This window comes from Tabrizicola sp. (assembly GCF_030694085.1).
GTDB lineage: Bacteria > Pseudomonadota > Alphaproteobacteria > Rhodobacterales > Rhodobacteraceae > Tabrizicola.
In genome coordinates this window covers 165,705-221,179 of sequence record NZ_JAUXZE010000093.1, presented here as the reverse complement: position 1 = coordinate 221,179, position 55,475 = coordinate 165,705, and the positions used below count along the sequence as shown (strand labels likewise).

Sequence of the window (55,475 nt, the reverse complement as noted above, 5' to 3'; positions counted from 1 at the left end):
GGTGTTGCGGGTCATTGGATGCGGCCCTCCCTGGCCTTCCGGGAGAGAGTGCCAGTGGGCCACGGGGCCCGCAAGGGGGTGGGCTGTCCACGGTGGACATTTTCGATATAACGTTTAATTGCAATACCTTGCGTGCGGCCATTCAGGGTTTATTAAGACTTTCTCTGCACTCTCGGTCAGCCTGGGCGAGGGGCTGGACCCATCCCGCAACGGAAAGCCAAGCCGACCGCCGTCAAGCGCGGGCCAGGATGCCGCCCGCGACGACATGGCCGTCCGTCTTTCAGCCGACACCTGTTCTGACCAAACCCTGTTCTGCCGAAACCAAACCCTGTTCTGCCGAAACATTGTGCAATCGCCGGATCCGGCGGCGCTGCCCGGCGCGTGCCGCTTGTGCCGAATCGGGATTGAGTTTTACCTCTTGGTAAAAATCACAACCACCAACGGGATAGGATAGAGAATGACCACGGGAACCTTCACGGTATCGCGGCGCGGGCTGCTTCTGGGCGGCGGGACGGCCTTGGCCGCGGCCAGCCTGCCGCTTGCAGCCTGGGCGCAGGAGCCGATCAAGATGGCGGGCATCTACACGGTGCCGGTTGAACAGCAGTGGGTCAGCCGCATCCACATCGCCGCCGAGGCGCTGAAGGCGGCGGGCACGGTGGATTACACCTACACCGAAAACGTCGCGAACACCGACTACCCGCGCGTGATGCGCGAATACTGCGAGGCGGGCGTCAAGCTGATCGTCGGCGAAATCTTCGGGGCCGAGGCCGAAGCGCGCGAGGTCTGCGCGGAATACCCGGACGTGGCCTTCCTTCTGGGGTCGTCCTTCATGCCGGATGCGGGCGCGAACCCGAACCTTGCCGTCTTCGACAATTATATCCAGGACGCGGCCTATCTGTCCGGGATCGTCGCGGGCGGCATGACCCAGGGCAACATCGGCATGGTCGGCGGCTTCCCGATCCCCGAGGTCAACCGGCTGATGCATGCCTTCATGGCCGGAGTGCGCGAGGTGAAGCCGGATGCGAAATTCCAGGTCAGCTTCATCGGGTCCTGGTTCGACCCGCCCAAGGCCAAGGAAACCGCCTTTGCGATGATCGATGGCGGCGCGGACCTGCTGTATGCGGAACGCTTCGGGGTATCCGATGCGGCGAAAGAGCGGGGCGTTCTGGCGATCGGCAACGTGATCGACACGCAGCCGGATTACCCGGAGACGGTCGTCACTTCGGCCCTGTGGCACTTCGAGCCGACGCTGAACGCGGCGGTGGCAGCGATCCAGGCCGGGTCCTTCAAGGCCGACAACTACGGGGTCTATTCCTACATGAACGTGGGCGGCTGTTCGATGGCGCCCTTGGGCACCTTCGAGGGCAAGGTTCCGGCCGAAGTCATGGCGCTGGTGGCCGAGAAGCAGGCGGCGATCATGGACGGCAGCTTTACCGTGACCATCGACGACACCGAGCCGAAATCGTCGTGACGCCCGGAAGGACGGAGGCGGAGGTCGTCCTCCGCCTCGACGGCATCACCAAGCGGTTCGGGGCACTGACCGCGAACGACGCGGTGTCGCTGACCCTGCGGCGCGGGGAAGTCGTGGCCTTGCTTGGGGAAAACGGTGCGGGCAAGACCACGCTGATGAACATCCTTTTCGGTCACTATGTGGCCGATGCGGGTGAGGTCGAGGTCTTTGGCCAGCCCCTGCCCCCCGGCAACCCGCGCGCAGCACTGGCCTCCGGGGTGGGGATGGTGCACCAGCACTTCACGCTGGCGGGCAACCTGACGGTGCTGGACAACATTCGCCTGGGGACCGAGGGGCTTTGGTCCCGGTCTTACGGAGGCGCGCGGGAAAAGGTGGAACGCCTGTCGCGCGACTTCGGGCTGGCGGTGCATCCCGATGCCAAGGTCGGGCGGCTGTCGGTCGGAGAGCGCCAGCGGGTCGAGATCCTGAAGGCACTGTATCGAGACGCGCGGGTCTTGATCCTGGACGAGCCGACAGCGGTCCTGACGCCGCAGGAATCCGAGGCGCTGTTTGCCACCTTGCGCAAGGCGACGGCGTTGGGGCTGTCGGTGATCTTCATCAGCCACAAGCTGCATGAGGTCATGGCCATCGCCGACCGCTGCGTCGTGCTGCGGCACGGCCGCGTGGTGGGCGAGGTCGACACCCACGCCACCGACAAGGGCGCATTGGCGGCGCTGATGGTCGGGGGAGAGCTGTCGTTGCCCCGGGCCGAGGCCCGGGAGCCGGGAGCGGTGCTGCTGCGGCTGGAGGGGGTCTCGACCCCGGGCCGGGGGGCGGCACCGGGGCTGCAGGCGGTCACGCTGGAGCTGCGGGCGGGGCAGATCACCGGGCTGGCGGGCGTGTCGGGCAACGGGCAGGCGGCACTGGCCGAGATCGTCGGCGGACTGGCGCTGCCCGCGTCGGGCCGAATCCTCGTGAAGGACACGCCGGTCACGCGCTGGACCCCTGGCGAGGCGCTGGCGCGCGGCGTGGCGCGGATACCGGAAGACCGGCACCACCAGGGCAGCATTGCCGATTTCGACCTGACCGAGAACGCGGTGCTGGAGGCGTATCGGACCCGCTTTTCGCAGCGCGGCTGGATGAATTGGCGCGCGGCGCGGGGCTTTGCTGAAGAGATCATCAGTCGCTACGACGTGCGCTGTCCGGGGCCGTCCACGCGCATCCGGCTTTTGTCGGGGGGCAATATGCAGAAGCTGATCCTTGGGCGCGCGATGGCGGGTGGTCCAAAGGCGGTGGGACCCACGATCATTCTGGCCAACCAACCCGTGCGGGGGCTTGACGTGGGCGCGATTGCCTATGTGCAAGGCCAGCTGATCGCGGCACGAGACCGGGGAGCCGCAGTGCTGCTGATCTCGGAGGACCTGGACGAAATCATGGGCTTGTCGGACGTCATTCATGTGATGTCTGAAGGGCGGCTGTCGCCCGCCTTTGCCCGGGGCACGATGGCGGCGCGGGACCTGGGCCTGTGGATGGCCGGGCAGAAATTCGAGGACGCGCATGCGGCTTGAACCGATCGCCAACCCCTCGCCTGTCCGCCGCCTGGGCCTGCCCGTGCTGGCGCTGGTTGCGACTCTGGGCGTGGCGATGCTGCTGGCGCTGGTCGCGGGGGCCAACCCCTTTGCCGTCCTGGGCCAGATCGCCACCGGCGCGCTGGGGTCGCGCCTTGCGGTGCTGGAGACGCTGAACCGGGCGACGCCACTGATCTTCACCGGCCTCGCCGTTGCCGTCGCCTTCCGCGCCAAGCTGTGGAACATCGGCGCCGAAGCGCAGCTTTATGCGGGGGCCATCATGGCTGTGGTGCTGGGCACCGGGGCGCTGGGAAGCCCGTGGGTGCTTCCCGTCTCCGCCCTGGCCGCGATGCTGGGCGGCGCGGCGCTGCTGCTGGGGCCGGTGCTTTTGAAGACGCGGCTGGGGGTGGATGAGGTGGTCACCACGCTTCTGCTGAACTTCATCATGCTGCTTTTTGTCAGCTACCTCCTGGAGGGCCCGATGAAGGACCCAGGTGGCATGGGCTGGCCGAAATCGACCCCGCTGATCCCCGAGGCCCGCCTGCCCCGGATCGTCGATGGCCTGCGGCTGCACTGGGGCTTTGCGCTGGCGATCCTTGCGGCGGTCGTGGTCTGGGTGATCCAGACCCGCACCACGCTGGGCTTCGAGATCCGCGCCGTGGGCCAGAATCCCGAGGCGGCACGGTTCGCGGGGATGCCGGTCAATGTGGTGCTGGTGAAGACCGCGCTGCTGTCCGGCGGCTTGGCCGCGCTGGCGGGATGGTCCGAAGTGGCGGGGCTGAAGGGGCATCTGTCGTCCGACCTGTCGCCCGGCTTTGGCTATACCGGCATCATCGTCGCGATGCTGGCGCTGCTGCATCCCTTGGGCGTCGTGGTAACGGCGATCTTCGTGGCGGGGATCTTCGTCGGCTCGGACGCGATGAGCCGGGCGGCGGGCGTGCCGACCTATATCGCCGACATGCTCTTGGCGACCGCACTTCTGTTCATGGTGCTGGCGATCCTTCTGACAAAAGTCCGGGTGGTGCGGGGATGAGCGAGATCATCGACATCCTGCTGTCCGCAAGCTTCTGGGCGGCGGTGATCCGCATCGCCTCGCCCTTGATCCTGGCAACGATGGGCGAGTTGATCTGCGAGCGGGCGGGCGTGCTGAACCTGGGCATCGAGGGGATCATGGTCATCGGCGCCTTCACCGGCTGGATGGCGGTCTACCAAGGGATGCCGCTTTGGGGCGGGGTCGCGGTGGCGATGGCGGCGGGGATGCTGTTCGGGCTTCTCCATTCCACCCTCACCGTGCCCTTCGGGCTGTCGCAGCATGTCGTGGGGCTGGGAGTGACGCTGTTTGCCACGGCTTCGGCCTCGTTCGCTTACCGGCTTATGCTGCCCGAGGTCACCAGTCCGCCGAAGATCGACCCGTTCCGGCCCCTTGACATCCCGATCCTTTCCGACCTGCCCTGGCTGGGCGAGGCGCTGTTCTCGCAGACCGCGCTGACCTGGGCGGCCTTTGCCGTCGCGGGGATCGTGGCGCTCATGTTGTATCGTACTCCGCTGGGTCTGGCCGTCCGCGCCGTGGGTGAAAACCCGGCGGCGGTCGAGGCGCAGGGGCTGTCGGTCACGGGCCTGCGGATGGGGGCGGTGATAGTCGGGTCCGGGTTGATGGCGGTGGGTGGCGCGTTCCTGACGCTGTCGGCGTTCTCAAGCTTCTTTTTCGAGATGGTCAACGGTCGCGGCTGGATCTGTGTGGCCCTGGTCGTCTTTGGGGCCTGGAAACCGGGCAAGGCGCTGCTGGGGGCGATCCTGTTCGCGGCCTTCGATGCCTTGCAGATCCGGCTGCAACAGACAGAGCTGGGGGTGGTCCTGCCCTATCAGCTTTTCCTGGCCCTGCCCTTCATCCTGTCGATCCTGGCGCTGATCCTGATGTCGCGCCGGGCCGAGGTGCCAGCGGCGCTGATGGTGCCCTACAACAAGGGGGAACGCTGATGTTCGATCTTCTGGTCAAGGGCGGAACCCTGCCCGACGGGACGGTGGCCGACGTCGGCATCACCGGCGACCGGATCGCAGCGGTGGGCAAGCTGGAGGCCGAGGCGGGCCGGGTGATCGACGCGGGCGGAGACCTGGTAACGCCGCCCTTCGTTGATCCCCATTTCCATATGGACGCGACGCTGTCCTACGGGTTGCCCCGGGTGAACGGGTCGGGGACGCTTCTGGAAGGCATCGCGCTGTGGGGCGAGTTGCGGGACATGGCCACTGTGGACGAAATGGTCGACCGCGCGGTCTCCTACTGCGACTGGGCGGTGTCGATGGGGCTTCTGGCCATCCGCAGCCATGTCGACACCACGCCCGACCACCTGCGCACCGTCGAGGCGATGCTGGAGGTCAAGGCCCGCGTCGCGCCCTACCTTGACCTGCAACTGGTCGCCTTCCCGCAGGACGGGCTTTACCGCAGCAAGACCGGCCGCCAGAACGTGCTTCGGGCGCTGGACTTGGGCGTCGATGTCGTCGGCGGCATCCCGCATTTCGAGCGCACGATGGAAGAAGGGGCCGAGTCCCTGCGCGACCTTGCCCGCATCGCGGCCGAGCGCGGGTTGATGTGGGACGTCCATTGCGACGAGACCGACGATCCGCATAGCCGCCATGTGGAAACAATGGCGCGCGAGGTGACCCGGCATGGCCTGGGCGGTCGGGCGGCGGGAAGCCACCTGACCAGCATGCATTCGATGGACAACTATTATGTCTCGAAACTGCTGCCGCTGATTGCCGAAAGCGGCATGACTGCGATCCCCAACCCGTTGATAAACATCACGCTTCAGGGCCGCCATGACACCTACCCCAAGCGGCGCGGCCTGACCCGGGTCAGGGAAATGCAGGCCCTGGGCATCCCGGTGGGCTGGGGGCAGGACTGTGTGCTGGACCCGTGGTATTCGCTGGGCACGGCGGACATGCTGGACGTGGCCTTCATGGGCCTGCACGTGGCGCAGATGACGCATCCTGCTGAAATGGCGCGCTGTTTCACGATGGTGACCGATGTCAACGCCCAGATCATGGGGCTTTCGGACTACGGCCTGCGCCCCGGATGTCGTGCCAGCCTGGTCGTCCTGGACGCCGGCAACCCGATCGAGGCGCTGCGTCTGCGGCCGGACCGCCTTGTGGTTGTGTCGCGGGGCAAGGTCGTGGCGGAACGTCACCGCAATGATGCCCGACTTGCCTTGGCGGGCCGCCCCGACAGCGTCCGCCGTCGGCTGCAACCGAAGGCCTGACCAACGGCCCGATTCGCCCTTGGCGGCGTCCTGCAAGTCCGCCTTTTCACCGGGATTTTCTGGTAGTGCCGCGAGACCATGCATGCGCTTGCGCAATAGAGTAGCAAATGCTCTCCCGCAGAAGTTGTGGCAATCCAACCTTCAAATCTCCTCTTGAGCGCCCCAATTTCGCCCTCATCCACAACCATCACGGAAGCTGAGGATTGGTGCGCTTGTGTGGACGATGCCCCCTGCCCCGCAGGACCGGCCGCCGAGCGTGCTGTCAGGCGTTGGCAAAAGCCGAATTGACGTCGCACCAGTTTGGGAAGGGTGAACGACATGGCGCAGCAGAAGGTGGCCGATCCCGTGGAAGAGGCGGACGACCTCATCGACGAACTGCAGCCCGGCGCGAAGCTTCTCAAGGGCCAGTACACGATCACCCGCTACATCAACAGTGGCGGCTTTGGCATCACCTATCTGGCCAAGGACAGCCTTGACCGCGATGTGGTGATCAAGGAGTGCTTCCCCTCGTCGGTCTGTCGCCGGTCAAAGATCATGGTCGCGGCGCGGTCGCGGGCGCACACGGCGGAATTGCGGTCGGTGATCCAGCTTTTCGTGCGAGAGGCGCGGAATCTGGCGAAGATCGTCCATCCGAACATCGTGGCCGTGCACCAGGTGTTCGAGGACAACGGGACCGCCTATATGGCGATCGATTTCATCGACGGGCTGGACCTGCAGCAGATCATCGACGGCGAAGGCGAGATGCTTCAGCCCGAGCATATCGTGCGGATCACCGACAAGCTCTTGGCAGCGGTGGGATTCATCCACGACCACGACATGCTGCACCGCGACATCTCGCCCGACAACGTACTGATCAACAAGGCCGGCGAGCCGATCCTGATCGACTTTGGCGCGGCGCGGGAACATGCGTCCAAGACCACGCGGGCGATGTCGGCGCTACGGGTGGTGAAGGACGGCTATTCGCCGCAAGAGTTCTACATCGCGGGGTCCGAACAGGGGCCCTGGAGCGACCTCTACGCGCTGGGTGCCACGCTGTATCACCTGATCTCGGGCGAGGCGCCGGTGAACGGGCAGGCGCGGCTTGCGGCGCTGGCCGAGGAACGACCGGACCCCTACCTGCCCTTGACGGGGCGCTTCGCGGGCTACCCGGCGGGCTTTCTGGAGGCGATCGATTGCGCGATGAGCGCGCTCCCCAAGCAGCGGGTACAGACGGCGTCAGACTGGCTGGCGATGTATCACAAGGCCCCCGGCGCCCCCGGGTCCGCAGGCTCGGTTGATGATGCGGTGCATCGTCTGGTCAGCGAGTTCCAGAGCGGGGCTTCTGCCGAGGGACCGAAAGCGCCGGCCAAGGCGGTCTCGCAACCGCTGGAAACGGTCCCTGCCCTTCCCCCGGTCGCGCGGGGGCGCAGCCCGGTGCAGCTGGTGGCAGGCATCGCGGTGGCACTTGTCGTCGTCGCGGGTGGCTATGTGATGCTGGGCAAGTCCGGGGCGCCCGCTGGCGACACGGCTGCGGCTGCGGGATCGTCCCAGACTGCGACCCGGACCGCGATCCAGTCTTCAGAACCCGCCGCGACAGGAACGGCAACGCTTGAAACGGCTTCGGCCGCGCTGCTCACGCCCGAGGTGGCACCGACAGCACCAGTTGAACCCGCTGCGTCCAGCACGGCGACCAGCGATCTGCCCGCAAGTGGGCCCGCAGCTGACCCCCTGCCGACTGAACAGGCCGCAGCCCCGCCTGCGCCCGCAGATGACGGTGAAACGACCGCTGCCGAGGTGACGGAAACGGCGGTCCTGACCGCGACGGCCGCAGAGCCTGCTGACACTCCGGTCGCTCCGGTGGTCGCGGCGAGCAGTGCCCCCGAGGTCGCCGCAGAACCCGTGGTCGCAGCAGAAACGGTTGCCGCCGTGGCCGAAGCCGCACCCGCCCCAGTCGCAGGACCGAAACCCGCCGCGAGCCAGGTTGCCTTCGCGGTCTGGGATGTGGAGCTTCCCTTTACCGCCGATGACCGCGTGATCGGTGGCCAGCCCTTGACGATCGTCCAAAGGCTGTCGCCCGGGCTGGACCGCGCTGCGACCGGGGGGTGGTTGCAGCAGGGCCTGCTGATCTATGCGGTCAACGGCAAGCCCACGCCGACGGCAAAGACGCTGACGACGGTCATCCTTAACGCCATGCAGGTCGACCCAGATGGCAAGGCACGGGTCGTGGTCGAATACGCCGGGTCCGATCTGCAAAAGAAGATCGATCTTCTGACCGTCGACGCCGTGCGGATCATCAGCCTGGCGAACGGCGTCAGCGCGCGAACGTCGGTGGTGGACGGGGTCTGGAAGACCGAGATCACCACCGTGGCCCGGCCCGAAACGACCACGCTGAAGCCCGGTGATACGCTGTTCCGCGACAAGACCACGACAACCCCGCTGGACGAGGCCACCTCGCTGGAGAAGGTTCTTGCCGCGCTGGTCGACACTGGCGTCACGGAAACCGAATTCTCGATCATCCGCGACAGCAAGGTCGCCGCAGCGACGATGCGGCTTGTACCGGACGGAGGCCAATGATGGGGTCGCATCAGGCCGCCTTGCAGGACCCGGCCGGACCTCGGTCGCAACTCTTTGGGCCTGTCGTGCCACCGCGCCCGGCTGGTGTCACGCCTCTTGATCCCCTGGTTGCCGCCCTGTCGCAGGCGGCAATGCGGTCCAGCCCCACAAAGTCGGGAACCCGGCATCCGAATGCCGCGGACTGAAATTGCCGGCACCGGAGCCTGAACAGAAAATCGACCCCGGTCTTCAGCACGGGCGGCAGCACCGCCCACCCCGCACCGACCGGCAAAAGGAGCAGAGAGAGATGGGATTTGCGCGGACCTTTACCTTCGGCTGCACCGCGGTCCTGCTGACCAGCGCGACTGCATTGGCGCAGGAAGCCTGCTCGACCTATACGGTCGCGACCGGGGACAACCTGCGCTTCATCGCCCGGGCGGCCTATGGCGATTCGGACCTTTACCGCGTGATCTACGAGGCGAATGTCGCCACCATCGGCGCGAAGGCGGACCTGATCGAGATCGGCTCGACTCTGGTCATTCCCTGCGATCCGAACGACCCAACGGCTCCGCTTGCCTCTGCCTTGGCAGAGCCTGCCGTTGATGCCACCCCTGCCATCGTCGCCGAAACTGCAGCGGCCCCCGAGGCTGTAACACCCGAGGCTGCGGTCGAGGCTGCGGCCCCGGCAGAGGTCACCCCGGTCGCCGCAACGCCCGCCGCTGCGACGGCCCCGACGTCCAAGCCCATCTCTTTCGTGACCGGAAACGGCTACGCCCCCTTTGCCGACGAGATGTTGCCCGGTGGCGGGATGATGACCCAGTTGACCGAAATGGCGGTGTTCCGCGCCGATCCGAACATCCCCTACACGCTGACCTTCATCAACGACTGGCAGGCGCATATCGATGCACTGCTGCCTTCGGGGGCCTATGACCTTAGCTTCCCCTGGATCCGCCCCGCCTGCGAAGCGCCCCAGACGCTCTCTCCTGGTGACCAGATGCGCTGCGCAGACTTCGTGTTCTCTGGCCCCTTCTACGAGATCGTCGACGGCTTCTTCGCGCTGCGCGACAGCGGTCTTGGTGCTGTCACCAGCTATGCCGACTACGAAGGCAAGCGGATCTGCCGACCCGAGGGATATACCACCGGAGTGCTGGATGCGACGGGGCTGACCGCGTCGACCGTGACGCTGGTCCGTCTGCCGCTGGCAACCGACTGCTTCAAGGCGCTGGCTGCGGGCGAAGTTGATCTGGTCGCCATCGACGCCGAAGTCGGCGATGCGGCTGCGGCCCGATTGGGCCTGACCGCCCGGATCGAGCAGAACCCGCACCTGGCGACGCTGCTGAGCCTGCATGTGATCGCCCACAAGTCGAACCCCCGCGCCGTTGCCATGATCGGACAGCTCGATGCCGGTCTGATCGAGATGTACCAATCCGGCGAATGGTATGAAATCGTCTCGACTGCCTTGGCCCAAGGCGACGGGCGGACGGAGTAGAGTTTCCATGCTGGCAACAAAAGAGCAGCGACCATCCAGGGTTTCTCGCGGATATCGGCCGCTGATTTCCAGCTGTCTCCGCCGCCTAGACGCACGGCAGGCTTCACTGTTGCGGGCTGTCGGGGCGCTGCCGTCCGGGAAACCGATTGACCACGGCTTCGCCACATTCGTGCCATCACTACAACCATATGGTGCAACAATATTGGTATTGTTTCGGTATCTGCTGGTTTCTTGCAGCGTATATGGCCTTCAGAAGGATACTCGCCCCATGAGAACCGCAAAGAATGTTCAGAGGCTGGCCGTCGCGGCGGTGACCATGATCACGCTGCCCGTCATCGCCTCGGCTCAGGAAGCTTGCACCACCTACACTGTCAAGGACGGCGACACACTCGGCACGATCGCCCAGACCGCCTATGGCACGTTCGACTATCAGATGATCTTCAACGCCAACCGTGACGCCCTTGCAGCGAACCCGGCAAGCCTGCCGGCCGGTCTGCAGCTGATCCTGCCGTGCGAGGATGGCCGCCTGAGCCCCGACCAGGCGCTGAGCACCATCATCGAGACCGAGACGCAGCAGCAGCAAGCCACCCGCACAAAGTCTAACGTCTACGAGCCGCCGCTGAAGTTCGTCACCTCGAACAACTGGATGCCGTTCACAGATGAATCGCTGACCGGCGGCGGGATATTCACCCGCATGGCCACAACCGCAATGCAGCGCGGCGGCAACGACCGCGGCTACCAGGTGTCCTACGTCGACGACTGGATGTCGCACATCGATGTGCTGCTGCCCTCGGGCGCGTTCGACGTGTCGATCGCATGGGAAGCCCCGGACTGCTCCAAGCTGGACATGCTGGGCGAATTCTCGGCGCGGATGTGCACCGAATTCGACTTTTCGCTGCCGATCTACGAGGCGGCCTATACGTTCAACACCCTGCCCGACAGCAAGTATGCCAACGCCCGGTCCTTCGACGAATATTCGGGCGCGAAGATCTGCCGGCCGGAGGCCTGGCCGCTAGGCGACCTGGAAGTGCAGGGTCTGGTGCCGCCCGTCGTCGAATTCGTGGCGCCCAAGAACCCGCTTGATTGCGCCGAGTTGCTGATGAAGGGCGAGGTCGACATCTATTCGATCGAAACCGAAACCTCGGCTGCCAACTTCACCGAGCTGGGCGTGACCGACAAGGTTTCGACCAACCCGGCGCTGGCAACCTTCATCTCGTACCACTTCCTGACCTCGAAGAGCAATCCGCGGGGCCGGGTCTACATCGCCATGCTGAACCGCGGGATCACCGAAATGCGCGAATCCGGCGAATGGTACGACATTGTCGCCACCGGCCTGGACGAGCACAACAAGCTGAAGCAGCAGTAACCCCCACTGACGCATCGCTTGCAGGAAGCCCCGCGCCGCCCCCGGCGCGGGGCTTCTTGCTGTGTCGCGGCTTTCGGACTTGGAACATTCGTTCTGTGTGCTATGCTGCGCCACAAGCAGCCGATAGAACGATCATGCCCAAAGGCGAAGTCTTGCCCGGATCCCGCGATGCGCCGCAGTCGGTCGAAGACTTCCGTGACCGGCTTCACACCCTGAACGGCCAGCTGCCGCGCCGCTTGCAGCAATGTGCCGATCATGTGGCGACACACCTTGACCGCATCGCTCTGTCCACCGTTGCGCAGGTCGCGCAGGGGGCTGGCGTGCCGCCGTCGGCGGTGATGCGGTTCTGTCAGATCATGGGGTTCACCGGCTATGCCGAGATGCAGCGCCTGTTCCGCGAGGCGCTGTCCCGCGCCGCGCCGGACTACGCGACGCGGTTGGCGAACCTGAAGGCGGGGGGGGCGGGCCAGCCAGCGACGCTGGTCGCCGAATTCGTCGAGGCAGGGCGTCAGTCGATGGAGGCTTTGGCGCGGGATTTGAACGAAACCGCCTTGAATCAAGCTGTTACGACCTTGTCCCAGGCGCGGACGATCCACCTTGCGGGGTTTCGCCGGTCGTTCCCCGTCGCCTCTTACCTGGCCTATGTCTTTGACAAGCTGGGGGTGCCGGCCGTCCTGCATGACGGGGTCGCGGGGCTTGGGCATCGGTCGACCCTGCAGCCGGGGGACGCGCTTCTTGCGATCACCTTCGCGCCCTATTCGGAAGAGACCCTTGCCCTTGTCACCCAGGCGCGGGATCGCGGGTTGCCGGTCGTGGCGCTGACCGACCCGCCTGCAAGCCAGCTTTCCGGCCTTGCAGACACCGTCCTGACCGTGACCGAAATCGACTTTGGCGCGTTCCGGTCGCTTTCGGCAGTCATTGCACTGGCGCTTGCTTTGGCCGTTGCCGTGGCGGCGCGGCGCGAAACTTAACTCTTCCCTGACTCGGAGAAATAGAATATTCGTTCCATTGTCCGGGCCGAGTCGCCCGCGCTGACGGAGCCTTCGATGTCCCACAAACCGCTTGACGTTATCACCATCGGCCGCTCCTCGGTCGACCTTTACGGCGCCCAGGTTGGCGGGCGGCTGGAGGATATGGGGTCGTTCCAAAAATACATCGGTGGCTCGCCCACCAACATGGCCGCAGGCACCGCGCGGCTGGGGCTGCGCTCGGCACTGATCACCCGGGTCGGCGACGAACACATGGGCCGTTTCATCCGCGAGGAGCTGGCAAAGGAAGGCGTCGACGTGCGCGGGGTCAGGACCGACCCCGAACGCCTGACGGCGCTGGTCCTGCTGGGCATCCGCGACGACAAGCAGTTCCCGCTGATCTTCTACCGGGAAAACTGTGCCGACATGGCCCTGTGCGAGGACGACATCGACGAGGCTTTCATTGCCGAAGCCCGGTCGGTCGTCGCGACCGGCACGCATCTGTCCAACACGAAGACCGAGGCGGCGGTCCTGAAGGCCCTGACGCTGGCCCGCAAGCATGGGCTGCAGACCGCGCTGGACATCGATTACCGCCCGAACCTCTGGGGTCTGGCGGGACATGGTGACGGGGAAAGCCGGTTCATCGAATCCGCGCAGGTCACGGCCAAGCTTCAATCGACGCTGCACTACTTCGACCTGATCGTCGGGACGGAAGAAGAATTCCACATCGCCGGCGGCACCACCGACACCATCGCCGCCCTGCGCGCCGTGCGGGCAGTCTCGAAGGCCACCCTTGTCTGCAAGCGCGGCCCGATGGGCGCCGTCGCCTTCACCGGCGCGGTCCCGGATTCGCTTGACGATGGCGAAACCGGCCCCGGCTTCCCGATCGAAGTCTTCAACGTGCTTGGCGCGGGCGACGGATTCATGTCGGGCCTGATCAAGGGCTGGCTGGACGGCGAACCCTGGCCGGTCGCGCTGAAATACGCCAACGCCTGCGGCGCCTTTGCCGTCAGCCGCCACGGCTGTACGCCCGCCTATCCCAGCTGGGAGGAGTTGCAGTTCTTCCTGCACCGCGGGGTCGTCGAAAAGGCCCTGCGCAAGGACGCGGCTTTGGAGCAGGTCCATTGGGCGACCAACCGTCACAAGGACTGGTCGACGATGCGGGTCTTCGCCTTCGACCACCGGATGCAGCTTGAACAGATGGAGGGGGCGACCCCGGAAAAGATCGGCGCGTTCAAGGAGCTATGCCTGAAGGCGGCCCTTCAGGTTGCCGATGGCCAGCCCGGCTACGGCGTCCTTTGCGACAGCCGCCTCGGCCGCGATGCCCTGTTCCAGGCGGCCGGAACCGGCCTGTGGATCGGGCGGCCCGTGGAATGGCCCGGCTCGCGCCCCCTGACGCTGGAGCCGGAACTTGGCCCGGATTTCGGCGGGTTGCAGGAATGGCCGCTGGACCATGTCGTCAAGGTGCTGTGCTTCACTCATCCCGACGACGACGCCGCGACCAAGGCCGCGCAAGAGGACACCGTCCGCCGCCTGTTCCACGCCTGCCGCCGCAACCGGCTGGAGATGCTTCTGGAGATCATCCCGTCGAAGGTCGGCCCGACCGACGACCAGACCAGCGCGCAGATTATCCAGCGGTTCTATGACCTTGGCGTCTACCCCGACTGGTGGAAGCTGGAACCCTTCGCCACCGACGCTGCCTGGGAAAACGCCTGCGCGGCGATCACGACGAACGACCCCCATGTGCGCGGGATCGTTGTCCTTGGGCTTGATGCCTCGGAAGCCGACCTTGCGGCATCGTTGCAGCTTGCCGCGAAGCAGCCGTTGGTGAAAGGCTTCGCCATTGGCCGCACGATCTTTGGCGACGCCGCACGCGGCTGGCTGAAGGGAGAGATGACCGATGCCGCCGCCGTCCAGATGATGTCCGACCGTTATGCCCGCCTTGCTGCCCTGTGGGACAAGGTGCGCGAGGGAGCAAGCAAATGACCACGATCCGCCTGACCGCCGCCCAAGCCCTTGTCCGCTGGCTGTCCGTCCAGCAGGCCGAAGACGGCAGCCGCTTCATCGAGGGCGTCTGGGCGATCTTTGGCCACGGCAACGTCGCGGGGATCGGCGAGGCGCTGCATGCCCACAAGGACGTATTGCCGACGTATCGGGGCCAGAACGAACAGACGATGGCCCATGCCGCCATCGCCTATGCCAAGGCGAAGGGCCGCCGGAACGCGATGGCCGTGACGTCCTCCATCGGGCCGGGGGCAACCAACATGGTCACCGCCGCCGCGCTGGCGCATGTGAACCGCCTTCCCGTCCTGTTCATCCCCGGCGACGTCTTTGCCAACCGCGCGCCGGACCCGGTGTTGCAGCAGATCGAGGATTTCGACGATGCCACCGTCAGCGCCAACGACTGCTTCCGCCCCGTCGTGCGCTATTTCGACCGGATCAGCCGGCCCGAGCATATCCTGACCGCCCTGCCGCGCGCCTTGCGCGTCATGACCGACCCGGCGAACTGTGGCCCGGTCTGCCTCGCCTTCTGTCAGGACACCCAGGCCGAGGCTTACGACTACCCGGTCGAATTCTTCCAGCCGCGCGTCTGGCACATTCGCCGCCCCGAGCCTGACCAGCGCGAACTGGAAGCCGCCGTCGCGTCGATCAAGGCGGCCCAGGCCCCGCTGATCGTTGCGGGCGGGGGCGTGCTTTATTCCGGCGCGGAGCAGAGCCTTCTCGACTTCGCCAAGGCGCACAATATCCCGCTGGTCGAAACCCAGGCCGGGAAAGGCGCGGTGGATTGGGAGGAGCCGCTGCACTTTGGGTCACCCGGCGTCACCGGCACCGGCTGCGGCAATGAACTGGCCGCGAAGGCCGATCTGGTGATCGGTGTTGGCACCCGCTTCCAGGACTTCACCACCGGCTCGTGGACCGTGTTCTCGAACCCCGACCGCAAGCTCTTGTCGATCAACATCCACGGCTTCGACGCCCACAAGCGCGCCGCGCAACCGCTTGTTTCGGATGCCAAAGTCGCTCTCCAGAAGATTAGCGCCGCGCTAGGGTCCAAACGTTTCGCCGAACCCGACTTCGGCGCCCGTACCAAGTGGTTCCAGACCACCGATGGCCTTTTCGCCGCCCCCAAGGGCAACGACCTGCCGACCGACGCGCAGGTAATCGGCGCGGTGGATCGCAACGCTGGCAAGCAAAGCCTGATCATGTGCGCGGCAGGCACCATGCCGGGCGCGTTGCATGTCCTCTGGCGCGCAGCCCAGGGCGGCTATCACATGGAATACGGCTTCTCCTGCATGGGGTACGAGATTGCGGGTGCTATGGGCATCAAGATGGCCCTGCCCCAGCGCGACGTGATCTGCATGATCGGCGACGGCAGCTACATGATGGCGAATTCCGAACTTGCGACGGCGGTGATGATGGGCATCCCCTTCACCGTCGTCCTGACCGACAATCGGGGTTATGGCTGCATCAACCGGCTGCAGGCGGCAACGGGCGGGGCGCCGTTCAACAACCTTTTGCGCGACAGCTATCACGTGAACGAGGCCAACCTCGATTTCGTCGCCCATGCGCTGGCCATGGGGGCCAATGCGGTGAAGGCGGGCAGCATCGACGCGCTGGAGGCCGAGATGCAGAAGGCCAAGTCGGCCAGCATCCCGACGGTGATCGTTATCGACACCGACCCGATGCCTGGTACCGGCGCGGGTGGCACCTGGTGGGACGTGGCCGTCCCCGAAGTGTCTGACCGCAAGGAAGTGAATGAGGCCCGCAAGGGTTATGAAGCGGGCACCAAGGCCCAGTGGCTTCTCAACTGAGGACAGAAGAATGAGCGTGAAGATCGGGATTTCTCCCATCAGCTGGCAGAACGACGACCTGCCGGACCTGACCGCCGCCTACACGATGGAGCAGGCCCTGAGCGAGGCGCGCGAGATCGGGTATACCGGCGTCGAGCGCGGCCGCCGGATGCCGTCAGACACCGAGGGGCTGCGGACCTACCTGACCGCGAACGGGCTGTCGCTGTGTGGTGGCTGGTGTTCGGGCAATCTTCTGGTCAACGACGTGAAGACCGAGATCGAAGCCGTGCGCCAACAGGTCGAGCAGTTCGCGGCCCTCAATGCCCCCTGCATCGTCTATGCGGAATGTTCCAACACCGTACAGGGCAATATCGCCGTGCCGGTCAATGATCGCCCCAAGTTCGCGGCCGCTGACGTGCGGGCCTATGGCGCGAAGCTGTCGGAACTGGCGAAGTGGATGGCCGATCAGGGGATGCCCTTGGCCTACCATCACCACATGGGGTCGTTCATCGAATCCGAAGACGACGTGAACGCGCTGATGGAAGGCTCGACGCCGGACGTGAAGCTCTTGTTCGACACCGGGCACCTGCTTTTCGGTGGGGCCGACGTGATGCGGGTCCTGAACCGCTGGGCTGACCGGGTGCATCATGTCCACTTCAAGGACATCCGTCCCGAGGTGGTCAAGGACGTCCGCGAGAACAACCGGAGCTTCCTTGACGCCGTGATCGCCGGGGCGTTCACCGTGCCCGGCGACGGCTGCATCGACTTTCAGGCCGTCACGACCGCGCTGAAGGCGATGGATTACAACGGCTGGATCGTGGTCGAGGCCGAACAGGACCCGGCCAAGGCCCCGCCTTACGAGTATTCCAAGCTGGGATACGAACACATCCTGAAGGTCTGCAAGTCTGCGGGCCTTGAGATTGACCACTCTCGCCCGTCCTGAAGGAGCCACCATGCCCGACCTCCTCCGCCACCCGACCGGCACCCGCGGCAAGGTGCATGAGATCACCCCCGAAAGCGCGGGCTGGGGCTATGTCGGCTTCACGCTTTACCGGCTTGAGGCCGGGGATGTGGCCGAGGAAGCGACGGGGGACACCGAGGTGATCCTTGTCATCGTCGAGGGCAAGGCCCACGTGCAGGCCGCAGGTCAGGACTGGGGCGAGATGGGCGAACGGATGGATGTCTTCGAAAAGACCCCGCCGCATTGCCTCTATGTCCCGAACGGCAGCGAGTGGCGCGCGGTCGCGACCACGGCCTGCACCATCGGGGTCTGCAAGGCCCCCGGCAAGAGCAACTATCCGGCGCGTCGGCTGGGGCCGGAGGGGATCACCCTGACCCCGCGTGGCAAGGGGACCAACACCCGCCACGTCAACAACATCGCGATGGAGGCGCTGGACGTCGCGGACAGCCTTCTGGTGACCGAGGTCTACACGCCTGCCGGGCACTGGTCGTCCTACCCCAGCCACCGGCATGACGAGGATGACTTCCCGAACATGACCTACCTGGAAGAGACCTACTACATGCGGCTGAACCCCGCTCAGGGCTTCGGCATCCAGCGGGTCTACACCGAGGACGGGTCGCTGGACGAGACGATGGCGGTGAAGAACCACGACGTCACGCTGGTCCCGAAAGGGCACCATCCTTGCGGAGCGCCCTACGGATACGAGATGTACTATCTGAACGTGATGGCCGGGCCGATCCGCAAGTGGCGGTTCAAGAACGATCCCGATCATGACTGGATTGCCCAGCGCGACGCTTGACCCCGTCCACGCAGGACAGCAAAGCCACGGCCAATCCTTTCAAGGGGTTGGTCGTTGTCTTTAACGAGGTCTTTACTTTGTTGTCGCTGGCGGCGGATGGGAACCCACAAGGCGGGTCGACGGATAACGCAAGGGCGGGCTAGGCTGGCCGCAGTCGCTTTGGGGGGACCTGTGTTCGGACGTCGCCTGCTTCCCGTCGTTGCGCGGGCACTCCTCATCGCCCTTCCCGCACTTGCCGAGGATATGCCGGATCTGAAGCGTGGCGATGTCATCTTCCAGAACTCGCTGTCTGCCCAGTCGCTGGCGATCCTGCTGGCCACCGACAGCCCCTTCACCCATGTCGGCATCCTGGACTTCGACGCTGACGGCAACCCGGTCGTCCTGGAGGCGGTGCGGGCCACCCGCGCCACGCCACTGCAGGACTGGGTGGCGCAGGGGAAAGACGGCGCGGTGGCGGTCTACCGGATGGAAGACCTGAGCGGCGACCAGGCGCTGGCCGTGACCGAGGCCGCCCGCAGCCATCTTGGCAAGGGCTATGATCCCTATTTCTAGCAGTCCGAAGACACGATCTATTGCAGTGAACTGGTCCATATCGCCTTTCGCGACGGCGCGGGGGTTGCGTTGGGGCAAGTGCAGGCGCTGGGGGAGCTGAACCTGGACAGCGCCGCGGTCCGGGCCTTGATCGCCGAACGCTGGCAGTCTCACCCGACTTGCAGCGGGGGACAGGCGCAAGATGCCGAAAGCTGCCTGGCATTGATCCGGGACGAACCGCTGGTCACCCCGCAGGCGGTGGCCGAGGATGGGCGGATGCAGCTGGTCTTTTCCAGCTTTGGCGGCTGACCTTCGGCTTGGCTCCCGTGGGCTGCTCGTCGTGCGCCTTCGGCTTCTCCTCGCTGGGCACGCCGAACCCGTGCGACGAGGAGACGAAGTCGAACGAGGAGCAGCCTTTGCCTTGAAGCGCCCCCCGGGCTCGTCTAATCAGGGGCAAGTCCGAAGGAACCCCCACCCATGCGCATCCTGATCACCAATGACGACGGCATCAACGCGCCGGGGCTTGAGGTGCTGACCGAGATCGCCACCGAAATCGCCGGCCCAAAGGGCGAGGTCTGGACCGTCGCCCCCGCCTTCGAACAATCGGGCGTCGGGCATTGCATCAGCTATACTCACCCGATGATGATCGCCGAGCTTGGCCCCCGCCGCTTTGCCGCCGAAGGCTCGCCGGCCGACTGCGTGCTGGCGGCGATCTACGATGTGCTGGATGGTGCCAAGCCCGATCTGGTGCTGTCCGGCGTGAACCGGGGCAACAACGCGGCCGAGAACGTGCTGTATTCCGGCACCATCGGCGGCGCGATGGAGGCGGCCTTGCAGGGAGTGCCCGCGATTGCGCTGTCGCAGTTCTTCGGGCCGGACAATGCCAGACTGGCCGATCCGTTCGAAAGCGCGCGGGTGCATGGGGCGGGCGTGGTGCGGGCGCTTCTGGACAAGGGCATCTGGACCACAGGCGACTACCGCAGCTTCTACAACGTCAACTTCCCGCCGCTGCCTGCCGCCGCGACCAGGGGCATGATGGTCGCCCCCCAGGGTTATCGCCGCGACACGGCCTTCAGCGTCGAGCCGCATATCTCGCCCTCGGGCCGGAAGTTCCTTTGGATCAAGGGCGGGCACCAGCATACGCCCACCCTGCCCGGCAGCGATGCGGCGGTGAACCTGGACGGCTATATCTCGATCACTCCGATGCGCGCCGACCTCACGGCGCATGACCTCCTCGCCGACCTGCAGGCGAGCCTGGCATGACCCAGGGGCCGGAGGATCAGCCAACCGACCCCGGCACCTCCGACCAGCTTGCCGAACGCAAGATGCGCTTTCTGTTTGCCCTCCGCTCGCGCGGCGTGACCGACACCCGCGTCCTGACCGCGATGGAAAAGATCGACCGCGGGCTTTTTGTCCGCAACGTCTTTGCCGACCGTGCCTATGAGGACATGCCGCTGCCCATCGCCTGCGGCCAGACGATCAGCCAGCCCTCCGTGGTGGGCCTGATGACCCAGGCATTGCAGGTGAACCCGCGCGATACGGTGCTGGAGGTCGGTACCGGGTCGGGTTACCAGGCTGCGATCCTGTCGCAGCTGGCGCGCCGGGTCTACACCGTGGACCGCTATCGCCGCCTGGTCCGCGAGGCGGGAGAGCTGTTCCGTCAGCTTGATCTGGTGAACATCACAGCGATCACCGCCGACGGGTCGCACGGGCTGCCGGACCAGGCGCCCTTCGACCGGATCATCGTGACGGCGGCGGCAGAGGACCCTCCCGGCCCGTTGCTGGAGCAGTTGAAACCGGGCGGGATCATGGTCGTTCCGGTGGGCCAGTCCGACGCCGTGCAGGCGCTGATCAAGGTCACACGCACCCAAAGCGGTTTTGATTACGAAGAACTTCGCCCAGTGCGCTTTGTCCCACTGGTCGAAGGGCTCGGGTCCGAGTAGACTGCGGCCCCAGAAACCGGGTCAACCCGGACAGGCGATCATCAGGCGGGACCACATGGCAAAGACTGGCAGACTTCGCGCAACCCTGGTCATGGGCGCAAGCGCGCTGGCGCTGGCAGGCTGCATGGACACCGGGAACCTTGACTGGGACCTGCGGTCCGGTCGGGGCGACACCTCGGAAGCGGCGCGGCAGGCCACGGCTGCAGCACCCTTGCCGGACGGCAACGGGATCATTTCCTACCCCGATTACCAGATGGCCACCGCCCGGCGCGGCGAAAGCGTCGCCAGCATGGCGGGCCGCCTGGGCATGAACCCTGAAGATCTGGCGCGCACCAATGCGCTGCGCCCGACCGACCCCTTGCGTGAGGGTGAGATGCTTCTTCTGCCCAGGCGCGTCGCGGCGGCACCCCAGCCGGCGGTCATCGGCGGGTCGGCCCTGCCCTCGGGCGGGGGTGTGGACATCACCTCGATCGCCACCACGGCGCTGGATGCCGCTGGGCCGACGCCGGTTGCCAGCTCTCCGGTTGCATCGAAGCCGGCCACGGGCCAGCCCCTGACCCACCGCGTCGCCCGCGGCGAGACGGCCTTTACCATTGCGCGGACCTACAACGTCTCGGCCAAGGCGCTGGCCGACTGGAACCAGCTTGGCGCCGACATGGCCGTGCGCGAAGGCCAGACGCTGATCATCCCGATCGCCACCGCTGCGGCCCCGAACCCGGAGCCGGTGCCGACAGCGCCGGGCGCGGGCAGCCCCACACCCGAGCCACCCTCTGCCAAGAAGCCGCTGCCGGACGAGAAGACCGAAGCCGCGGCGACAAAGCCCAAGGCCACTCCACCCTCGCCCGATCTGGGGGCCGAGAAGACCACGTCGTCGAAGATGGCGATGCCGGTCGCGGGCAAGATCATCCGCGGCTATGACGCGAAGAAGAACCAGGGGATCGACATCGCGGCCGCTGCGGGCAGTTCGGTGAAAGCAGCGGATGCAGGGACGGTGACCGTGATTTCTTCGGACACCACCGGCAAGGGCATCGTCATCATCCGCCATGCGGGCGACCTGCTGACGGTCTATGTCGGCGTGAACGGTATGGTGGTGAAGAAAGGCGACAAGGTGAAGCGGGGCCAGGAGATCGGCAAGGTCGCGCCCGGCGATCCGGCCTTCGTGCATTTCGAGGTGCGCAACACCTCGAAGCAAAGCTTCGACCCGGTGGGCTACCTGCAGTAAGCGGCCCACCGCCACAGGTCTTGCGCAGAGACCGGGTCCGAGGAGGAGACGCAGTCGAACGACGAGGTGTCGCGGTCAGTCGGTGACCCGCCCCACCAGAACCTTGTCGATGCGGCGGCCGTCAAGGTCGATCACCTCGAAACGGTAGCCTTCGACCGTGAAGGTCGCACCCAGGTCGGGGATCTGGCCCATCTGGTGCAGGACCAGTCCCGCCACAGTGTCGTATTCCCCGGCCATCTCACGCGGCAGGCCAAGCCGGTCGCAGAATTCGTCCACCGGCATCCAGCCCGCCACGAGAAAGCTGCCGTCGGTGCGTGCGACCATCGCGGGTTCGTCGGCTTCGGAGGCCGCGACCGCGCCGGTGATCGCCTCCAGCACGTCGCCAGTGGTAAGGATACCTTCGAAGTGGCCGTATTCGTCATAGACCAGCGCAAAGCGATGTTCAGACTTTTGCAGGATTTCCAGGACATCCAGCGCCTCGGAGCGGTCGGAAACCACCGGCACCTCGCGCACCAGGGCCTTGATCGACAGGCTCTCGCGCCGCGAGACCGTCTGGAAGGCATCGGTCAGCAGGACGATGCCCACGACCTCGCCCTCGGCATTGGCGACGGGCATCCGGGGACGGGCGACCTTGCGGATCGCGGCCACCGCCTCGGCCCCGGTGGCGTCGAGGGGCAGCATCTCCACCTCATGCCGGGGCGTCATCAGCGCGCGGGCAGTGCGGTCCGAAAGGCGCATCACGCCCGAGATCATCTCACGTTCCTCGGTTTCAAGAACCCCACCCTCATGCGCTTCGGCCAGAAGGACGTGGACCTCTTCCTCGGTCACGCGGTTTTCGCTGGTTCCGCGTTGGCCCAGAAGCCAGAGCAACAGCTTGCCCGACTTGTCCAGAAACCAGACCAGCGGCGCGCCGATCACCGAAAGAAAAGTCATCGCGGGGGCCATGCGGATGGCCACGGCCTCGGGGTCGCGCAGCGCGATCTGCTTTGGCACCAGTTCGCCCACGATTAGGCTGACATAGGTGATCGCGACCACCACGCCACCGACACCCAGCGTTGCGGCCCAATCGGCGGGCACGCCCTGCCCCACCAGCCAGACCTGCAGCCGAAGGCCCAGCGTCGCCCCTGACAAGGCCCCCGACAGGACGCCGACCGCCGTTATCCCGATCTGCACCGTCGAGAGGAACCGCCCCGGATGTTCGGCCAGCCGAAGCGCCATACGCGCGCCGCGGCTTTTGGCTTCCAGCGACTTAAGCCGACCGGGCCGGGCGCTGACGATGGCAAGCTCGGACATCGCAAGGACTCCGTTCAGGACAATCAGGGCCAGAATGACCAGAAGTTCAGTGAGCATGGTCCTACCGGGGTAAGGCTGGGGGAATTCGCGGGCAAGCCGGAAAACCGCTCACAGGCGGAGGCGCACCCCTTCGCGCGCGGCAAGATCGCAGAAGAACTGCCAGGCCACCCGGCCAGACCGCCCGCCACGTGTCGCCTGCCATTCGATCGCCTCGGCATGCAGGCGCTCGTCAGGGACATTCACCCCATGCGCCGCGCAATAGCCGCGGATCATTTCCAGGTAATCGTCCTGGCTGCACGGGTGGAACCCCAGCCAGAGGCCGAAACGGTCCGACAGAGAGACTTTCTCTTCCACCGCCTCGCCAGGGTTGATCGCGGTGGAGCGTTCGTTCTCGATCATGTCACGCGGCATCAGGTGACGGCGATTGCTGGTGGCGTAGAACAGCACATTCTCGGGCCGACCTTCGATTCCGCCGTCAAGCACGGCTTTCAGCGACTTGTAGTGCTGGTCGTCATGGCTGAACGACAGGTCGTCGCAGAACAGCAGGAACTGGTAGGGCGCGGCGCGCAGGTGGGACAAGAGACGCTGGACCGATGGCAGGTCCTCGCGGGAAAGTTCGACGATCTTGAGGTCATGGCCTTCTGCGCGGACATGCGCATGGACGGCCTTTACCAGCGACGACTTCCCCATCCCCCGCGCGCCCCACAGCAGCGCGTTGTTTGCGGGTAACCCGGCCGCGAAGTGGCGGGTATTCTCCAAGAGCGTATCGCGCGAGCGGTTGACGCCAACGAGCAGGGACAGATCCACGCGGCTGACATGGGTCACCGGCTCCAGTCGGTCGGGCGCGGTGTGCCAGACGAAGGCCTCGGCGGTGAAGTCCGGGGCGGGCATCGGTGCCGGGGCCAGGCGTTCCAGCGCGGCGGCGATCCGGTCCAGGGGATCGGTCACACCTTGGTCTCCCCGGTCTTTTCCGGGTCTTCCTTGTCGGTCTCGTCGTCCCAAAGACCCTCGGCCCGCAGCTCCGCCTCGCGCCGCTTCTCGATCCGGCGGATCAGGAAGATCGACACTTCGTACAGGGGATAGACCGCGAAGAAGAGGATGAGCTGGCTCATCACGTCGGGAGGCGTGACCAGGGCGGCCACGATCAGGATGACGACGACGGCGTACTTGCGCATGTTCCCAAGCCCGGCCGAGGTCGCGAGCCCCGCCTTGCCCATCAGCGTCAGAAGGACCGGCAACTGGAAGCAAAGTCCGAAGGCCATGATCAGCTTGAGGCTGATGTCCAGCGTCTCGTTCACCTTGCCCTGGAAGACGATCTCGATCCCCTCGCTTGGTGCGGCGGGCACGATGGCCTCGGCCCCTGTGCCCGAGGAAATGCCCGGCAGAAGCGCGGTCACGACCGAAAAGGCATCTGCGAAGCCCAGAAAGAAGGTCATCGCGATGGGCGTGACCACGTAATGCGCAAAGGCCGCGCCCAGGAAGAACAGGACGGGCGAGGCGATCAGGAAGGGCAGGAATGCCTGCTTTTCGTTGCGGTAAAGGCCGGGGGCGACGAAGCGCCAGAGCTGGTAGGCGATGACCGGGAAGCTGACCATGAGCCCGGCGACGACCGATATATGGACCAGCGTGAAGAAGTACTCCTGCGGCGCGGTGTATTGCATCACCGGGTTCGGATTGCCCAGGTCGCGCATAGCCGTTTCGATCGGCTGCAGCATGAAGTCCAGGATCGGCTCGGCCACAACAAAGCAGAGAATCATCGCCACCAGGAAAGCCCCGACCGCCCAGATCAGCCGGTTGCGCAGTTCGATCAGATGCTCGACCAGGGGGGCCGAGCTGTCCTCGATGTCATCCTTGGTGGTCATTCTGCGTCCCCGGCCGGGATGTCCGGCTTCTTGCGGCGGCGGCCCGGTGCCTTTGGCTCCGGGGTCGTAGCCGCGGTCTCTGGCTGCGACAGTGACCGCAGCTTCGCCGACGCCTCGTCCAGCACCGCCTTGCGCGCCGCCTTCTTTTCGTAAAGCGCCGCCGTGGCAGGCCCGGTCAGGGCGCCCGGCGCGGCGGCGGGTGCCGCTTCGGCTGCTGGTGCGGCCGCAGCTCCCGGAGACATCGCTGCGGGCATCGGCGGGGGCGTCATCGGCGGCGGGGTCAGCGGCTTGGTGGGCACCGCAGCGTTCTTCATCGGGTCCCACTTTTCAAACTTGTCCGCGGCCGATTTCACCGCATCAAGCCCCATTGTCTTGGGCGAGGCGACCTTTCTCAGGTCATCGGCCACGTCCTTGACACCCGACTCCTTTGCCGCCTGCTCCATCGCGCGGCTGAACTCGCGCCCCATCGAGCGGATCTTCGCGGTGAAGCGACCCAGCTCGCGGAACATGCCGGGCAGGTCCTTCGGGCCGATGACAATCAGCGCGACGATGCCCACGATCAGAAGCTCGGACCAGCTGAAGTCCATCTTGCGTTCCCTTCAGACGAGGTCGTTCAGACCTTGTCCTTCTCGGCCGGGGTGACATCCTTGGCCTCTTCGGCCTTGGCATCCTCGATCTCTTTCGAGCCGTCGCTGACGCCCTTCTTGAAGGCGGTGATGCCCTTGCCGACTTCGCCCATCAGGCTGGACACCTTGCCCTTGCCGAACAGCACCAGGAGCACGACCGCGATCAGCAGAAGCCCCGGCAGACCGATGTTGTTGAACATGGAAGAACCTCCGTATGCGGCCCCGGCGCGGGGCCATGTCCTGTCTCTGCTGTCTGATTACGCCCCTCTCGCTGTCGCTTCCAAGACCCAAGCCGCTTGCGCGGGGCAGTCAACTGACAGTATTTTGTCAGTAAGGTGGGCAATATTGCCCACCCTACCCCCGGATGACCCATGAAACGCGACGCCCGGCTATACGACATCGTCCAATCCCTGCGCGACGGGCGGCTGCACACGGCGTCCGAACTGGCCCAGCGACTCGGGGTCTCGACCCGCACGATCTGGCGCGACATGGAGATGCTGGCCGCGACCGGGCTGCCGGTGGAAGGCGAGCGCGGCCTTGGCTACATCCTGCGCTCGCCCCTGATGCTGCCGCCGACGATGCTGACGCCCGAAGAACTGGAGGCTCTGGTCGAAGGGCTGCGCCACGTCGGCCAGGAGGGAAACCCAAGGGCCAAGGCAGCGCGAAGCCTTCTGTACAAGGTCGCAACCTTGCTCCCGCAATCGGGGATCGAGACCGAGGCCTAGGCTGGGAGCCCAAGATCCTTAAGCAAGGATTCTGACAAGTTTCTTCCTGAAGAAGTTTGGCCTGGCCCCGCCGTTGCTGACAGACCCGTGTCAGTTGCCCCTTGCCATACCCACCGCATCGCAACCCAAGGAGTTCCCGATGCGCGTGATCGAATATGTCACCTTCACCCTTGTCCCCGGCACGGGCGAGGCTGCCTTCCTGTCCGCCGCCCGCAGCACCGAGGCGCTGGTCCGCAGCCGGCCCGGCTTCGTTTCGCGCCGCCTGTCGCGGGGGCCGGATGGCCGCTGGACCGATGCCGTGACCTGGGCGAGCCTAGCCGAGGCCGAGGCCGCCGCCCAAGCTGTGATGGCCGACCCCGGCTTCGGCCCGTTCATGGCGCTGATCGACGGGCCGTCAGCCGCGATGCGTCACGAACACCTGGCCTTGACGCTGGACTAGGCGCCAGCCCACCCTGCCGCCATGCGCCGCACCGACCGCCTGTTCGAGCTGATCCAGATCCTCCGCGACGGGCGGCTGCACACCGCCCGCGACATGGCTGCGCGGCTGGAGGTTTCGACCCGCACCCTTTGGCGCGACATGGCGACGCTGATCGCTTCGGGTCTGCCGGTCGAGGGCGAACGCGGGGTGGGCTACATCCTGCGCGAGCCGGTGACCTTGCCACCCCTGACGCTGACCCCGGATGAAGTGCAGGCCCTGACACTGGGCCTCCAGCTGGTGACGCGGGCGGCCGACCCATCCCTGGCCCGGGCGGCAGACAGCCTGCAGGCCAAGATCGCGGCGGTGATCCCCGCGCGTCTGCTCGAGGGCGCGGGACAGGCGACCTGGGTCTTCCCAGGCGCCGAAGCTCTGGCCGCCGCCCCGCATCTTCCCCTCCTCCGCCGCGCGATCCGGCTGCAGGAACGGGTGCGGCTGGCCTACCGAACGGCCGAGGATCAGCGCAGCGAACGGACCGTCCGGCCGCTGGTGCTGGAATTCTGGGGCCGGGCCTGGACCCTTGCCGCCTGGTGCGAGGCGCGCGACGATTTCCGCAGCTTCCGCGTCGACAGGATCGACGGCCTTGCGCTGACCGGCGAGGTCTTTGTGCAACCACCGGGCCGTGATCTGGTGGCCTGGCGTTTGCGCCATCCCGGTCCCCCGGACTGAATAGGCGCAGGGGCAAGGCGGGAAGAGGGCTTTGCGTCGAAATCGAAGATCAACCGCGAGGGCCAGGGTGTCACCGGCCAGCCGCCGTGGGGCCGGGAGGGGACGGGAGGCGGCAGAGACCCCGGCCGAAGGGACTTCCAAGCTGGCGGTCCGCCACGATCCGGGGCCGCCATACCTTCGGGATCGCTGCTTCAGTTGGCCGCGAAGACGAAGCAGCGGTCCCGCCGGATCATCAGCCACAGGACGGTCCCGGGCTTCGGCAGAAACACCCCAGGGACACTGGCAGTAAGCTTCGCACCTTCGAAGTCCATCGCGAAATCGACCAGGCTTTCGCGGCCCAGATAGCGGCTGCGCAGGACCGTGCCGCGGGCGGGAGTGCCATCTTCCGGCGTCGGATTGGGTCCCCTGCCACCCCGGTCGAAGTCGATCCGCAGGTGCTGGGGGCGGATCACGATCTCCACCTCACCACCGTCAGAATGGCCGGGGGTCAGGAAGGCGCCGAACGGCGTCTGGGTCAGCGCACCCTTCGACACGCCCCGGATCACGTTGATATCGCTGAAGAAGGCTGCAGCCGCCTTGTCGACGGGGGCGTTGTAGACGTTGTAGGGCGCGCCCTTCTGCACCACGCGTCCCGCCCGCATCAGGGCGATCTCGTCGGCCATCCGCATCGCCTCGTCGGGTTCATGCGTGACCAGCAGAACCGCAGCGCCCTCTTCCTTCAGCAGCTCCAGCGTGCGGTCGCGGATACCGTCGCGCAGCCGGTTGTCGAGGCCCGAGAAAGGTTCGTCCATCAGCATGACCTTGGGCTTCGGCGCCAGCGCGCGCGCCAGGGCCACGCGCTGCTGCTCGCCCCCCGAAAGCTCGTGCGGGTGCTTGGGGCCAAAGCCGGAAAGGTCCACCTTTTCCAGCAGTTCCCCCACCCGCCGCGCCTTTTCGCCCCGGTCCACGCGCAGCCCGAATCCGACATTCTCGGCCACCGTCAAATGCGGAAACAGTGCGAAATCCTGGAACATCAACCCGACCGAGCGCCGTTCGGGCGGGACATGCACGCCGGGACCGGCCACGATCTGACCCTCAAGCAGCACCTCGCCCGCATCGGCCCGTTCCACGCCCGCGATGATCCGCAGCGTGGTGGACTTGCCGCAGCCCGAGGGGCCCAGAAGGCAGGTGACCTGCCCCGCCGCAACCGCCAGCGACACGTCGTCCACCACCCGCCGGCCCCCGAAAGAGCGGACCAGATTTCGAACCTCAAGCCGGAGGGGAGTGCTGTCGGGCATTGCATCCAAGAGTTTTGCTCAGGTTTCTCTAGCAGCGCCCTGCTGTCGCCACAACCGCCTGCCCCGCGTCGCATGACCGCAAAAATGGCGCAAACTGTCCACGATTTGCACAGAATGTCTTGCTATGGCGAAACTGTTTTCATTCCTGGACAGGAAGGTCCGGCCATGTTGTTTCGTCCGCTTGCGCTTCTGTGCGCCATCGCGATCCTTGCCGGGCTGTTCCTGCCCTGGGTCACCACCCCGCTTGGCGCCAACATTGCCCCCTGGGACGCGCTGCCGGGCCTTGACCGCGCCCTGATCGAAACCTTCCTCACCGAAGCTCCGAACGAAGTGCGTCTTTTCCTGCTGTCCTTCGTCCTTGCCGCGCTGTTCCTGCTGGTGTCACTCATCGGGCTGGAGAAACGCTGGCTGGCCTTCCTGACCGGCGTTTGCGTCGTGGGCCTTGCGGGGATCACCGTCTGGCGGTCGCGTGAGGCACTGGGGCTGGTTCCGCCGCAATGGACGATGGAGGAGGCCAACCGGCTGTTCCTTCTGGCAAACGACGTGCTGGGCACGGGCGGATGGGCCTGGGTCGGCGGCGGGGCGCTGATGCTTCTTCTGGGCGTCTTCGACCCCGGCCGGGCCAAGCCGCGCGTGGCTACAGCGTCGCGTTGGTAGCACCGCCGTCCAGAAGGACGTTCTGCCCGACGATAAAGCCCGCGTGCTGCGAACAGAGGAACGCGCAGGCCGCGCCGAATTCGGATGGCGTGCCGTAGCGCCCCGCCGGGATGGTTGCAGCGCGTTCAGCTATCGCCTCTTCCATGCTGATCCCCCGTGCCTTGACCACCGCCGTGTCCAGCGCGATTGCCCGATCGGTCGCATGGATGCCGGGCAAGAGGTTGTTGATCGTGACGCCCTTTCCCGCGACCTGCCGCGAGGTGCCCGCGACAAAGCCGGTCAGCCCCGCGCGCGCCGAATTCGACAGGCCCAGGACCGCCACGGGCGACTTGACGGAAACGCTGGTGATGTTGACCACCCGCCCCCAGCCCTGTGCCATCATCCCCGGCAGCACCGCCTGCATCAGCGCGATGGGGGTCAGCATGTTGGCGTCCAGCGCCTTGATGAAATCCTCGCGCGCCCAGTCGGACCACATGCCGGGCGGCGGGCCACCGGCGTTCGTCACCAGGATGTCGAAGGGCCCGTGAGCCAGCACGGCGGCCCGGCCGTCCTCGGTGGTGATGTCGGCGGCCACGGTGGTCACGTTGACCTGATACCGGGCGCGCAGGTCATGCGCCGCGGCCTCCAGCGCCTCGGCCCCGCGGGCGTTCATAACCAGATCAACGCCAGCGTCGGCCAGTGCCTCGGCGCAGCCCCGGCCCAACCCCTTGGACGAGGCGCAGACCAGCGCCCGTTTTCCCGCAATCCCCAGATCCATGCGCATATCCTCCTGCTTTGACGCAAAGCCTAGCAGCCACACCTGCAAGGGCAAGACGCCCGATCTGTTGCGGCGAACCCCGCCGCGCGCTATGGGGGGCGTCATGTCGAACCGCGCCCCCCTTCCGCCCGAAATCGCCCGCCGCCGGACCTTTGCGATCATCTCGCACCCCGACGCCGGCAAGACCACGCTGACCGAAAAGTTCCTGCTGTTCGGCGGCGCGATCCAGATGGCAGGCCAGGTCCGCGCAAAGGGCGATGCCAGGCGCACGCGGTCGGACTTCATGAAGCTGGAACAGGAGCGGGGGATTTCTGTTTCGGCCTCGGCGATGTCCTTCGATTTCCGCCAGTATCGTTTCAATCTGGTGGACACCCCCGGCCACTCTGATTTCTCGGAAGACACCTACCGCACGCTAACCGCCGTCGACGCCGCGATCATGGTGATCGACGGGGCGAAGGGCGTGGAAAGCCAGACCCGCAAACTGTTCGAGGTTTGCCGCCTGCGCGACCTGCCGATCTTGACCTTCTGCAACAAGATGGACCGCGAAAGCCGCGACGTGTTCACGATCATCGACGAGATCCAGGAGAACCTGGCGATCGACGTCACCCCGGCAAGCTGGCCCATCGGTGTCGGTCGCGATTTCGTCGGCGCCTATGACCTTCTCCACGACAAGCTGGAGATCATGGACCGCGCCGACCGCAACAAGGTGGCGGAATCGATCAAGATCAGCGGCGTCGATGACCCGAAACTGGCCGAACACATTCCGGCGGAGCTTTTGGCGAAGTTCCACGAAGAGCTTGAGATGGCTCGGGAACTGCTGCCCGCGTTCAATCGCGAAGCCTTCCTCAACGGCTCGATGACGCCGATCTGGTTCGGGTCCGCGATCAACTCGTTCGGTGTGAAGGAACTGATGGACGGCATCGGCGAATACGGGCCGGAACCCGAGCCGCAGAAGGCCGCCGAACGGCAGGTTGATCCGTCCGAACCCGCCGTCACCGGCTTTGTCTTCAAGGTCCAGGCCAACATGGACCCCAAGCACCGCGACCGGGTGGCCTTCGTGCGCTTGGCAAGCGGCCACTTCGAACGCGGCATGAAGCTGCACCATGTGCGCACGAAAAAGCCGATGTCGATCACCAACCCGGTCCTGTTCCTGGCCGCCGACCGCGAACTGGCCGAGGAGGCCTGGGCCGGTGACATCATCGGCATCCCGAACCACGGCCAGTTGCGGATCGGCGACGCGCTGACCGAAGGGGAATCCCTCCGCTTCACCGGCATCCCCAGCTTCGCGCCAGAACTTTTGCAATCCATTCGCGCGATGGACCCGATGAAGGCCAAGCACCTGGAAAAGGCCCTGACCCAGTTCGCCGAGGAAGGTGCTGCCAAGGTCTTCAAGCCGATGATCGGGTCGGGCTACATCGTCGGCGTCGTCGGCGCCTTGCAGTTCGACGTGCTTGCCAGCCGGATCGAGCAGGAATACAGCCTGCCCGTCCGGTTCGAGGGGTCGAACTTCACCTCCGCCCGCTGGATTGCGGGCGACAAGGCCGAGGTGGAAAAGCTGGTCAACGTCAACAAGGGCCATATCGCGCATGACAGCGATGGCGACCTTGTCTTCCTGACCCGCCTGCAGTGGGACATCGACCGGGTGGTCCGCGACTATCCCGGCGTCAAGCTGACCGCGACCAAAGAGATGATGGTCTGAGGTCGGCTTGACCCCCCGGAAGCCCCGCCCTAGCCTGCAGCGACCCAAGGGGCGGAGGCTGCCAGCACCATGACGACGCCCGACCCGGACAGCGCCCCGGACAGCGCCCCGGACAGCGACACGGATGGGCCGATCGAAACCTATCCGGGCGCTCCCGACAGTCTGGTCGCGATCTGGAAGCAGCGCAGGCGGCAGTTGAAGCTTGCGCCGTGGGACTGGTTCCCCCCGGCTGACCTTGACCTTTCACCCCTGCTTGCCGCCCGCATCCCCGCGACTCTCCCCCCGCTGGAGGGACGCCAGTCGCTGCACGCCAAGAAACTGCATCTCATGCGGACCGAACTGGCCGGAAAGCCCGAACTTGCGGCGCTGAACGCCATCCTGATCGCGCATCTTCGCAAGCGCCGCTTCCTGCCCCACACTCCGGCCCTTTTCCGCCGCATCTGGACCGAAGCGGGCGCGGCGCTGATGCCCGAACTGCCGGGGCGGTGGCTGATTTCGTCGGCCATCACCTTCGGCGACCACGGCGAGACGGAAGCGCAGCGCCGGATCGGCCTGTCGATCAACATCCTGTTTTCACTGATGAAGCTTTACGAGTTCGAACGTTTTCATTCCGGCTTTGCCGCCGAGACTCCGTTTCCGACCCGCTGGGTCCGACGTCGCCGGCTGCCGCTGGGCATGCCCCATTTCAACCTCGAGGTCGGCGGGCTGGACATCAACCTCCTGGCCCAGATCTGGAACGAAGCGCGGCAAGAGCCGGTGGTGGGACCCCTGGCCTGTTACCTGCTGCAGCGCCTGAACGAGGACCCCGGCACCTTGTTCCGCCGGATCGGGATGATGCGGGCCGACAAGCACCTGGAGCGGTTGGACCGGGCGGTCCCGCCCGGGCAAGCCGACGATGACGGTGAAGGTGACACCGACAGCGCGGCAGAAGGTGGCTGATCCTGGGGCTGCCGGAGGCAATCCGGCACCCGACTTGACCCGAGGGAGGATTTCCTTTATGCGCGGGGAACGCGGCCAATCGGGCCGAGACGCCGGGGCGCCCGGAAACTAGCGTCCCATCATTCATGCGGTCCGATACCGCATCCATAGGACGCTAATGACCAAATTTTCCGACCTCGCGCTGGACCCGCGCGTGCTGCAGGCCGTCACTGAAGCCGGCTATGAGACCCCCACTCCGATCCAGGCCGAGGCCATTCCGCACGCGCTGCAAGGCCGCGACGTGCTGGGGATCGCCCAGACCGGCACTGGCAAGACCGCCAGCTTCACGCTGCCGATGATCACTCTGCTTGGCCAGGGCCGCGCCCGCGCGCGGATGCCCCGGTCGCTGGTGCTTGCGCCGACGCGCGAACTTGCCGCCCAGGTGGCCGAGAACTTCGACATCTACGCCAAGTACACCAAGCTGACCAAGGCGCTCTTGATCGGCGGCGTGGCCTTCGGTGAACAGGACAAGCTGATCGACCGGGGCGTGGACGTCCTGATCGCCACCCCGGGCCGGTTGCTGGACCATTTCGAACGCGGCAAGCTTCTCTTGACCGGCGTGCAGATCATGGTGGTGGACGAAGCCGACCGGATGCTCGACATGGGCTTCATCCCGGATATCGAGCGGATCTTCCAGCTGACCCCGCCCAAGCGGCAGACGATGTTCTACAGCGCCACCATGGCGCCGGAAATCGAGCGGATCACCAAGACCTTCCTGAAGGACCCCGCCAAGATCGAGGTTGCCCGGCAGGCGACGGCATCGCTGACGATCACGCAAAGCCTGATCGAGGTGAAGCCCGTCCGCAAGGACCGCAGCTTTGGCGACAAGCGGTCCGTCCTGCGCGCCCTGATCCGCGCCGAGGGTGAGGCCTGCACGAATGCGATCATCTTCTGCAACCGCAAGATGGACGTGGACGTGGTGGCAAAGTCTCTGAAATCGCACGGCTTCAACGCGGCACCGATCCACGGCGACCTGGAACAGTCGATGCGGATGAAGACGCTGGACGCGTTCCGCGACGGATCCTTGCACCTTCTGGTCGCTTCGGACGTGGCGGCGCGCGGCCTGGACATTCCGGCGGTCAGCCATGTGTTCAACTTTGACGTCCCCTCGCACCCCGAGGATTACGTCCACCGCATCGGCCGCACCGGCCGCGCCGGGCGTTTGGGCAAGGCCTTGACCATTTCGGTGCCCTCGGACGAGAAGTACCTGAAGGCCATCGAAAGCCTGATCAAAACCGAGATCCCGCGCGGCGCGCTGCCCGAGGGCTTCGAACCCGACACCCGCGAAGGCAAGCCCGACCGCCCGCGCGAAGAGCGCAAGGGCCGCGAACGGGGCGGCCGCAGCCGTGATCGCGACCGTCCGGTCAAGGCGCATGACGAAAGCGCGCCGATGGAGCCGCTGGTGGCGACCCCGAAGCCCGAGGCCATCGAGGACACCCCACGTGAGGAACGTCGCGAAGACCGCCGCGAGCCGCGCGCCGACCGTCGCCGCGAAGACCGTGGGGAACGTCACGAGCGTGGGGAGACAAGAGTCGAAGCTCGGGGCGAGACCCGGAGCGATGTCCGCAGCGAAGCTCGGACCGAAGGCCGAAACGAAGGCCGGAGCGAAGGTCGGGGCGAACGGCGGGACGACCGCCGCGAGCCGCGCGAAGAGCGTCGGGATGACCGGCGGGACTATCGCCGGGACCGCGATCTGGGGCCGGCGGTGATCGGCATGGGCGACCATGTGCCGGACTTCATCCTGCGCAGCTTTGCGCTGAAACCATCCAGGACGGAAGAACTGGAAGACGCCACCGGCACCGAGGGTTGATCCACCCGCCAGACAAGCAAAAGGCCCCGTCCAGGACGGGGCCTTTTTTCGATTGCAGACGGTGGATTACTCGGCGACCAGGCGGCTGATCACCACATTGACCTCGGGCTTCTTGCCGATCTCTTCCATCGACACCTGGCGGACCACACGGCGGATTTCTTCCTCAAGCTTCACGTCATCGGCCAGCACCTTGCGGCCAAGGCGCCCCATCAGCTGATCAAGGTCGCCTTCCATCGTTTCGGCCAGCGGGCGGTCGCCGCGTCCAGTGGTGGCAAGGCCCATCAGTTCGACCCAGGGCTCGCCCATCGGGCTGTTCGTCTCATCCAGGATCACCGTCACGGTGACATGACCGTTCAGCGCCATGCGGATGCGGTCGCGGATCACGCCGTCCATCGCGCCGACCATCGCGGTGCCGTCCAGGTAGATGCGCCCGGTCTCGACATATTCCGCCACCACAGGAATATCGCCGGTCAGGTCCACCATCGTGCCGTTCACGGCCACCGCCGCAGCAATGCCGCTTTCGGTGGCGATGCGGACGTGTTCGGCGAGGTGCCGGTGCTCGCCGTGCATCGGGATCAGCATGTCGGGCAGGATCAGCCGGTGGACATGTTCCAGGTCCGGGCGGTTCGCGTGGCCCGAGACGTGGTAGCGGCCGCCCTGGTCATCGATCACCTGAACGCCTTGTTCGGAGAATGCATTCCAGACGCGCAGGACATCACGTTCGTTGCCCGGAATGGTCTTCGAGGAAAAGAGGAAGGTGTCACCCTCTTTCATCTCCAGCCCCAGGTATTTGCCACGGGAAAGCTGCGCGCTGGCCGCGCGGCGTTCGCCCTGGCTGCCGGTGACCAGCAGCATCAGGTTGCGGCGTGGCACCTCCAGTGCCTCTTCCGGCGTCACTGTCCGCGGGAAGCCCGTCATGACCGCCGCTTCTTCAGCTGCCGACAGCATCCGCTTCATCGACCGTCCCAGGACGCAGATCGTCCGGTCCGCGGCACGCCCTGCTTCGGCAAGTGTCTTCAGACGGGCGACGTTCGAGCCGAATGTGGTGGCGACAACCATGCCGGAGCAGCTGCGGATCAGTTCGGTCAGAGGTTCGGCGAGGGTCGCCTCGGACCGGCCCTCATGCGTCGAGAATACGTTGGTCGAATCGCAGGTCATCACCTTGACCGGGCGCTCGGCCACGATGTCGGTAAAGCGGGCGTCATCCCAACCCTCGCCCACCACGGGGGTATGGTCGATCTTGAAGTCGGCGGAATGGAAGATCCGGCCCGCGGGCGTGTCGATCACCAGGGCCGAGCTTTCCGGGATCGAATGTGAGACGGGGACAAACTGCACCTTGAAGGGGCCGACTTCCACAGTGGTGGGGCGCGGTTCCACGACGACGATCTGGTCGACAGGCAGGCCCGCCTCTTCGAACTTGAGCCGCCCAATGGTGGCGGTGAAGCGGCGGGCATAGACCTTCTTGCCCAGCTCGGGCCAGAGCGGCGCCAGCGCGCCGATGTGGTCTTCATGCGCATGGGTGATGAAGATCGCTTCCAGCCGGTCCAGCTTGTCGTGCAGCCAGCTGACGTCGGGCAGGATCAGGTCCACCCCGGGCGAGCCATCCATGTCGGGGAAGGTCACGCCGACGTCGACCAGGATCAGCCGCTCTTTCCCCTTCGGTCCATAGCCATAGACGTAGGAGTTCATGCCGATTTCGCCGGCACCGCCGAGAGGAAGATAGATCAGGCGGTTCGCGCTCATGTGTGTTCCTTGTTCAGGTCGTGGATCAGGACGAGGCCGTGCATGGTCAGGTCGTCCTCGATCGCATGAAATAGTTCGGTTCCCTGCGCAAACAGCGAGGCAAGGCCCCCCGTCGCAATCACTTTCATCGGACGGCTGCGTTCGCGCCGCACTTCGCGCACGATGACCTCGACCAGCCCGATGTAGCCCCAATACACGCCGGACTGCATGCAGGCCACCGTATTCGTGCCGATGGCCTTTGCGGGCCTGGCCACATCGACGTGAGGCAGGGCTGCGGCGGCCATGTGGAGCGCCTCGAGGCTGAGGTTCACGCCGGGCGCGATGACGCCGCCGATGTAGGCGCCATCGGTGTCGACGACGTCAAAGGTGGTTGCGGTGCCGAAGTCGACGACGATCAGGTCGCCCCCGTGCCGGTCAAAGCCCGCCACGGTGTTGACCAGGCGATCCGGGCCGACCGTGGTGCCCTGGTCGACCCTTGGGGCGACGGGAAGGCGACAGTCGGGCTTGCCCACGACCAGCGGGCGGCAACCGAAGTAGCGGTCGCAAAGGACCCGCAGGTTGAAGACCACGCGCGGCACGGTGGAGGAGATGATCGCCTCGGTGATCGTGGCTTCCGTGCTGGTCAGGGTCATCAGGCTGGAGAGCCAGACGAAATATTCGTCTGCCGTCCGCTTGTGGTCCGTGGCGATGCGCCAGGTGGCCAGGAAGCGCGCGCCGTTCCAGACCGAGAAGACGGTATTGGTGTTGCCGCAGTCGATGGCGAGAAGCATGGGCTGGGTCTCGAGGTTCAAGGGCGGACCGGGGGTTTCACACCCCCGGACCCCCGTGGGATATTTGGGCAAAGATGAAAGCAGCGGTCAGAAGAACACCTCGGCGGCGGGGATGGCAAGGGTGGCTTGCCCGGTGCGAAGGATGAGGTTGCCCTGGGCGTCGATGGTTTCGAAGGTGCCCTCGTGCGTCTCGCTGCCGGTGCGGGCGCGGATCGGTTGGCCCAGGCGCGCGGCGTGGGCGAGCCAGGCGGCCCGGAGGGGGGCGAAGCCTTGGGTGGTGAAGGTGACCTCCCAGCGGGAGCAGGCCGGGGCAAGGGCGTCGAGAAAGCCTTCGGGCGTGATCCCGAGGCCGGTCTCGACCAGAAGCGACACGGGGGGGACCGCCCCGGTTTCGACGACGGAGGCATCGGGAGCGGCGATCAGGTTGACCCCGATGCCGATGCAAAGGATCGGGTCGGGGCCGTTCAGGCCCTGGCTTTCCAGCAGGATGCCGGCAAGCTTGCCACCGTTGCACAGGACGTCGTTCGGCCATTTCAGCGTGAAGCTTTGCGGCAGGCCGGTCAGTTGCACCAGCGCATCGCGCAGAGCAAGCGCGGCGGCAAAGGACCGAAGTGCGACGGTCTCGGGCGGCTCGGTGGGTTTCAGGACCAGGGTGCCGTGGAAGTTTCCCGGCGGGCTGGACCAGGGCCGGGCCCGGCGACCCCGCCCTGCGGTCTGAACCCCGGCGAGGATCCAGGTCGGACCGGCAAGCGTCGCGGCCTGCCGGAAACCTTCGGCATTGGTGCTGTCGGTCTTGGGCAGGACGATCCGCCCTGCCCCGTCGCCCTTAGCGGACAAGCGCTTCGGCGGCCAGGGCCGCAGGCGCCTCGATCCCGAACAGGTTCACGATCCCAAGAAGCATGATCGCCGCCACCGCGACCAGCATGCCCCATTGCACCGGGGCCATGCGGCTGTCGACGGGCTCCTGTTCGGCCCCGAAGTACATGAAGTAGACGAGGCGCAGGTAGTAGAAGGCGCCGATCACCGAGGCCACGGCGCCTGCGACGGCCAGCCAGACCCAGCCCGCGTCCACCGCTGCCTTCAGCACGTAGAACTTGCCGAAAAACCCCACCATCGGCGGCACACCGGCCAGCGAGAAGAGGAGGACCAGCATCGCGAGTGCCTTCAGCGGTTCCTTCTTCGCGAACTGGTTCAGGCCGGCGATGTCGCTGACCGGCCGTCCGTCACGCTCCATCGACAGGATGAAGGCAAAGGTGCCGACGTTCATCGTGACGTAGATCGCCATGTAGATCATCGTCGCCTGCACCCCGTAGGCCGTGCCGACGCAAAGGCCGATCAACGCGTAGCCCATGTGGGCGATGGACGAATAGGCCATCAGTCGCTTGATGTCGCGCTGGCCGATCGCGGCCACGGCCCCCAGGAACATCGACGCCACCGCCAGCGCGGCAAGCACCTGGCCCCATTGGCCGGGGATGCCACCGAAGGCGTCCTGCACAAGGCGGGCAATCAGCGCCATCGCCGCAACCTTGGGCGCGGTGGCGAAGAAGGCGGTGACCGGGGTGGGCGAGCCTTCGTAGACGTCGGGGGTCCACATGTGGAACGGCGCGGCACTGACCTTGAACGCAAGGCCCGCCAGCATGAACACCAGCCCGAACAGCAACCCCAGCGGCACGCTGTCGCGCACGGTGGACAGGATGCCGACAAACTGCGTCGTGCCCGCATAACCGTAGACCAGCGATGCGCCATAGAGCAGCAAGCCAGAGGACAGCGCGCCGAGGACGAAGTATTTCAGGCCCGCTTCCGACGACTTGGCACTGTCACGGCGGATCGAGGCGATGACGTAAAGCGCCAGCGATTGCAGTTCCAGCCCCATGTAGAGGGTGATCAGATCGGCCGAGGAGACCATGACCATCATCCCGACCACCGAGAGCGTGACGAGGATCGGGTATTCAAAGCGCAAGAGCTCACGCCGGGTCATGTAGTCCTGGCTCATCACCAGAACGGCGGCGGCAGAGAGAAGGATCGTCACCTTGGCGAAGCGCGCGAAGGGGTCGTCGACGAAAAGCCCGCTGAAGACCAGCCGCTGCCCTGCCCCGCCTGCCCCGATGTAAAGCGCGAGCGCCACGAAAAGCCCTGCCGTCGCCCAGACCAGCGTGGCGGCCAGCTTGTCCTTGGTGGTGTAGACCGCCAGCATCAGCGCGGCCATCGCATAGCCCGCCAGCACGATCTCGGGCAACAGGGTCTGGAAATCGGCGGAAGTCATTCCGAATGTCCTTCATTCAGGGCCAGGCTGGTGCCGTCAGCGGGCAGCGCGGCCTGGTAGTCGGTGACAAGGGCCGTGACAGAGGGCCCGATGATGTCGGTCACGAGGCTGGGGTAGACGCCCAGGATCAGGGTCATCGCGATGAGGGGGGCGAAGATCGCCTTCTCGCGGCGGTCCATGTCGGTGATCGAACGCAAGGCCTCTTTGATCAGGTCGCCAAAGACGACCCGGCGGTAAAGCCAAAGCGCGTAGGCCGCCGAAAGGATCACGCCGGTCGCGGCGACGGCGGCGACCCAGGTGTTGACCTGGAAGATGCCCATCAGCGTCAGGAATTCACCGACGAACCCGCTGGTCCCCGGCAAGCCGACATTGGCCATCGTGAAGAACATGAACACCAGCGCATAGGTCGGCATCCGGTTCACGAGGCCGCCATAGGCGTCGATGTCGCGGGTGTGCATCCGGTCGTAGATCACGCCGACGCACAGGAACAGGGCGCCCGAGATGAAGCCGTGGCTGATCATCTGGAAGATCGCCCCGTCAACACCCTGCTGATTGGCGGCGAAGATGCCCATCGTCACAAAGCCCATATGCGCGACCGAGGAATAGGCGATCAGCTTCTTCATGTCGGTTTGCGCCAGGGCCACCAGCGACGTGTAGACGATGGCAATGGCAGACATCCACAGGACCAGCGGCGCCATGACATCGGACCCGACCGGGAACATCGGCAAGGAAAAGCGCAGGAAACCGTAGCCGCCCATCTTCAAGAGGATCGCCGCAAGCACGACGGACCCCGCAGTCGGGGCCTGCACGTGCGCGTCAGGCAGCCAGGTGTGCACCGGCCACATCGGCATCTTCACGGCGAAAGACGCGAAGAACGCAAGGAACAGCATCGTCTGCAGGCCGCCGACGACCTGGATGCCAAGGATGCTGAACGTCTCGGACCCGAAGTTGTGGACCAGAAGCTTGGTGATGTCGGTCGTGCCCGCTTCGAAATACATCGCGATCATCGCGACCAGCATCAGAACCGAGCCGAGGAAGGTATAAAGGAAGAACTTGAACGCGGCATAGATGCGTTCCTTGCCGCCCCAGATGCCGATGATCAGGAACATCGGGATCAGCCCTGCCTCGAAGAACAGGTAGAACAGCACCAGGTCCAGCGCCATGAACACGCCCAGCATCAGCGTCTCAAGCACCAGAAAGGCGATCATGTATTCCTTGACGCGGGTTTCCACGTTCCAGCAGGAATATATCGTGATCGGCATCAGGAACGTCGTGAGCATGACGAACAGGATCGAGATCCCGTCCACACCCATCTTGTAGGTCAGGCCCAGGATCCATGTCCGTTCCTCGACGAACTGGAAGCCGGTGTTCGAAGGATCGAACCGGAGCAGCACGAACAGCGAGATGACGAAGGTCGCCGAGGTGGTAAAGAGCGCAAGCCACTTTGCCCCAGCCCGCGCCGCCGCGTCGTCGCCGCGCATGAACAGCGCAAGGATCAGCGCCGCAACCAGCGGCAGGAAGGTGATGATCGAGAGAAGCTGGTTTTCCATTGTGCGCGCCCCTTACTTCGCGCCGCCGAAGAGCGTCATCCAGGTGACCAGGATCACGATCCCCAGCACCATCGCGAAGGCGTAGTGGAACAGGTAGCCGGACTGCGCGCGGCCTGCGAGACGGGTCAGCGCGGGGATGATCCCCATCGCGACCCCGTTGAGCGAGCCGTCGATGACATTGCCGTCGCCCTTCTTCCACAGGAAGCCCCCAAGCCATTTGGCCGGGCGGACGAAGATCACGTCATAAAGCTCGTCGAAGTACCACTTGTTCAGAAGGAACAGGTAAAGCGGGCGCTGCTGCGCGGCCAGGCGGCGCGGCAGGCTCGGGTCGCGGATGTAGAACAGCCAGGCCACCGCGAAACCGATCAGCATGGCGATGAAGGGCGAGACCTTGACCCAGGTCGGCACCACGTGCGCCGCGTTGATCATCGTGGTCGGCGCGTGTTCCGCCTTTGCGGCCTTGTCGGCGTCAAGGCGGGTGTCGACCACGGCCTGTTCTTCCGGCGTGAAGGGCAGCATCACCAGCGCGCCCTTGGGGGCGACGCCTGCGGCATGGCCCTCGGTCGCGGCGTGGGCTTCGGGCGGGACAGCCTCGGTCGGGACAGCCTCGGTCGGGGCGGGTTCGGCCAGGATGGTCTCACCCTCGGTCGAGGCCGCGGCAACTTCGCCGTGGCCGGCGTCGCCCTCCGCCTCGCCATGGGCGGCGGTTTCCATGCCGAACCAGTTCCGCACCGCGGTCTCGTCGCCGAAGAACACCTTGTACCACAGCATCCCCGAGAAGATCGCGCCCAGCGCCAGGACGCCCAGCGGGATCAGCATGACCATCGGGCTTTCGTGCGGCTCGTGATGGCCGTGCCCGTGATCGTCATGACCATGCCCATGCGCCGCGTGGCCATGGCCATTTGCCCGGCTTTCCCCGAAGAAGGTCAGGAACATCAGGCGCCAGGAATAGAAGCTGGTGAAGCAGGCGGCGACGACCAGAAGCCAGAAGGCAAAGCCTGATCCGACCCAGGCGCTTTCGATCACCGCGTCCTTCGACAGGAACCCGGCAAAGCCGTAATGCGTCAGCGGGATGCCCACGCCAGTGATGGCAAGCGTGCCGATCAGCATGGCGGCGAAGGTGTAGGGGATCTTCTTCCGCAGCCCGCCATAGTTGCGCATGTCCTGTTCGTGGTGGGTCGCATGGATCACCGACCCCGCACCCAGGAACAGCATCGCCTTGAAGAAGGCGTGGGTGAACAGGTGGAACATCGCCACCGAATAGACGCCCACCCCGGCAGCCACGAACATGTAGCCCAGCTGCGACATGGTCGAATAGGCGATCACGCGCTTGATGTCGTTCTGCACCAGGCCAATGGTCGCCGCGACAAAGGCGGTCAGCGCGCCAAGGACGGTGATGAAGGCCAGCGCCTGCGGTGCGTATTCATAGACCGGCGACATCCGGCAGACGAGGAAGACCCCCGCCGTCACCATGGTTGCTGCGTGGATCAGCGCCGACACCGGGGTCGGGCCTTCCATCGCGTCCGGCAGCCAGGTGTGCAGGAACAGCTGCGCCGATTTCCCCATCGCCCCGATGAACAGAAGGACGCCGATCAGGTTCGCGGCGTTCCCTTCGCCCCAGAGGAAGGTCAGGTTCGTCTCGGCCAGCGCGGGCGCGGCGGCGAAGACGTCATCGAAGCGGATGCTGTCGGTCAGGTAAAAGAGCGCGAAGATGCCCAGCGCAAAGCCGAAATCGCCGACGCGGTTGACGATGAAGGCCTTCATCGCCGCCGCGTTCGCGCTTGCCTTGCGGTAATAGAAGCCGATCAGAAGGTAGGATGCGACGCCCACGCCCTCCCAGCCGAAGAACATCTGGACCAGGTTGTCACTGGTCACCAGCATCAGCATCGAGAAGGTGAAGAACGACAGGTAAGCGAAGAAGCGGGCCTTGTAATGCTCGCCCTCGTGCCAGTTCTCGTCATGCGCCATGTAGCCGAAGCTGTAGAGATGGACGAGCGCGGACACGCTGTTCACCACGACCAGCATGATCGCGGTCAGCCGGTCCAGCCGGATCGCCCATTCGCTGCCCATCGTGCCGGATTCGATCCAGCGCATGATGACGATGCGCTGCGTCTCGCCGTCGAAGGTCAGGAAGATCTGCCAGGAAAGCGCGGCGGCCAGGAAGATCATCGCCGTGGTGATGACCTGTCCGGCCTTCTCGCCGATCAGGCGCCAGCCGAAGCCGCAGATCAAGGCCCCGATCAGGGGAGCGAAAAGGATGATCGTTGCCATTTACTCGGTCCTGCCTTGGCTGGATGCGCAGGCGGGCGACCCGCAGCGCGTAGATTGGAATTCGTTCGCCGGAACCGATCCGGCCGTGCGGCATGCCTCGCACTCCAGGTCAAGCATCCGGCCCTTCAGGGCCGTCACCCGCATCCCGAACACGTTGCGATCCCCGACCTGCATGGGGCTCAGCCCTTCATCACGTTGACGTCTTCCACCTCGATGGTGCCGCGGTTGCGGAAGAAGACGACAAGGATGGCCAGACCGATCGCGGCCTCGGCGGCGGCGACGGTCAGGACGAACATGGTGAAGACCTGCCCCACCAGATCGCCCGAATAGGACGAGAAGGCGACAAGGTTGATGTTCACGGCCAGAAGCATCAGTTCGATCGACATCAGGATGACGATCACGTTCTTCCGGTTCAGGAAGATCCCGAAGATCCCGATGACGAACAGCGCCGCGGCCACCGTCAGGTAATGTTCAAGTCCGATCATCTGTCCGTTCCCTCTTGGGCTCTATGCGGCCCGTTCGTTCCGTCGTTCGTTTCGTCAGTCCTGCCGGGCCAAGCCGCAGGCGCAATGGCCTCGGGCGATGCTGCCCCGGCTGGCCCGGTATCCCTTGGCGCGCAGGCTGGCCTGGATCTTGCCCAGCGTGTGCGGCACCTCGTCCCAGATCGCGTCGCGCAGGATCCCGGCGGCGCTGTCCAGGCTGTCCTCGGCCTTGCCCTGGCTCACCCGCAGTGCCCGTCCCGACCCACAGTCGGCCAGCACCATCTCGCCTGTCGGCTCGCGGTCCGACGCGGTCCAGAACAGCACGACATCGCCGCGCACGCCCTGGTCCTGCATCTCGACCACGCGCCCCTGATCGTCCTGGCACACCGGCAGCCCCGGAAGATCCGGGGTCCGCGCCCAGGCGGGCACGGCCAGCGCGGTGACCACCAGAAGGGGGGCGGCGGCGTGCATCACAACCCCTGCCCCGGTTTCACGTCCTTCAGCTCCATCGCCTTGGCCGGGTCGCGCCACATCTGCTGCAGCACGTTCTGGCGCTTGACGTCCTTGCGGTGGCGCAGCGTCAGAAGGATCGCGCCGATCATCGCGACCAGCAGGATCAGGCCGGACAGTTGGAACAGCAGGAAGTAACGGTCATACAGGATCATCCCCAGCGCCCGGGTGTTCTCCATTTCGGTCGGGGCGGGGGCCACGGCCTGACGCAGGCCCTCGGCCCCGTCCGCCGCCGTCCAGACGCCGACGCCGATGGCGACCTGCATCAGCAGGACCACGCCGATCAGAAGGCCCAGCGGCATGTAGCGCGCCAATTCGCCCTTCAGCGCGGCAAAGTCGATGTCCAGCATCATGACGACGAACAGGAACAGCACCGCCACCGCGCCGACGTAGACGATAACCAGAAGCATCGCCACGAACTCGGCCCCGAGCATCACGAAAAGGCCGGAAGTCGACAGGAACGCCAGGATCAGCCACAGCACCGAATGAACGGGGTTGCGGCTAAGCGTGACCATGAGGCCCGAGGCGACCGTGCTTACGGCGAACATGTAGAAGGCGAAACTGAAGACGGTCATGCGTCTTTCTCCTCAGGGGTCTCGGCGAAGACGGACTGGGCAATTTCCAGCGCCTTCTGCATGGCGGGGACGCCGCCGAACATCGACATCTGCCAGATCACTTCCGCGACCTCGCGCTTGGTGGCCCCGGCGGCCAGCCCGTTCTTGATCGTCATCCGCAGTTGCGGCTCGCCCACCGGGCCAAGCACCGTCAGGGCCGCGATGGTGACCAGAAACCGGGTCCGCGCGTCCAGACCTTCGGGGTTGAAGGTCTTGCCGAACCACATCTCCAAGAGTTCCTTCGGCATCGCCGGAAAGAACTTCTCGAACGCCTTCGCGTCGACGTTTTCCATGCCGGGCATGAAGGACTGGGCCATCTTCTGACCCTGCTCCATCATCGTGGCGAACATCTTGGCGAAATCGTCGGTCATGGGATCACCGGTATGGGGCGTCGATTTCAAGGTTGCGGGCGATCTCGGCTTCCCAGCGGGCGCCGTTCTCCAAGAGGCGGTCCTTGTTGTAGAACAGCTCTTCCCGCGTCTCGGTCGAGAATTCGAAGTTCGGGCCTTCGACGATGGCATCGACCGGGCAGGCTTCCTGGCAGAAGCCGCAGTAGATGCACTTGGTCATGTCGATGTCGTACCGAGTGGTCCGGCGGGAGCCATCCTCACGCGGTTCGGCGTCGATGGTGATCGCCTGCGCCGGGCAGACCGCTTCGCACAGCTTGCAGGCGATGCAGCGTTCCTCGCCGTTCGGATAGCGGCGCAGCGCATGTTCGCCGCGGAAGCGGGGCGACAGCGGCCCCTTTTCATGCGGGTAGTTCACCGTCGATTTCGGCGCGAAGAAGTACTTCATCCCCAGGCCGAAGCCCTTGATGAAGTCCATCAGCAGGAAATACTTCGTGGCGCGGGTCCAGTCGATGTTGGACATGTCAGCCTCCAATCGTCCAGCGGGCCCAGAAGCCGCCCAGCACTTCGAATTTCGCCAGGAACGCCACGATCACGACCCAGGCCAGCGACATCGGCAGGAAGACCTTCCAGCCGATCCGCATCAGCTGGTCATAGCGGTAGCGGGGGACGATCGCCTTCACCATGGCGAACATGAAGAAGAAGAGCCACATCTTCGCAACCATCCACCACCAGCCGTCGGGCAGGCCGGGGATCGGCGAGAGCCAGCCGCCGAAGAACAGAAGGCTGATCAGCGCGCACATCAGGAAGATGGCGATATATTCGCCGGCCATGAACAGAAGGTAGGGCGTGGACGAGTATTCCACCATGAACCCGGCGACGAGTTCGGATTCAGCCTCGGGCAGGTCGAAGGGTGGGCGGTTGGTCTCGGCCAGCGCCGAGATGAAGAACAGGAACACCATCGGGAAATGCGGCAGCCAGTACCAGTTGAACAGGCCCCAGTCCCCGTCCTGCGCGGCCACGATGGCCCCGAAGTTCATCGCACCCGTGGAGATGATCACCCCGATGATGATCAGGCCCAGCGACACTTCGTAGGAAATCATCTGTGCCGCCGACCGCAGCGAGCCAAGAAACGCGTATTTCGAGTTCGAGGCCCAGCCGCCCATGATCACGCCGTAAACCTCCAGACTGGAGACGGCAAAGACGAACAGGATCGCGACGTTGATGTTGGCCAGGACCCAGCCGTCATCGAAGGGGATCACCGCCCAGGCGAGGATCGCCAGCACGAACGACAGCATCGGCGCCAGGAAGAACACCGGGCGATCTACCCCGGCGGGGATCACGATCTCCTTGACCACGTATTTCAGCGCGTCGGCCACCGATTGCAGCAGGCCGAACGGCCCCACCACGTTCGGGCCGCGCCGCATCTGCACCGCCGCCCAGATCTTCCGGTCGCCGTAGACAAGGAACAGAAGGCTGATCATCACGAAGGCCACGATCAGCAGCGACTGCGCCGCGATCAGCACCGCCGTCCCGAACCCCGTGGCAAGAAACCCGTCCATGTCAGTCCCTCATCCTCAAATCGCCAGCCTTACTGGCCAGGTATTCCAAGCACTTCGCACTCTGCCACCGCCTGTGCGGTGTCGATGGTGCGAAGGCCCTCGGGCCTCTCGGCCGAGAGCAGATAGACCGCATCCCCGACCCATGTCCGCCCGTCCTTCTTCACGATGGTCCGCACCTGGCGTGCGAAGCCAAAGCCTTGATCCAGCGCATATTGCGCGGCAGCACAGCGGCCATAGGCCTCGACGTCCGACCCGTCCTTCGTCCCGGTCAGCGCGACCGTGAGACTGACCAGGTCCTTGTCGAGAAGGATCGTCGAGACCCCCTGATAGACCGGCGCTTGCCCGCGTTCCTCTGGCACCTCTCCGCCGGGCGCGCAAGCCCCCAGTGCCGCTGTCGCGGTGCCAAGGCTGGCCAGAAGCGAGAGGCGCTGCGCCATCCGGTTACTCCGCCGCAATCGGGGCTGCCGCGCGGGCCTTGGACATCGCCGACAGTTCGGCCATCACCGCCGAGGCACGCGCAATCGGGTTGGTCAGGTAGAAATCCCGGATCGCATTGCGGAACGTGGCCTTGGCCGGAGCCTTGACCGGCAGCGGCTGCCAGTCGTTCTGCGGCACCTCGTCGATCCGGCCCAGATGCGGATGCGCCTTGACCAGCGCCGCCCGCAGACCCGCCAGCGAATCCCATGGCAGTTGCTGGCCCACTTCCGCCGACAGCGCCCGCAGGATCGCCCAGTTTTCCTTGGCCTCGCCCGGCGCGAACCCGGCGCGGAAGGCAAGCTGCGGGCGGCCCTCGGTGTTGACGAACAACCCGTTCTCTTCGGTATAGGCCGCGCCCGGCAAAATGATGTCCGCCCGGTTGGCCCCCCGGTCGCCGTGGCTGCCCTGGTAGATCACGAACGGCCCCGCTGCGATTTCGACCTCATCGGCGCCGAGGTTGTAGATCACCTCGGCCCCCTCGGTCGCAGCCGCAAGTCCGCCCTCGGTGACTGCGCCCACATCCATCGCGCCGACGCGCCCCGCCGCCGTGTGCAGGACCATGAACTTCGCCCCCGCACCTTGCGCATAGGCCATCGCCTGCGACAGGACCGCCTCGCCGTCCGCCTCGTTGATCGCGCCCTGGCCGATGATGACCAGCGTGTTGTCCTTCTGGGTCACCCGGCCGACCAGATCGACCAGAGCCGCCCGGTCCGAGCCCATGTGCTTGTAGTCATAGGTCAGATCGACCTGTTCCCCGAACAGCCCCACCATCGCGCCATTGGTCCATGCCTTGCGGATGCGGGCGTTCAGGACCGGGGCCTCGACGCGCGGGTTGGTCCCGATCAGCAGGATCACCTTGGCCGTGTCGATGTCCTCGATCGTCGCCGTGCCCACGTAACCCGAGCGGTTGCCAGCGGGCAGCTTTGCCCCGTCTGTCCGACACTCGACATGGCCGCCCAGCGATTCCACCAGCGTTTTCAGGGAATAGGCCGCCTCGACCGGGGCCAGATCGCCGACCAGACCGGCGACCTTCTTGCCCTTGATGGCGGCAGCCGCCTTCTCCAGCGCCTCGCCCCAGGTGGCTTTCCGCAAGCGCCCGTTCTCACGCACATAGGGCGTGTCCAGCCGCTGCCGACGCAGCCCATCCCAGACAAAGCGGGTCTTGTCGCTGATCCATTCCTCGTTCACGCCGTCATGGTTGCGCGGCAGAAAGCGCATGACTTCGCGGCCCTTGGTGTCGACCCGGATGTTCGATCCCAGCGCATCCATCACGTCGATGGATTCCGTCTTGGTCAGTTCCCACGGACGGGCGGTGAAGGCATAGGGCTTAGAGGTCAGCGCCCCAACCGGGCAAAGGTCGATGATGTTGCCCTGCAGGTTCGAATCCAGCGTCATGTTCAGATAGCTGGTGATCTCGCTGTCTTCCCCACGGCCCGTCTGGCCCATCTGGGTGATCCCGGCGACCTCGGTGGTAAAGCGCACGCAGCGGGTGCAGGAAATGCAGCGCGTCATTGCCGTCTTGACCAGCGGGCCAAGGTTCAGGTCCTCGGTCGCCCGCTTCGGCTCGCGGTAGCGGCTGAAATCGACGCCGTAAGCCATCGCCTGATCCTGCAGGTCGCATTCGCCGCCCTGGTCGCAGATCGGGCAGTCGAGCGGGTGGTTGATCAGGAGGAACTCCATCACCCCTTCCCGCGCCTTCTTCACCATCGGCGACTTGGTCTTGACCACGGGTGCCTGCCCCTCCGGCCCCGGCCGCAAGTCACGCACCTGCATCGCGCAAGAGGCGGCAGGCTTCGGCGGGCCGCCGACCACCTCGACCAGGCACATCCGGCAGTTGCCGGCGATGGTCAGGCGTTCGTGGTAGCAAAAGCGCGGGATTTCCACCCCCGCGACTTCCGCCGCCTGGATGATGGTCATCGCACCATCGACCTCGACCTCGATCCCGTCGATGCTGATTTTCTTCAAGTTAGACATGCGCCCGGTCCTTCCGCAGCAGCCCCTTCACCGCGTCACGCAAGCGGGCCAGAAGCCCTTGCGCGACCGGGGCCGCCTGTTTCGTCGTATCCTGTTCAAACGACAGGTGTTTCACACGCGCCTCGATGTCGCGCATCATGTATTTCGGGTCCTGGCCGCCGTAGCACATCGCCTTTACTCCGCCGCCACTGGGGCACAACCGCGGCTTTGCCACAGCTGCGCTTCCTTGAGGTATTTCCAGCCGAAGGCATGGTCACTGTCACCATGTGCCTCCAGATGCGCCAGCCGCTCCAGCGCCTCGTCCAGCGTCGGCCGATGCCCCGCTGGCACCCACCACATGACGAAATGCATCCGGCCCAACACTTCGAACCATTCCTGCCGCCGCTCATAGAACGCCCGGTGGACGGTGTTGAAGACGAAATGCTCCAGCGTCTCGACGCTTTCCCAGACCGTGAGGTTCGAGACAAACTGCGCATCGCCCTCGATCTTGGCTTCGGTATTGCCGGTGCCGGGTTCGCCCGAACCTTCCATCATCCAGACGAAGCCGGGCATCCGCTTGCCCATCCCGTTCACCCGGTCCAGCGCGGCCATGAACTCGGCCACGCGCGGGTCGTCGGTGGGGGCCAAGAGGCGCCCCACGTTCAACTCGGCCAGGTGACGGGTTTCGGTCATTTCGTCGACCTCAACAGCGATCCGGCCAGCGTGCCCTTGGCGATCTCTTCCTCGCCGATGGTGCAATAGGCCGCCGTGTTGCCGGGCTCCGCTCCCTTGGCTTTCAGCCATTCGGCGGCCTCGACCTTGAACTTGGCCTTCTCGTCCTTCGAGGTGACGAAGGCGCGCACGACGCTGGCCTCATACCCCTGCTTCAGGGCGAAGTCGCGCAGGTTGTTGAGTTCCCCCAGCGCCTTCATCGTCCGCGCCTTGATCGTCGGGCAGTTGTCGGCAATGGCGTCACCGATGAAACCCTGCAAAAGCTTTGCGCGGATTTCCGGGTTTTCGTTGATCGGCACCAGCGCGTAGGCGGGGGTGGCGGCAAGGGTCAGGGCAATGATAAAGGTGCGAAGCATTTTGGCCTCCTTGGCTGCTCGTGCGCCGGAGATGGGGCCAAACCCCCTTGATATGCCATGACAAACCGCCGTTCTCAGCGCTTTGTGACCCCGGATGACGGCACTTGTCATGCGCAGCCCCCCGGATAGACCCATTCGCCCGTCGCCCGCTCGAACCGGTCGTAGATCGATACGTTGACGCGGCCGCCACAGGCCGCATCCGCCGCCTTGCGCGCCAATGCGCCGTCCCACATCGCGAAGGGCTGGCCGCCATTCGACACCCGCACAGGCTCACGCGAGGCGGGAACGGTCGCGGCCGTTCCCACGCAGGCTCCTTGAGCCAGGGTCACCGAAAGGGCCAGCGCCATCCGCATCATTCCGCCGCCATCGCGCCCATGCGCCCAGTGCGCTTGGCCTTGATGCGATCCTCGATCTCATCGCGGAAGGCGCGGATCAGGCCCTGGATCGGCCAGGCGGCGGCGTCGCCAAGGGCGCAGATCGTGTGGCCCTCGACCTGCTTGGTCACGCTGAGAAGCATGTCGATTTCCTCGACCTCGGCTTCGCCGCGGACCAGACGGTCCATGACGCGCATCATCCAGCCGGTGCCCTCACGGCAGGGGGTGCACTGGCCGCAGCTTTCGTGCTTGTAGAACTTGGACAGCCGCCAGATCGCCTTGATGACATCGGTCGACTGGTCCATCACGATCACCGCCGCCGTCCCCAGACCCGACCGCTGCTCGCGCAGCCAGTCGAAGTCCATGATCGCGTCGTCGCACTGTTCCTTGGTCAGCAAGGGGACCGACGACCCGCCCGGGATCACCGCCTTGATGTTGTCCCAGCCGCCCCGCACACCGCCGCAATGGCGTTCAAGCAGTTCCTTCAGCGGGATCGACATCGCCTCTTCCACGACGCAGGGCTGCATCACATGGCCCGAGATGCCAAAGAGCTTGGTCCCGGTGTTGTTCGGACGGCCAAAGGACGCGAACCAGTCCGACCCCCGGCGCAGGATCGTCGGCACCACGGCGATGGATTCGACGTTGTTCACCGTGGTCGGGCAGCCGTACAGGCCCGAGCCTGCCGGGAACGGCGGCTTCATCCGGGGCATGCCCTTCTTGCCTTCCAAGGACTCCAGCAGCGCGGTTTCCTCGCCGCAGATATAGGCCCCTGCCCCGTGGTGCAGATACAGGTCGAAGTCCCAGCCGGACTTGGCCGCGTTCTTGCCCAGCATGCCTGCGTCATAACATTCGTCGATCGCGGCCTGCAGCGCCTCACGCTCACGGATGTATTCGCCGCGGATGTCGATGTAGCAGGCGTTCGCGTTCATCGCGAAGCTTGCGATCAGCGCGCCCTCGATCAGCGTATGCGGGTCGTGCCGCATGATCTCGCGGTCCTTGCAGGTGCCAGGCTCGGATTCGTCGGCGTTGATGACCAGGTAGGACGGACGCCCGTCGGACTGCTTGGGCATGAACGACCACTTCAGACCCGTCGGAAAGCCCGCGCCACCCCGGCCGCGCAGGCCGGACGCCTTGACCTGCTCGATGATCGTGTCGCGTCCGCGCTTGATGATGTCCGCCGTGCCATTCCAATGCCCGCGCTTCATCGCACCCTTCAGGCTGCGGTCATGCATCCCGTAAAGGTTGGTGAAAATGCGGTCCTGATCCTTGAGCATCTTGGTCTTCCTAACCCCGGCGTCCGCGCCAGATCTGATACGTCACCACCAGGGCCCAGACGAAGGCCGCGATGGCGAGAAGGTCGACGAGGAACACATAGCGCACCTCCAACCCGAGTTGTCCGCCCAGCCATTGGGCCCCCATCCACAGGATGATCGTCACCGCCAGCACGATGCCCACCAGCCGCGCCTGTCGGGCGCGCTGAAGGTCAGTCGGATCGGGACGGGTCTGTGTCATGAGTCAGTAGCTGTTGGTCTTGGCGCGTTCCCGGAACGCCGCAAGCCCTTCGTTGACGATGATCTTTGCCTGCGCCACCCAGCGGTCGCGGGTCACGCGGCCCTTGAACCCCTTCAGATTGGCGTCGACCCAGGCGACATCGGACTCGGACCAGCCGGCGATCTGGTCGAAATGGTAAAAGCCCATCTCGTTCACCAGCTTTTCCATCGCGGGGCCCACGCCTTCAATTTCCTTCAGGTTGTCCGCCTTGCCCCCGCGCGGAGCCGCCAGCCGGGCCGGGCCGTCCGTGCTTGCCTCCGGGGATATCGCCACAGGCGTCGCGACGAAAGCGGCCGGCGCAGCAACAGGCTTGGCAGCGGTAGGCGCCACCGGGGCCACGCGCGCAGCCGAGCCACCCCAGGGCATCCCCATGATCAGCCCGGCAACCAGCGCAACCACAGCAGCCACCGCGACCGCAGGGGTCAGGTCGAACTCACCGATCACCGTCAGAACGCCGAAGGCCACCAGACCCATCGCCGCTGCGATGATCCAGCCACCAAGCGAGGGGGCATTCACATTCTCTGCTCTACGCATTCCATGTCACTCCCGTTGCTGCGGCCCGCTCCGGGCCACGGTTGGCTTCAATAGTCATTGGACCTGGCGCGTTCGCGGAACGCCTCAAGCCCGTCGCTGACGATGATCCTCGCCTGCTCCACCCATTTGTCGCGGGCGATCCGGCCCTTGAATGTCTTCATTTCGCCGTCGACCAGCGCCACATCGGCCTCGGTCCAGGCGGCGATCTGGTCGTAGTGGTAGAAGCCAAGGCTGTTCACCAGCTTCTCAAGCGCCGGGCCGATGCCCTCGATCTCTTGCAGGTCGTCGGCCTTGCCAATGCGAGGCGCCTTGAGCCGGACCAGGCCCTTCGGTTCGGCCTTGGCAGCCTTGGTCTTGGTCGTCTTCGCGGCCTTTGGCTTGGTCTCAGCGCCAGTGGAATCCTTGGCGTCGACCTTCGCTTTCGCGGCCTTCGGCTTCGGCTTCGGCTTCGGCTTCGGCTCGGCCTTGGGCTTTGCTCCACCCTTTGCAACAGCCTTGGTCGCAGCCTTCGCCGCCACTTTCGGCACCGGAACCTCGGCCGCCTCGGTCGGGGCTGGCGGCAGTATGGTCGGTGGAGCCTCGACGCGCGCAAGCGGCGTCACCACAGACGAGGGCCGTTGCGGCGCCACAACACCCTCGGGCCGCGCCGGCACGGCCCGGGCGACCGGCGCCGTCGCGCCGTCGGTCCCGCCGATCCGCACGCCGACATCCGATGTCGCCGGAACCAGCTTGCGCACCCGGCGCGCCTCCTCCTCGTCATCGTAGCGGTTCACCGTCACGGCAAGACGGTACAGCACCAGAAGCACGATCAGCGCTATGGCGACCGAAAACAGCCCCGCCGGGACAAAGTGGTAGTGCAGCCAGCCACGCAGCACGGCAAAGGTGACGATCCCGGAAAGAACCACCAGGACCCAGCCACCCGTGCCGATCGTCGTGTCGTCGTCGCCGACCTTCATTCCGCTTTACCCCGCAAGCATACCACCTTCCGACGCCGTTACGCCCTTGCCGCCGCTTCCGCCTCGGCCACCGTGCCGCCCGCCGCAAGGATCTTGGCCTGCGCCACCCACTTGTCGCGGGTCACCCGGCCCTTGAAGCCTTCCAGGTTGTCGTCGACCCAGGCGATCTCGCCTTCGGTCCAGTGCGCGATCTGGTCGAAGTGGAAAAAGCCCAGCCGGTTGCACAGGGCTTCCAGCTTGGGTCCGATCCCGACGATCAGCTTCAGGTCATCCGCCTTGCCGTCCTTCGGCGCGGACAGGCCGGCGGGCTTGACGCCCCCCGCCTGCCCCGATGCCTTGGCCTCGGGCGTCGCCAGCGGGGTTGCGTTCGGCGCATTGCCGTCCGACTTGGGCTTGCCGGGGGACGAGGCCTTGGCCTCCTGCACAGTCGCGCCGGTCGCATCGGCCACCGCACCCGCACCGGGCTTCGGCTCTGCCGCCCTGCCCTTCGCAGGCGTCGCCGCCGCTGGCTTGCCCAGCCAGGGCGTCGTCAGCGGCACTTCGGTCCCGTCGATCCGCTTGACGGTGTCCTTCAGGCCCACCGCCGCCTGAACGCTGGCATTGTACTGCTTGCGACCCGACTCGAATTCCTTGAGGCTGGTCAGCCCCCCGATCGGTTCTGCCGCATAGCGCCCGTTCTGCGGCCCGGGCACCGGGACCTCGCCCTTGGAAAACCGCCCGATCAGATCGCGCAGCTTTTCCGCAGTCAGGTCCTCGTAGTAGTCCTTGCCGATCTGGGCCATCGGCGCGTTGGCACAGGCCCCCAGACACTCGACCTCTTCCCAAGAGAACTTGCCATCGGCGCTTAGCGTGTGCGGCGTCTTTGCGATCAGCTCTTTCGCCACGGCCACCAGATCCTCGGCCCCGCAGATCATGCAGGACGTGGTGCCGCAGATCTGCACATGGGCCACGCTGCCCACCGGCTGCAACTGGAACATGAAGTAGAAGGTCGCCACTTCCAGCGCCCGGATATAGGCCATCCCCAGCATGTCCGCGACATGCTCGATGGCGGGGCGGGAAAGCCACCCCTCCTGCTCTTGCGCGCGCCACAGAAGCGGGATGATTGCCGATGCCTGACGGCCCTCGGGGTATTTGGAGATCTGGCCCTTTGCCCAGGCCAGGTTCGCCGGAGTGAAGGCGAACGAAGCGGGTTGGTCCTTGTGAAGACGACGCAGCATCAGAACATTCCAGCGATAAGAGCAGGGGCCGCAACCACGCCAATCGGCAGGATCACGAGACCCAGAAGAAGAAACGGAGCAACTCCAAGGGCGATCACGAGGCGCACCCTTCGGTCCTGAGTGTCAGGGTCGACTGATCCTGGTTCACCTCGGCCAGCCCCTGCGCCAGAAGCGCGTCGGTAATCAGGCCCGAGGTCTCGCGGTCGATCCCGGCGGCAGGCAGTTGCACTTCGGCTTCCGCCTCGGTCATCTGGCACCCATTGGCGGTGATGGCGGCGATGAAGGCTTTCCGCTGTGCTTCGGTCGGGCCACCCTCGGCCAGAGCCGGAGAGGCCAGCAGCACCAGGGCAAGGACGCGCGCGATGCTCACCGGTCGACCTCGCCGAAGACGATGTCCATCGTGCCGATGATGGCGCTGACGTCGGCCAGCTGGTGCCCCTTGCAGATGTAGTCCATCGACTGCAGGTGCAGATAGCCCGGCGCGCGGATCTTGGCGCGGTAGGGCTTGTTGGTG

The 55,475-nt window shown here is 65.5% G+C and carries 56 protein-coding genes and 1 pseudogene (2 of these 57 cut by a window edge); 24 read left to right on the top strand and 33 right to left on the bottom strand.

What is annotated here, in order from left to right:
- A protein-coding gene (locus Q8M85_RS23455) for an aminotransferase class V-fold PLP-dependent enzyme (protein ID WP_371135339.1) crosses the window boundary here: on the bottom strand, positions 1-15 show its 5' end (the start). It extends 1,959 nt beyond the left edge of the window; 15 of the gene's 1,974 nt are visible here — the first part of the coding sequence; its start codon is at positions 13-15; the stop codon falls past the left edge of the window.
- 442 nt (positions 16-457) lie between these two features.
- Between Q8M85_RS23455 and Q8M85_RS22130 the strand changes: the two genes are divergently transcribed.
- The 17 genes and pseudogenes from Q8M85_RS22130 to Q8M85_RS22050 all read left to right on the top strand — a co-directional run bounded on the left by Q8M85_RS22130 (position 458) and on the right by Q8M85_RS22050 (position 21,871).
- Positions 458-1,471 (top strand): BMP family protein, encoded by a 1,014-nt coding sequence (locus Q8M85_RS22130; protein WP_305548826.1) that lies wholly within the window; start codon positions 458-460, stop codon positions 1,469-1,471.
- Positions 1,468-3,018: an ABC transporter ATP-binding protein gene (locus Q8M85_RS22125; protein WP_305548824.1), complete on the top strand. Its 1,551-nt coding sequence runs from the start codon at positions 1,468-1,470 to the stop codon at positions 3,016-3,018. The genes Q8M85_RS22130 and Q8M85_RS22125 overlap by 4 nt, the downstream gene beginning before the upstream one ends.
- Positions 3,008-4,051 carry an ABC transporter permease gene (locus Q8M85_RS22120; protein WP_305548821.1) on the top strand — a complete coding sequence of 348 codons (1,044 nt, stop codon included), beginning with the start codon at positions 3,008-3,010 and terminating at the stop codon, positions 4,049-4,051. The genes Q8M85_RS22125 and Q8M85_RS22120 overlap by 11 nt, the downstream gene beginning before the upstream one ends.
- Positions 4,048-4,995, top strand: coding sequence for an ABC transporter permease (locus tag Q8M85_RS22115; protein WP_305548818.1), 948 nt, complete (start codon positions 4,048-4,050; stop codon positions 4,993-4,995). The genes Q8M85_RS22120 and Q8M85_RS22115 overlap by 4 nt, the downstream gene beginning before the upstream one ends.
- Positions 4,995-6,272 (top strand): amidohydrolase family protein, encoded by a 1,278-nt coding sequence (locus Q8M85_RS22110; RefSeq protein ID WP_305548815.1) that lies wholly within the window; start codon positions 4,995-4,997, stop codon positions 6,270-6,272. The genes Q8M85_RS22115 and Q8M85_RS22110 overlap by 1 nt, the downstream gene beginning before the upstream one ends.
- Before the next feature lie 318 nt (positions 6,273-6,590).
- Positions 6,591-8,825, top strand: coding sequence for a serine/threonine-protein kinase (locus Q8M85_RS22105; RefSeq protein WP_305548812.1), 2,235 nt, complete (start codon positions 6,591-6,593; stop codon positions 8,823-8,825).
- Positions 8,826-9,111: 286 nt separating this feature from the next.
- A complete protein-coding gene (locus Q8M85_RS22100; protein ID WP_305548809.1) occupies positions 9,112-10,293 on the top strand; it encodes a transporter substrate-binding domain-containing protein in 1,182 nt (393 codons plus the stop codon).
- A 268-nt stretch (positions 10,294-10,561) separates the two neighbouring features.
- A complete protein-coding gene (locus Q8M85_RS22095) occupies positions 10,562-11,659 on the top strand; it encodes an ABC transporter substrate-binding protein (protein WP_305548806.1) in 1,098 nt (365 codons plus the stop codon).
- A gap of 152 nt (positions 11,660-11,811) precedes the next feature.
- Positions 11,812-12,630: a MurR/RpiR family transcriptional regulator gene (locus Q8M85_RS22090; RefSeq protein WP_305548804.1), complete on the top strand. Its 819-nt coding sequence runs from the start codon at positions 11,812-11,814 to the stop codon at positions 12,628-12,630.
- Between the two features lie 75 nt (positions 12,631-12,705).
- Positions 12,706-14,613 carry a 5-dehydro-2-deoxygluconokinase gene (iolC, locus tag Q8M85_RS22085; RefSeq protein ID WP_305548801.1) on the top strand — a complete coding sequence of 636 codons (1,908 nt, stop codon included), beginning with the start codon at positions 12,706-12,708 and terminating at the stop codon, positions 14,611-14,613.
- Entirely contained in the window at positions 14,610-16,436 is a 1,827-nt protein-coding gene (gene iolD, locus Q8M85_RS22080) for a 3D-(3,5/4)-trihydroxycyclohexane-1,2-dione acylhydrolase (decyclizing) (protein ID WP_305548798.1), read from the top strand. Before iolC ends, iolD begins: the two co-directional genes overlap by 4 nt.
- A gap of 10 nt (positions 16,437-16,446) precedes the next feature.
- Positions 16,447-17,358 (top strand): myo-inosose-2 dehydratase, encoded by a 912-nt coding sequence (gene iolE, locus Q8M85_RS22075; protein WP_305548795.1) that lies wholly within the window; start codon positions 16,447-16,449, stop codon positions 17,356-17,358.
- Between the two features lie 10 nt (positions 17,359-17,368).
- Positions 17,369-18,175: a 5-deoxy-glucuronate isomerase gene (gene iolB, locus Q8M85_RS22070; protein WP_305548793.1), complete on the top strand. Its 807-nt coding sequence runs from the start codon at positions 17,369-17,371 to the stop codon at positions 18,173-18,175.
- Positions 18,176-18,271: 96 nt separating this feature from the next.
- Positions 18,272-19,015, top strand: a pseudogene (locus Q8M85_RS22065) (YiiX/YebB-like N1pC/P60 family cysteine hydrolase).
- A 168-nt stretch (positions 19,016-19,183) separates the two neighbouring features.
- Positions 19,184-19,969, top strand: a complete 786-nt coding sequence (gene surE / locus Q8M85_RS22060; protein WP_305548791.1) for a 5'/3'-nucleotidase SurE — start codon at positions 19,184-19,186, stop codon at positions 19,967-19,969.
- Positions 19,966-20,649: a protein-L-isoaspartate(D-aspartate) O-methyltransferase gene (locus tag Q8M85_RS22055; RefSeq protein ID WP_305548789.1), complete on the top strand. Its 684-nt coding sequence runs from the start codon at positions 19,966-19,968 to the stop codon at positions 20,647-20,649. Before surE ends, Q8M85_RS22055 begins: the two co-directional genes overlap by 4 nt.
- Positions 20,650-20,704: 55 nt before the next feature.
- Complete coding sequence (locus tag Q8M85_RS22050; RefSeq protein WP_305548787.1) at positions 20,705-21,871, top strand: peptidoglycan DD-metalloendopeptidase family protein; 1,167 nt, start codon at positions 20,705-20,707, stop codon at positions 21,869-21,871.
- Positions 21,872-21,946: 75 nt separating this feature from the next.
- Here the strand turns inward: Q8M85_RS22050 and Q8M85_RS22045 are convergent, their stop codons facing one another.
- The 5 genes from Q8M85_RS22045 to Q8M85_RS22025 are packed head-to-tail and all read right to left on the bottom strand — an operon-like array spanning position 21,947 to position 25,852.
- Positions 21,947-23,221: a hemolysin family protein gene (locus tag Q8M85_RS22045; RefSeq protein ID WP_305548784.1), complete on the bottom strand. Its 1,275-nt coding sequence runs from the start codon at positions 23,219-23,221 to the stop codon at positions 21,947-21,949.
- Positions 23,222-23,272: 51 nt separating this feature from the next.
- The gene (locus tag Q8M85_RS22040; protein WP_305548782.1) at positions 23,273-24,112 is read right to left on the bottom strand and encodes an ATP-binding protein; all 840 of its coding nucleotides are present in this window, start codon (positions 24,110-24,112) and stop codon (positions 23,273-23,275) included.
- Positions 24,109-25,026 (bottom strand): twin-arginine translocase subunit TatC, encoded by a 918-nt coding sequence (tatC, locus tag Q8M85_RS22035; RefSeq protein ID WP_305548780.1) that lies wholly within the window; start codon positions 25,024-25,026, stop codon positions 24,109-24,111. Before tatC ends, Q8M85_RS22040 begins: the two co-directional genes overlap by 4 nt.
- On the bottom strand, positions 25,023-25,613 hold the full coding sequence (gene tatB / locus Q8M85_RS22030; RefSeq protein WP_305548777.1) for a Sec-independent protein translocase protein TatB: 591 nt from the start codon (positions 25,611-25,613) through the stop codon (positions 25,023-25,025). Before tatB ends, tatC begins: the two co-directional genes overlap by 4 nt.
- Positions 25,614-25,639: 26 nt before the next feature.
- Positions 25,640-25,852 carry a twin-arginine translocase TatA/TatE family subunit gene (locus tag Q8M85_RS22025; protein WP_305548775.1) on the bottom strand — a complete coding sequence of 71 codons (213 nt, stop codon included), beginning with the start codon at positions 25,850-25,852 and terminating at the stop codon, positions 25,640-25,642.
- A gap of 171 nt (positions 25,853-26,023) precedes the next feature.
- On the opposite strand from Q8M85_RS22025, the gene Q8M85_RS22020 reads away from it, so the two are divergent.
- The 3 genes from Q8M85_RS22020 (at position 26,024) to Q8M85_RS22010 (ending at position 27,521) form a co-directional block, all read left to right on the top strand.
- Positions 26,024-26,377: a YafY family protein gene (locus Q8M85_RS22020; protein ID WP_305548773.1), complete on the top strand. Its 354-nt coding sequence runs from the start codon at positions 26,024-26,026 to the stop codon at positions 26,375-26,377.
- Between the two features lie 139 nt (positions 26,378-26,516).
- Entirely contained in the window at positions 26,517-26,816 is a 300-nt protein-coding gene (locus tag Q8M85_RS22015; RefSeq protein ID WP_305548771.1) for a hypothetical protein, read from the top strand.
- A gap of 21 nt (positions 26,817-26,837) precedes the next feature.
- Complete coding sequence (locus Q8M85_RS22010; RefSeq protein ID WP_305548768.1) at positions 26,838-27,521, top strand: YafY family protein; 684 nt, start codon at positions 26,838-26,840, stop codon at positions 27,519-27,521.
- A 191-nt stretch (positions 27,522-27,712) separates the two neighbouring features.
- Here the strand turns inward: Q8M85_RS22010 and Q8M85_RS22005 are convergent, their stop codons facing one another.
- The gene (locus tag Q8M85_RS22005; RefSeq protein ID WP_305548766.1) at positions 27,713-28,798 is read right to left on the bottom strand and encodes an ABC transporter ATP-binding protein; all 1,086 of its coding nucleotides are present in this window, start codon (positions 28,796-28,798) and stop codon (positions 27,713-27,715) included.
- A gap of 165 nt (positions 28,799-28,963) precedes the next feature.
- On the opposite strand from Q8M85_RS22005, the gene Q8M85_RS22000 reads away from it, so the two are divergent.
- On the top strand, positions 28,964-29,455 hold the full coding sequence (locus Q8M85_RS22000) for a hypothetical protein (protein ID WP_305548764.1): 492 nt from the start codon (positions 28,964-28,966) through the stop codon (positions 29,453-29,455).
- On the opposite strand, the gene Q8M85_RS21995 is transcribed toward Q8M85_RS22000, so the two are convergent.
- Positions 29,436-30,212, bottom strand: coding sequence for an SDR family oxidoreductase (locus Q8M85_RS21995; RefSeq protein WP_305548761.1), 777 nt, complete (start codon positions 30,210-30,212; stop codon positions 29,436-29,438). The genes Q8M85_RS22000 and Q8M85_RS21995 overlap by 20 nt on opposite strands.
- A 103-nt stretch (positions 30,213-30,315) precedes the next feature.
- Between Q8M85_RS21995 and Q8M85_RS21990 the strand changes: the two genes are divergently transcribed.
- From Q8M85_RS21990 to Q8M85_RS21980, 3 genes are all read left to right on the top strand, one after another.
- Positions 30,316-31,911 carry a peptide chain release factor 3 gene (locus Q8M85_RS21990; protein ID WP_371135337.1) on the top strand — a complete coding sequence of 532 codons (1,596 nt, stop codon included), beginning with the start codon at positions 30,316-30,318 and terminating at the stop codon, positions 31,909-31,911.
- 69 nt (positions 31,912-31,980) lie between these two features.
- Entirely contained in the window at positions 31,981-32,850 is an 870-nt protein-coding gene (locus tag Q8M85_RS21985; RefSeq protein WP_305548759.1) for a hypothetical protein, read from the top strand.
- Between the two features lie 157 nt (positions 32,851-33,007).
- On the top strand, positions 33,008-34,699 hold the full coding sequence (locus Q8M85_RS21980; RefSeq protein WP_305548757.1) for a DEAD/DEAH box helicase: 1,692 nt from the start codon (positions 33,008-33,010) through the stop codon (positions 34,697-34,699).
- A gap of 66 nt (positions 34,700-34,765) precedes the next feature.
- Here Q8M85_RS21980 and Q8M85_RS21975 read toward each other — a convergent pair whose 3' ends face one another.
- The 25 genes from Q8M85_RS21975 to Q8M85_RS21855 form a co-directional block, all read right to left on the bottom strand.
- Positions 34,766-36,442 (bottom strand): ribonuclease J, encoded by a 1,677-nt coding sequence (locus Q8M85_RS21975; protein ID WP_305548754.1) that lies wholly within the window; start codon positions 36,440-36,442, stop codon positions 34,766-34,768.
- Complete coding sequence (locus Q8M85_RS21970) at positions 36,439-37,212, bottom strand: type III pantothenate kinase (RefSeq protein WP_305548752.1); 774 nt, start codon at positions 37,210-37,212, stop codon at positions 36,439-36,441. Before Q8M85_RS21970 ends, Q8M85_RS21975 begins: the two co-directional genes overlap by 4 nt.
- A gap of 87 nt (positions 37,213-37,299) precedes the next feature.
- Positions 37,300-38,049, bottom strand: coding sequence for a biotin--[acetyl-CoA-carboxylase] ligase (locus tag Q8M85_RS21965; protein WP_305548750.1), 750 nt, complete (start codon positions 38,047-38,049; stop codon positions 37,300-37,302).
- Positions 38,039-39,475, bottom strand: coding sequence for an NADH-quinone oxidoreductase subunit NuoN (nuoN, locus tag Q8M85_RS21960; RefSeq protein ID WP_305548748.1), 1,437 nt, complete (start codon positions 39,473-39,475; stop codon positions 38,039-38,041). The genes Q8M85_RS21965 and nuoN overlap by 11 nt, the downstream gene beginning before the upstream one ends.
- Positions 39,472-41,025 (bottom strand): NADH-quinone oxidoreductase subunit M, encoded by a 1,554-nt coding sequence (locus Q8M85_RS21955; protein WP_305548746.1) that lies wholly within the window; start codon positions 41,023-41,025, stop codon positions 39,472-39,474. Before Q8M85_RS21955 ends, nuoN begins: the two co-directional genes overlap by 4 nt.
- A gap of 12 nt (positions 41,026-41,037) precedes the next feature.
- Entirely contained in the window at positions 41,038-43,296 is a 2,259-nt protein-coding gene (gene nuoL / locus Q8M85_RS21950; RefSeq protein WP_305548745.1) for an NADH-quinone oxidoreductase subunit L, read from the bottom strand.
- A 179-nt stretch (positions 43,297-43,475) separates the two neighbouring features.
- Positions 43,476-43,781: an NADH-quinone oxidoreductase subunit NuoK gene (gene nuoK / locus Q8M85_RS21945; protein WP_197642188.1), complete on the bottom strand. Its 306-nt coding sequence runs from the start codon at positions 43,779-43,781 to the stop codon at positions 43,476-43,478.
- Positions 43,782-43,835: 54 nt separating this feature from the next.
- Positions 43,836-44,249, bottom strand: a complete 414-nt coding sequence (locus Q8M85_RS21940; protein WP_305548744.1) for a hypothetical protein — start codon at positions 44,247-44,249, stop codon at positions 43,836-43,838.
- The gene (locus tag Q8M85_RS21935; protein ID WP_305548740.1) at positions 44,249-44,863 is read right to left on the bottom strand and encodes an NADH-quinone oxidoreductase subunit J; all 615 of its coding nucleotides are present in this window, start codon (positions 44,861-44,863) and stop codon (positions 44,249-44,251) included. Before Q8M85_RS21935 ends, Q8M85_RS21940 begins: the two co-directional genes overlap by 1 nt.
- The gene (locus tag Q8M85_RS21930) at positions 44,860-45,273 is read right to left on the bottom strand and encodes a carboxymuconolactone decarboxylase family protein (protein WP_305548738.1); all 414 of its coding nucleotides are present in this window, start codon (positions 45,271-45,273) and stop codon (positions 44,860-44,862) included. The genes Q8M85_RS21935 and Q8M85_RS21930 overlap by 4 nt, the downstream gene beginning before the upstream one ends.
- Before the next feature lie 4 nt (positions 45,274-45,277).
- The gene (nuoI, locus tag Q8M85_RS21925) at positions 45,278-45,772 is read right to left on the bottom strand and encodes an NADH-quinone oxidoreductase subunit NuoI (RefSeq protein WP_295075007.1); all 495 of its coding nucleotides are present in this window, start codon (positions 45,770-45,772) and stop codon (positions 45,278-45,280) included.
- Between the two features lies 1 nt (position 45,773).
- Positions 45,774-46,811, bottom strand: a complete 1,038-nt coding sequence (gene nuoH / locus Q8M85_RS21920; protein WP_305548734.1) for an NADH-quinone oxidoreductase subunit NuoH — start codon at positions 46,809-46,811, stop codon at positions 45,774-45,776.
- Between the two features lie 29 nt (positions 46,812-46,840).
- Positions 46,841-47,248: a hypothetical protein gene (locus tag Q8M85_RS21915; protein WP_305548732.1), complete on the bottom strand. Its 408-nt coding sequence runs from the start codon at positions 47,246-47,248 to the stop codon at positions 46,841-46,843.
- 4 nt (positions 47,249-47,252) lie between these two features.
- Complete coding sequence (gene nuoG, locus Q8M85_RS21910) at positions 47,253-49,262, bottom strand: NADH-quinone oxidoreductase subunit NuoG (protein ID WP_305548730.1); 2,010 nt, start codon at positions 49,260-49,262, stop codon at positions 47,253-47,255.
- Positions 49,255-49,431, bottom strand: a complete 177-nt coding sequence (locus Q8M85_RS21905) for a hypothetical protein (protein ID WP_305548728.1) — start codon at positions 49,429-49,431, stop codon at positions 49,255-49,257. The genes nuoG and Q8M85_RS21905 overlap by 8 nt, the downstream gene beginning before the upstream one ends.
- A 5-nt stretch (positions 49,432-49,436) precedes the next feature.
- Complete coding sequence (locus tag Q8M85_RS21900) at positions 49,437-49,934, bottom strand: DUF3291 domain-containing protein (protein ID WP_305548726.1); 498 nt, start codon at positions 49,932-49,934, stop codon at positions 49,437-49,439.
- Entirely contained in the window at positions 49,931-50,329 is a 399-nt protein-coding gene (locus tag Q8M85_RS21895; protein ID WP_305548723.1) for a DUF5333 domain-containing protein, read from the bottom strand. The genes Q8M85_RS21900 and Q8M85_RS21895 overlap by 4 nt, the downstream gene beginning before the upstream one ends.
- A 107-nt stretch (positions 50,330-50,436) precedes the next feature.
- Positions 50,437-50,676, bottom strand: a complete 240-nt coding sequence (locus tag Q8M85_RS21890; protein ID WP_305548721.1) for a hypothetical protein — start codon at positions 50,674-50,676, stop codon at positions 50,437-50,439.
- A gap of 5 nt (positions 50,677-50,681) precedes the next feature.
- Positions 50,682-51,977: an NADH-quinone oxidoreductase subunit NuoF gene (nuoF, locus tag Q8M85_RS21885; protein ID WP_305548719.1), complete on the bottom strand. Its 1,296-nt coding sequence runs from the start codon at positions 51,975-51,977 to the stop codon at positions 50,682-50,684.
- A 10-nt stretch (positions 51,978-51,987) separates the two neighbouring features.
- Complete coding sequence (locus Q8M85_RS21880) at positions 51,988-52,215, bottom strand: DUF5337 domain-containing protein (protein ID WP_305548717.1); 228 nt, start codon at positions 52,213-52,215, stop codon at positions 51,988-51,990.
- A 3-nt stretch (positions 52,216-52,218) separates the two neighbouring features.
- Positions 52,219-52,788, bottom strand: coding sequence for an NADH:ubiquinone oxidoreductase (locus tag Q8M85_RS21875; RefSeq protein WP_305548714.1), 570 nt, complete (start codon positions 52,786-52,788; stop codon positions 52,219-52,221).
- 47 nt (positions 52,789-52,835) lie between these two features.
- Positions 52,836-53,744, bottom strand: coding sequence for a hypothetical protein (locus tag Q8M85_RS21870; protein WP_305548710.1), 909 nt, complete (start codon positions 53,742-53,744; stop codon positions 52,836-52,838).
- A gap of 38 nt (positions 53,745-53,782) precedes the next feature.
- A complete protein-coding gene (locus Q8M85_RS21865) occupies positions 53,783-54,961 on the bottom strand; it encodes an NADH-quinone oxidoreductase subunit E (protein WP_305548707.1) in 1,179 nt (392 codons plus the stop codon).
- 94 nt (positions 54,962-55,055) lie between these two features.
- Positions 55,056-55,331 (bottom strand): hypothetical protein, encoded by a 276-nt coding sequence (locus Q8M85_RS21860; RefSeq protein WP_305548704.1) that lies wholly within the window; start codon positions 55,329-55,331, stop codon positions 55,056-55,058.
- A protein-coding gene (locus tag Q8M85_RS21855) for an NADH-quinone oxidoreductase subunit D (RefSeq protein WP_305548702.1) crosses the window boundary here: on the bottom strand, positions 55,328-55,475 show its 3' end. It continues 1,088 nt past the right edge of the window; 148 of the gene's 1,236 nt are visible here — the last part of the coding sequence; the start codon falls outside the window, past its right edge; the stop codon is at positions 55,328-55,330. Before Q8M85_RS21855 ends, Q8M85_RS21860 begins: the two co-directional genes overlap by 4 nt.

Excerpts from the sequence above, each read along its gene's own strand:
- Q8M85_RS22020 (WP_305548773.1), top strand. The coding sequence starts at position 26,024 with ATGAAACGCGACGCCCGGCTATACGACATCGTCCAATCCCTGCGCGAC.
- Q8M85_RS21985 (WP_305548759.1), top strand. The coding sequence starts at position 31,981 with ATGACGACGCCCGACCCGGACAGCGCCCCGGACAGCGCCCCGGACAGC.
- nuoK (WP_197642188.1), bottom strand. The coding sequence starts at position 43,781 with ATGATCGGACTTGAACATTACCTGACGGTGGCCGCGGCGCTGTTCGTC.
- iolC (WP_305548801.1), top strand. The coding sequence starts at position 12,706 with ATGTCCCACAAACCGCTTGACGTTATCACCATCGGCCGCTCCTCGGTC.
- Q8M85_RS21970 (WP_305548752.1), bottom strand. The coding sequence starts at position 37,212 with ATGCTTCTCGCCATCGACTGCGGCAACACCAATACCGTCTTCTCGGTC.
- Q8M85_RS21995 (WP_305548761.1), bottom strand. The coding sequence starts at position 30,212 with ATGGATCTGGGGATTGCGGGAAAACGGGCGCTGGTCTGCGCCTCGTCC.
- Q8M85_RS22100 (WP_305548809.1), top strand. The coding sequence starts at position 9,112 with ATGGGATTTGCGCGGACCTTTACCTTCGGCTGCACCGCGGTCCTGCTG.
- Q8M85_RS21905 (WP_305548728.1), bottom strand. The coding sequence starts at position 49,431 with ATGTGCTACGGCGGCCAGGACCCGAAATACATGATGCGCGACATCGAG.
- Q8M85_RS22050 (WP_305548787.1), top strand. The coding sequence starts at position 20,705 with ATGGCAAAGACTGGCAGACTTCGCGCAACCCTGGTCATGGGCGCAAGC.
- Q8M85_RS22105 (WP_305548812.1), top strand. The coding sequence starts at position 6,591 with ATGGCGCAGCAGAAGGTGGCCGATCCCGTGGAAGAGGCGGACGACCTC.
- Q8M85_RS22110 (WP_305548815.1), top strand. The coding sequence starts at position 4,995 with ATGTTCGATCTTCTGGTCAAGGGCGGAACCCTGCCCGACGGGACGGTG.
- Q8M85_RS21955 (WP_305548746.1), bottom strand. The coding sequence starts at position 41,025 with ATGGAAAACCAGCTTCTCTCGATCATCACCTTCCTGCCGCTGGTTGCG.
- Q8M85_RS22005 (WP_305548766.1), bottom strand. The coding sequence starts at position 28,798 with ATGCCCGACAGCACTCCCCTCCGGCTTGAGGTTCGAAATCTGGTCCGC.
- tatC (WP_305548780.1), bottom strand. The coding sequence starts at position 25,026 with ATGACCACCAAGGATGACATCGAGGACAGCTCGGCCCCCCTGGTCGAG.
- Q8M85_RS21980 (WP_305548757.1), top strand. The coding sequence starts at position 33,008 with ATGACCAAATTTTCCGACCTCGCGCTGGACCCGCGCGTGCTGCAGGCC.
- Q8M85_RS21940 (WP_305548744.1), bottom strand. The coding sequence starts at position 44,249 with ATGCACGCCGCCGCCCCCCTTCTGGTGGTCACCGCGCTGGCCGTGCCC.
- Q8M85_RS21875 (WP_305548714.1), bottom strand. The coding sequence starts at position 52,788 with ATGCGTAGAGCAGAGAATGTGAATGCCCCCTCGCTTGGTGGCTGGATC.
- Q8M85_RS21870 (WP_305548710.1), bottom strand. The coding sequence starts at position 53,744 with ATGAAGGTCGGCGACGACGACACGACGATCGGCACGGGTGGCTGGGTC.
- nuoH (WP_305548734.1), bottom strand. The coding sequence starts at position 46,811 with ATGGACGGGTTTCTTGCCACGGGGTTCGGGACGGCGGTGCTGATCGCG.
- Q8M85_RS21900 (WP_305548726.1), bottom strand. The coding sequence starts at position 49,934 with ATGACCGAAACCCGTCACCTGGCCGAGTTGAACGTGGGGCGCCTCTTG.
- Q8M85_RS21935 (WP_305548740.1), bottom strand. The coding sequence starts at position 44,863 with ATGACCGTCTTCAGTTTCGCCTTCTACATGTTCGCCGTAAGCACGGTC.
- nuoG (WP_305548730.1), bottom strand. The coding sequence starts at position 49,262 with ATGTCTAACTTGAAGAAAATCAGCATCGACGGGATCGAGGTCGAGGTC.
- Q8M85_RS22015 (WP_305548771.1), top strand. The coding sequence starts at position 26,517 with ATGCGCGTGATCGAATATGTCACCTTCACCCTTGTCCCCGGCACGGGC.
- Q8M85_RS21990 (WP_371135337.1), top strand. The coding sequence starts at position 30,316 with ATGTCGAACCGCGCCCCCCTTCCGCCCGAAATCGCCCGCCGCCGGACC.
- Q8M85_RS22130 (WP_305548826.1), top strand. The coding sequence starts at position 458 with ATGACCACGGGAACCTTCACGGTATCGCGGCGCGGGCTGCTTCTGGGC.
- Q8M85_RS22055 (WP_305548789.1), top strand. The coding sequence starts at position 19,966 with ATGACCCAGGGGCCGGAGGATCAGCCAACCGACCCCGGCACCTCCGAC.
- Q8M85_RS21880 (WP_305548717.1), bottom strand. The coding sequence starts at position 52,215 with ATGACACAGACCCGTCCCGATCCGACTGACCTTCAGCGCGCCCGACAG.
- Q8M85_RS21890 (WP_305548721.1), bottom strand. The coding sequence starts at position 50,676 with ATGGCGCTGGCCCTTTCGGTGACCCTGGCTCAAGGAGCCTGCGTGGGA.
- nuoI (WP_295075007.1), bottom strand. The coding sequence starts at position 45,772 with ATGTCCAACATCGACTGGACCCGCGCCACGAAGTATTTCCTGCTGATG.
- Q8M85_RS21865 (WP_305548707.1), bottom strand. The coding sequence starts at position 54,961 with ATGCTGCGTCGTCTTCACAAGGACCAACCCGCTTCGTTCGCCTTCACT.
- Q8M85_RS21930 (WP_305548738.1), bottom strand. The coding sequence starts at position 45,273 with ATGACCGACGATTTCGCCAAGATGTTCGCCACGATGATGGAGCAGGGT.
- nuoN (WP_305548748.1), bottom strand. The coding sequence starts at position 39,475 with ATGACTTCCGCCGATTTCCAGACCCTGTTGCCCGAGATCGTGCTGGCG.
- iolD (WP_305548798.1), top strand. The coding sequence starts at position 14,610 with ATGACCACGATCCGCCTGACCGCCGCCCAAGCCCTTGTCCGCTGGCTG.
- Q8M85_RS22120 (WP_305548821.1), top strand. The coding sequence starts at position 3,008 with ATGCGGCTTGAACCGATCGCCAACCCCTCGCCTGTCCGCCGCCTGGGC.
- Q8M85_RS22045 (WP_305548784.1), bottom strand. The coding sequence starts at position 23,221 with ATGCTCACTGAACTTCTGGTCATTCTGGCCCTGATTGTCCTGAACGGA.
- tatB (WP_305548777.1), bottom strand. The coding sequence starts at position 25,613 with ATGGACTTCAGCTGGTCCGAGCTTCTGATCGTGGGCATCGTCGCGCTG.
- iolE (WP_305548795.1), top strand. The coding sequence starts at position 16,447 with ATGAGCGTGAAGATCGGGATTTCTCCCATCAGCTGGCAGAACGACGAC.
- Q8M85_RS22000 (WP_305548764.1), top strand. The coding sequence starts at position 28,964 with ATGTTGTTTCGTCCGCTTGCGCTTCTGTGCGCCATCGCGATCCTTGCC.
- Q8M85_RS22025 (WP_305548775.1), bottom strand. The coding sequence starts at position 25,852 with ATGTTCAACAACATCGGTCTGCCGGGGCTTCTGCTGATCGCGGTCGTG.
- surE (WP_305548791.1), top strand. The coding sequence starts at position 19,184 with ATGCGCATCCTGATCACCAATGACGACGGCATCAACGCGCCGGGGCTT.
- Q8M85_RS21915 (WP_305548732.1), bottom strand. The coding sequence starts at position 47,248 with ATGGCGCAGCGCCTCTCGCTTCTGGCCAGCCTTGGCACCGCGACAGCG.
- nuoL (WP_305548745.1), bottom strand. The coding sequence starts at position 43,296 with ATGGCAACGATCATCCTTTTCGCTCCCCTGATCGGGGCCTTGATCTGC.
- Q8M85_RS22010 (WP_305548768.1), top strand. The coding sequence starts at position 26,838 with ATGCGCCGCACCGACCGCCTGTTCGAGCTGATCCAGATCCTCCGCGAC.
- Q8M85_RS21895 (WP_305548723.1), bottom strand. The coding sequence starts at position 50,329 with ATGCTTCGCACCTTTATCATTGCCCTGACCCTTGCCGCCACCCCCGCC.
- Q8M85_RS21975 (WP_305548754.1), bottom strand. The coding sequence starts at position 36,442 with ATGAGCGCGAACCGCCTGATCTATCTTCCTCTCGGCGGTGCCGGCGAA.
- Q8M85_RS22115 (WP_305548818.1), top strand. The coding sequence starts at position 4,048 with ATGAGCGAGATCATCGACATCCTGCTGTCCGCAAGCTTCTGGGCGGCG.
- nuoF (WP_305548719.1), bottom strand. The coding sequence starts at position 51,977 with ATGCTCAAGGATCAGGACCGCATTTTCACCAACCTTTACGGGATGCAT.
- Q8M85_RS22095 (WP_305548806.1), top strand. The coding sequence starts at position 10,562 with ATGAGAACCGCAAAGAATGTTCAGAGGCTGGCCGTCGCGGCGGTGACC.
- iolB (WP_305548793.1), top strand. The coding sequence starts at position 17,369 with ATGCCCGACCTCCTCCGCCACCCGACCGGCACCCGCGGCAAGGTGCAT.